Raw genomic sequence first — 57,671 nt, 5'->3', positions numbered from 1 at the left:
CCTTCGGAGGCGGACCGCACGGACCGGGTATGCCTGTCGAGAAGCCCAAGGATTTCAAAGGCACCTTCCGGCGGCTGGCCGGCTATCTGAAGCCGCATCGGGGCAAGCTGCTGCTCGTGCTGGCGGCGGCGCTGCTCAGTACCTTATTCGGCATCCTCAGTCCGAAGATTCTGGGCGAAGCGACCGATGTCCTGTTTGATGGCTGGAAGGCGATTCAGGGAGATCCGGCAGCCAGCATTGACTTTGCCGCACTCCAGCAGATTCTGCTCTGGCTGGGAGGCTTGTACCTGTTGAGCTCCGTATTCGCCTATATCCAGCAATACGTGATGGCAGGGGTTGCCCAGCGCACAGTGTATGATCTTCGGGAAGAAGTGGACCATAAGCTGAGCCGCCTGCCGCTGAAATATTTTGACGCCCGCTCGCACGGGGAGACGCTCAGCCGGGTGACGAACGATATGGACAATATCGCCAGCACCCTGCAGCAGAGCCTGACACAGCTCATTACATCTCTCGTGACCCTGGTCGGCGTCATCGTCATGATGCTCTGGATCAGCCCGCTGATGACGCTGGTCGTGATTCTGACGCTGCCGCTCAGCGTGATCGTCACGATCTCGGTCGCCAAGCGTTCCCAGAAGCAGTTCGCAGACCAGCAGAAGCATCTGGGCCAGCTGAACGGCCATGTGGAGGAGATGTACACGGGGCATCGTGTGGTGAAGGCGTTCGGCCGTGAGAAGCAGAGCATTCAGGAATTTGACAAGGTCAATGACAAGCTGTATGAGGCCGGCTGGAGAGCCCAGTTTATCTCTGGGGTCATTATGCCGCTGATGATGTTTATCGGCAACATCGGCTACGTCATTGTCAGCATTTTGGGCGGCATTCTGGTGACGCGCGGCTCCATCACGGTCGGCGATATTCTCGCCTTCATTCAATATTCCCGTCAGTTTACCCAGCCGATTACCCAGCTGGCGAACATTGCGAATGTGATTCAGTCCACGATTGCTTCCGCAGAACGCGTATTTGAAGTGCTGGATGAAGAGGAGGAGATTCCGGAGGCGGCAGGCTTGCAGCAGACGGCTGCACCGGTCCGGGGCGAGGTACAATTCCGGCAGGTGGCCTTTGGCTATAAGCCGGACCAGCTACTGATCGAGGATATGAATGTGTCTGTAGCCCCAGGCCAGATGGTCGCGATCGTAGGGCCAACCGGAGCCGGAAAAACAACCCTCATCAACCTGCTCATGCGCTTCTACGAGCTGAACGGCGGGGCGATTACGATTGATGGCACCGACATTATTGACATGAAGCGCAGTGAGCTGCGCGGCTTGTTCGGCATGGTGCTTCAGGACACCTGGCTCTTCAATGGAAGCATCCGGGACAACATCGCTTATGGGCGGGAAGGCGCCAGCGAGGACGATATTGTACGGGCGGCAGAGGCGGCGCATGCGGATCATTTTATAAGGACGCTTCCGGACGGCTATGATACCGTGCTGAACGAGGAAGCCTCTAACATCTCGCAGGGACAGAAGCAGCTTCTGACCATCGCGAGAGCGATCCTGTCCAATCCGTCCATCCTCATTCTGGATGAGGCGACCAGCAGTGTGGATACCCGAACCGAGCTGTATATCCAAAAAGCGATGAAGCAGCTCATGCAGGGCCGAACGAGCTTTGTCATCGCCCACCGCCTGTCCACAATCAAGAATGCCGACCTGATTCTCGTCATGAACAAGGGACGCATTGTGGAGCAGGGCAGCCATGAGGAGCTGCTGGCCCAGGAAGGCTTCTATGCCGATCTTTACAACAGCCAATTCAGCGAGAAGCAGCAGGCAGGCTGACGAACACGCAAGTCAAAAAGGGTCCCGGCAAAGGAGAGAAGCTTCTCATCCTGCCCGGGACCCTTTGATGTTATGGTGCTGCAGCCGGCCGGGAGCTCCCGGCCTTGCTCATGACCAGGTCCGCGAACGCTCCGTACAATCCGCCTTGCTGTGCATACTGCTCCTTCAGCGGTGCAGCCGCGCCCTGGTACCGGACATGACCGGCATCCAGAAAAATAACCTCGTCCGCCGACTGCTCCGCCACATTCAGCTGATGCGTCGAGAAGATCACGCTCTGTCCTTCAGAGGCACATTGCGAGACCAGCTCGGCAAAGGCGTTCATCCAGTAGGGATCGAGTCCGTTCGTCGGCTCATCCAGGATCAGCAAGGGCGGTGCCGCGAGCAGGGCCTGAGCGAAGAGCAGCCGCTGGCGCATGCCCTTGGAAAAGGCCGCGACCTTCCGGTCCTTCACCTCGCGGAGCCCGGTCCGCTCCAGCAGCTCGTGGACTCTGGCCGGCGCTGCGCCCCGGAGAGAGGCGTAGAAGGACAGCGTCTCGTAAGCCGTGAGCGCCTCGCCGAACTGAAAATCATCCGGCATGTACCCGATACTGTCGGCGCATCTCTTGAACTGCCGCTTCCAATTCATGCCCAGCACAGATACCGTGCCGCTGCTGGGGGAGGACAATCCGGCGGCCAGACGGAGCAGCGTGCTTTTGCCCGCGCCGTTGCCGCCGCACAGTGCGAGGATTCGGCCGGCTTCAAGCTTTAGATGGAGCGGCTGGAGCAGGGTTTGCCCTTTGATGACCTTGGAGACCTGCTCTAGCTGCAATACGGCTGTTTCAGACATGGGTTCGCCTCCTTTGCATGATCCAGGCAGACAGGCCCAGCAGCAGCACCATCCATACTGTGCTGACACTCAAGAAGATCAGGGTGCCCTCCGGCTGAGCCATCAAGCCGACCCATTTGTAATATTCAGGACCGAGCACCGCTCCGCCGCCCAGCTTGATGACGAGAAACAGCCGGGACAGCTCGGCAGGATTCAGAAAGACCAGTGTCATCAGAACCGGCTTGATCCAGAGGTAGGGCAGCATCCCCAGCACCGCAATGATCAAGGTGGGCCAGCCCAGCACGAGCAGGAACCAGACGGCGACCGAGAGGGTCAAGGCCTGCCAGCGATTGCTGGAAAGGGCGCCGATCAGCAGAGACAGGCTCAAAAAAGAAACAATCAGACAAGCTGAGAACGTGAGAAACAGGATGTAGGTGCTAAAGGTGTATGTCTGTGTCACCAGAAAGCTGACCAGTCCGGAAAGGCCGAAGCCGGCCGCAACAATGATTAGCAGGACAGCCAGTGTGCCTGCAAATTTCCCCGTGACATATCCGCAGGTGCTGATGGGATATGTCGAGAGAAGCTGCCAGCCCCCCTCTTCTCGTTCGGCTGCAATAGAGAAGGAGCCGAGCAGCAGCGCCATGAGCGGAAGCAGATACAGGAGCAGATTCATCACAGCCCCGGTCGTCCCGGTATACCCTCCGGAGCTTTGCTGCTGGATCAGCAGCAAAGCCAGGCTGAGGAGGACGAACAGAGCCATGAAGGAGTAAGCCCATGCGCTGCGAAAGCCCAGCTTGATTTCCCGGGAAGCCATCGCGGACGCCGCTCTCAGGCTTAGAAAATCCTCCGGCTGATGCTTATTCATGACCCCCGCCTTGCTCAGCCTGGCCATCTCCGTGCTTCTCCTCCCCCTGATGCTGCTGACTGCCGTGCATGTCCTCCATCATATCCATGTGGGACTTCCATTCATGCTCCTCCAGCTGCGCCGCCGTTAACAGCGTTCCGCCGCCGTATTCCTGCATAAACCGCTCGGCACTCGGCTCGTCCTTGAACGATACCATGCCGAACGCCATGGGGGTACGGATGCCATCATCATAAACATAAAAAGCATCCTTCAAATGCAGCCATTCCAGTGTGAAATAATCGCGAACAAACTGGGCTCCGATGTCCTCGGTGCCATGCTCCTGCTTCCACACGTACAGATCGCCGAGATCATCAAACTTTAACGTCCTGTAATCCTTTAGCTGGAGCTGAACCGCATAGGCATTATCCTTGACCTGCATATTGCAGACCGGGCACTTATCGACCTGCTCATCAATCGGGACAGCGGCATATTCCTCTCTGCCGCAGCCGGCGGAAAGCAGTAGCAGCAGGCTTGCGAATACGATCCATGTTATTTTTCTCATGTCGAGAACCTCCTGAATTTAAGTATAGTGGCAGATCCGACTCCCAAGAGCAGCAGCGACAACAGCAGCACGCCGGTCTCTGCTTCTCCTTCAGCATTCCTGCTTGCAGGCGGCTCCAGCAATGGGGCAGCATCCCTCAGCCACGTCTCAGCGCCGCTCTGGAACAGCTGCTCCAGCACGGGCATTCCCGGTGACTGGAACAGCAGCTGGAAGGGCGGCACCGGACCGGAAATCTGCAGAAAGAAGGGATTTACCGAGTACGGCAGGCCGCTGAAGCCTGAACCGTCCACATCCAGCGTCGGTGCACTGTCCCAGTAGTTACCGTCTGACGTATTACCGCTGCTATCCACGGCTTGAGCGGCCACGACATTGGCGGTCAAGGTGTTGTTGTGGAGCACATTGTCTGCCGAGCTCAGCATTTGGATGCCGATAAAATTGCTCCGCAGCTCATTGGATAGAAGCCGGTTATTCTCCGAGCCCTGAATATAGAACCCGACCCGATTCCCCTCGGCGATATTGCCGGCAATGGTGGAGTCATACACCTCAAAGAGCAGCAGCCCTTGAGCATTCACGTTCTGACTTTGCTTCTCGAAGCGATTGTTCTGAATACTCGCCTGACGGACACTCATGACCATGGCGCCTGTGATGTTCCCGAAGCCCCGGTTATCCAGCAGCTCCAAATCCTTCGTAAACATGAGGTGAAAGCCGTACCTGGAGCCGGATACCTCATTGTCCACCAGGGAAAGAGAGCTTCCGCCTTCCACATAAATGCCATCCTGCATTCGCTGAATGACGCTGCCGGTAATAGTAATGCCGCTGGAGTCCAGCAAATCCATGGCATTGCCCCGGGAAGACCCTGGGTGCTGGCTGCCCAGAATGGTCATGTCCCGGAGTGTAACGTCCTTCGCCTGCCTCAAATTTACACCAGCCCCCAGTGTCTTGATGGTGAGGCCAGACAGCCTGCTCTCTGAAACTTGCTGCAGCAGCACCGCCGGAATAGCGGGGTCCCGGTGTAAATGGACTAGGTTCATCCCCTCCAGGTTAATTCCGCTGGAGAGAAGCGTCAGGGCGGGCTCGGAGGTCTCGTTCACGATCTTGACATCTTTGCCCTGCAGCGTAAGCGGCTTGTCAATAACAGCAGGACCGCTGTACGTGATTGGCTCCAGGGTAAGGATCTCCCCGGGCTGAGCTTGATCCAGAAGCGGCTGAAGCGGAACGGGGCTCTCCTCCGCGTCAGCGGACATTCCCAGCGGCAGCAGGACTGCAGCCATAACCGTAAACAGCAAAAAGGCACGGAGCACCGTGCCTGGGCGGAGAAACTGCATGATGAGAAAGCCTCCTTTCCTCCGGCCGGTTTTTTTATCCATCCTAGAGGAAAGGGGGGCTGGTGGGTATAGCTCGAAAGAGTCATTTCACCCAGCCCTGATCGTACGCATAGCGGGTCAGCTGAACCCGATTGTCGAGATGGAGCTTCTGCATAATGTTCTTGAGATGGTTCTTGACGGTGTGCTCGGAGATCACCAGCTCCGTAGAGATGTCCCGATTGCTTTTTCCTTTGGCAACCTGCTCCAGAATTTCCTGCTCCCTTGGGGTCAGCGGAGAACGCTCACTGGCCGGCGGCCGGGTGGAGAATTCTTTCAGCAGCTGTACGGCCAGCTCACGGGTCAACGGCGCCTCATCGAGCGCAACGGCTCTGACGTATTCCAGCCAGGCTCCTGGCGTAATGTTCTTCAGCAGATAGCCCTGGGCGCCCTGCTTGATGGCCTCGAACAGATCGGTAATATCATCAGAAACGGTGACCATAATGATCTTGACGTAGGGGTAATTGTTCTTGATCTGACGGGTGGCTTCCAGGCCCGACATGCCTGGCATATTGATGTCCATCAGAATGACGTCGGGCATGTAGACAGCGGTATGCTCCAGGGCCTCCTGCCCGGTTTGTGCCTCGGCAACGACCTCGAATGACGGCTCCGGCTCCAGCAGCTCGCGCATGCCCTCCCGCGCGTGGCGGTGATCGTCTGCGATAAGAATTCGTATCGGCTGCATCAGAGGTCCTCCCTGCTGCTCGTGATGGACAGCACCGTCCGGCCTTCCCGCCGCGCGAGGTTCATGCCCCAGCCCAGCTGTCTGGCGCGCTCGCGGACAATTCGCAGGCCGAAGCGACGCGGGTCCTCCAGCTGCTGTGCATCCATGCCGTGTCCGTTATCCTGGATCGCTACGCGCCAGCCTCCGTCCAGTGTGGACAAGCCCTGCACATAGACCTCGCTCGCCTCGGCATGCTTCCGAATGTTCTGCAGGCCTTCCCGCACCGAGGAGTAGAGCTCCACCTTCTCCTTGGCGCTCAAGGAAGCCTCTGGAATGCTCCATTCCATGATGACCGGAATGCCATGCTCCTCCTCAAATTGGACGATAAGCCGCTGAAGGGAGTCCTGCCAGCTTGACATTTCATGCTCCGGCTCCTTACGCAGGCTGCTGATGGCCTGCCTGACATAATCGTTCAGCTCCTGAGTGACCTGGTGGAGACCGGGGTAGCTTGCAGCGGCGGCCTCCGTTTCGGCGGCTTTCAGCTTGTCGACCTTGACGCCAAGCAGAAAGAGCGACTGGGCCATGCCGTCATGAAGCTCCCGCGCTACGGCCTCGCGCTCCTGCAGCGCGGCTTTGGCCGACTGCTCCTCACGAAGCTGTGCCTGCAGCTGCTCCATGCGCTGAAACAGCTTCAGGAGCAGGGTCACGCTGACGAGAAAGACGAGCAGCGGTGCCAGCCAGTTCCCGAGCTCCATGGAAATATAGGGAAGCAGATATTCGTGGCGCACAAACTCCCAGATCGCAATGGTCAGCGTGGGAATGACCAGAATCAAAATTTTAATATGCTTATAGTTCATGGCAAAGCCACCTTTTAGGATAGAATCTGGTCTCATCATACCATAGGACAAGAGAGATTTTGGCCAAAACAAAATGAAACCCCTATGCCGCAATAAGTTACTGTATAGGTCAGCCCCCTGTGCTTGACATGCTTGATTAATAGAAGGCTCTTCAAGGGTAAAGAATAGCAATATGTCTTGCATGTGACAATGTACATATCAATAAAGGAGTGTTTCACATGTACAATCGGGCGATGCTGATTTATAACGGGAAGGCGGGACAGCAGGATTGGGCCGGGCTGCTAGGCAGTGTGAGTGCGATTCTTGCTCCGGCCGTCCGGGAGCTTCTCCTCTATCAGACCTTGAAGCCCGGTGACGGGGAGCAGGTATGCAAGGAGCGGGGAGAGGAGTTTGATCTGGTGTTCATTATGGGCGGTGACGGCACCGTACATGAGTGTATTAATGGCCTTGCGCGTCTGCAGGCGCCGCCGCTGATCGGCATCCTACCGGCAGGCACCTGCAACGACTTCGCCAGGTCGCTCAATCTGCCGCCGGACCCGCTGCTGGCGGCTCAGCAGCTGCTTCAAGGCCGCCGCCGTTATGTGGATCTGGGCGTAGCAGGGGATCGGGTCTTCACTAATTTTTACGGTATTGGCCTTATTACGGAAGCGTCCGATAACATCTCCTCCGGCCTGAAAGGAGCGCTGGGCAAAATCAGCTATTTCATCAGTACCCTGCAGACCGTGCGCTCTGCCGAGCCGTTCCGCTACAGGCTGGAATGGGAGGGCGGTACCCTGGAGGATGAAGCGGTTATGATTTATGTGTCCAATGGACGTTTTCTGGGCACGCAGCCTTTACCGTTCCCGAACAACGCATTGGAAGACGGAAAGCTGGATGTGATGGTCATTCGCGAGGCCGGGCTGCCCCTGCTTAAAGAGCTGCTCAGCCGCAAGAATCAGGAGGAGTGGCGTCCGGGAGATGAGAGCATTTCTTATTTCCAGGCCACCCGTGTTGCTCTTTCGACCGCAAAGCCCATGAAGGCGGATATGGACGGGGAGAAGTATCTGGATACGCCTGCGAAGCTTCAGGTTTCTTCACAGGCGCTGCAGTTTCTGACCGGGTAAGCCTGCTGAACGCTTCTTAGCGCTGCAGTCCCAGCCAGAACATATCAATAATGTCCCGTGCCAGCTGGGGAGCGGGCGTGCCCTTGGCAATTTCACGGTTGCCGACCATCAGCACGGACGAGATCGCATGAGCCGCGAGCAGGGGGTCCATGTCGCGGATCTCCTTGGACTCCATACCCCGGCGCAGATGCTCGGCCAGAATATCGTGAATGCCGTCTTCGGCTCGGTGGATTTCGTTCAGCTGCTCTGGAGACAGCGAGGAGCGGGCTTCTCTCATAATGGTTTCGAAATCGGCATGATGCCGGCTCAGCTTGGTTTCGGCCAGCAGAATCAGCCGCTCCCGCAAAGACATTTCTTGATCTAGAAGAGCCGCGGTGCGCTGGCTGACCCGGTGCATGACGGCTGTCAGTGCCGCAGTAAACAGCTCGGGCTTTCCCTTGTAATAGTAATATATCGAGGCCTTCGTAATCCCGCAGGCCTTGGCAATCTGCTGCAAGGACACGGCTTCATAACCAAGCTCCATAAATAGCATAGAGGCTTTGATCAATACGGTTTCCTGCACCGACGGCTCCTGATTCTTCCGCTTGGGCCTGCCGGGAGATCGGAGATTGGATGACATAGCTGGATCCTTCTTTCTGCACAATCTTATATTGGATTTGATAATTAACCTTCCGGTATATATAATTAATTTCAGCTTAGAGAGCTGCCTTGTTAGCGAGATAATAAACTCGTTATTCCCGGGTGAAACCCGAAAAGGCGGCTATAAACAAGATTTTGACAAAACCGCGTGCCTTTTTCAAGTGTACGAAGCTGAAATGCGCGTAAAAGCGCCAGAAAGAAGGGAGAATAAGGAAATGAAAGAGCATGGCTTCGGCCGATGGGTGGCTGGTCCCAAGACCAAATGGATTACACTCTTAGTATGGATTGCCCTGGTTGCTATTTTGAGCGTGGCCTGGCCGATGGTCAACGAGAAGGAAACCAACAATGCACCGAATCTGCCGGAGGACAGCCTGTCCGTGCAGGCAGATCAGGTTGCCGCGCGCGAGTTCCCCAGCGGAGAAGGGGTTCCGGCGCTGCTCGTATGGCAGCGGACCGGCGGCTTGACGGATGAGGATCTCGGCGTCATTCAGCAGCTGTATGGGAGGCTGTCGGCAAGTCCGGTGCCTTATCAGCTGCCGGAGGTCATTCCCTTTGACAAGCTGCCGCTGCCGGCACTGAAGCAGCAGCTGTCGGAGAACGGCAGCAGCCTTGTGACCCCTGTATTCTTTGAAGAATCGGCAGGGGCGAAGGAGACGGAAGAAGGCCTGGAGCAGATCCAGGAGCTGACGAAGGACATCGCCGGAGCCAATCCGTTCGAGGAGAGCCTTGGAGGAGAGGAGCTCACCGCCCGGGTAACTGGTCCTGCCGGAATTTCGGTGGATGCCACCGGCTTGTTTGAGGATGCGGATGTCTCACTGCTGATTGCGACCGTGCTCATCGTGCTCGTCATCCTGCTGCTGATTTACCGCTCACCGATTCTGGCCCTTATTCCTCTCGTGGCTGTAGGCTTCGCTTATGGCGTCATCAGTCCCGTGCTGGGCTTTCTGGCCGGCGAGGGCTGGATTACGGTTGACAGCCAGGCCATTGCGATTATGACGGTCCTGCTGTTCGGCGCAGGCACAGACTACTGCCTGTTCCTCATCTCTCGTTTCCGTCAGGATCTGCGGGAAGAGGAGAGCAAGAGCGGCGCCTTGTTCCGGGCGATGACTCAGTCCTCCGGCGCCATTGCCATGAGCGGCATCACCGTCGTCATTGCCATGCTGGCGCTGCTGTTTGCCCAATACGGCGCCTATTACCGGTTCGCCATTCCATTCAGCTTGGCGATTCTGATTATGTTCATTGCCAGTCTGACGCTCGTGCCGGCGCTGCTGGCCATTCTGGGCCGCGCCTCATTCTTCCCGTTCGTCCCGCGGACGCCGGCGATGGAAGAAGAGCGCGCCAAGCGCAGAAACAAGCCGGTCAAGCACCGCAAGGTCCAGTCGGACAACTGGATCGGACGCCTGGTGACCACCCGTCCCTGGACGGTTGTCCTGACCGGGGTCGTCCTGCTCGGCGGTCTTGCCGCTTTTACACCGCAGTTGAAATTTACGTATGACATTCTGTCCTCATTTCCGGAGGATATGCCTTCCCGGGAAGGCTTCAGCATTATTGCCGAGGAATTTACACCTGGTGAACTCGCTCCCGTCAAAGTGATGCTGGATACAGAAGGCCAGGAAATCAATATTCAGGGCATCCTGGAATCCCAGTCCTTCGTCAGCCAGGCAGGAGAGCCGGCAGAAGGAGCGGAGAATCCGAATATTAAGGCAGTCGATGTGGAATTGGCCATGAATCCGTATGATCTGGAGGCCATGCATCTGATTCCCGACATTCGCAGTCTCGCCGAGAGTGCACTGACCGAGGCTGGCATCCAGGACGCGGCCTCCAAGGTATGGGTGTCCGGGCAAACGGCGGTGCAATACGATACCGAGCTGATCGGTGACCGCGACACCCGGATTATTATTCCGGTCGTCATCGGCATGATTACACTGCTGCTGCTCCTCTATTTACGCTCTGTCGTAGCTACCGTGTATCTGGTGCTGACCGTCATCCTGTCCTACTTCTCGGCGCTTGGACTGGGCTGGCTCGTGCTTCATTACGGCTGGGGAGCCGAAGCCATTCAAGGCTCCATTCCGCTGTATTCCTTCGTATTCCTGGTTGCGCTGGGCGAAGACTACAACATCTTTATGATCTCTAGCATCTGGAAAAAAAGCCGGCACATGCCGCTGAAGCAGGCCATCCGCGAGGGTGTGCATGAAACCGGCTCGGTCATCACCTCGGCCGGCCTGATCCTTGCGGCAACCTTTGCCGTGCTGGCTACGCTGCCGATTCAGGTGCTCGTGCAGTTCGGTGTTATTACTGCGATCGGCGTCCTGCTGGACACCTTTATCGTTCGTCCGTTCCTCGTACCGGCCATTACGACCCTGCTGGGCCGCCGCGCCTTCTGGCCTGGCAAGGCTCCTTATGAGGAAGGGGCCGCTGTCAAGGAGCAGGCCTGATTAGATCCCGGCCTGGCCGGAGAAGATAAGCTGGAGCGTCCCGATGGGAGCTCCGGCTTTTTTTATACGCCAGCGTTGTAACTTTCCTGTGTATTGCTCTACAATGAGGAAATCACAGGCGGAAGGAATGCATCTATGTTAAACAACAGGTTCAGACTGAAGGAACGAAATACAACGCTCAAGACCGAGATGGTCGCGGGCCTGACGGTGTTTCTCACCGTAGCTTATATTATCATTGTCAACCCGATGATTCTGAAGGACGCGGGTGTGCCGTTTGATCAGAGCTTTACGGCCACCATTGCTGCCGCAGTGATCGGAACGATGTTCATGGCCTGGTTCGCCAATTATCCAGTCGTCATCGCCCCGGCGATGGGGCTGAACGCTTATTTTACGTACTCTGTCGTAGGCGGTCATGATATCCCGTACACGGTCGGCTTCTCGGCCGTTTTTGTGTCGGGTATTATATTTCTGCTGATCTCCATGACTTCACTGCGGACGCGGCTGATCCATGCGATCCCCGACAATCTGAAGCATGCGATCGCTGCAGGCATCGGGCTGTTCATTGCCTTTATCGGCATGAGGCTCTCCGGCATCATTGCGGATCATGAGAGTAATCTCGTTACGCTAGGAGACTTCACCGAGCCAGGGGTAGCGCTGACGCTGACCGGGATTGCGATCACGATTGCGCTGTTCGCTTTGAATGTGCAGGGGGCGCTGTTTGTCGGGATGATCCTGACCGGTATCATTGCGTGGTTCACAGGTCAGCTTCACTTTGATCAGGGGCTGGTCTCACTGCCGAGGCTGCCAGAGGGAATTCTCGTCTTTAATCCTGTGACGTCGGTACAGCAGGTTATTGAATACGGCTTATACAGTGTCGTATTCTCGTTTCTGCTGGTGATGCTGTTTGATACCACAGGGGCGATGCTGGCCATTCTGAAGCAGGCAGGACTGCTGCGTGAAGGCAGGCTGGAGAAAGCGGGAAGTGCGTTTGCTGCCGATTCCGTCGGCACCATGGTCGGCTCCATGCTGGGCACAAGCCCGACAGCGGCGACGGTGGAATCGGCGGCCGGCGTTGGAGCCGGAGGCAAGACCGGCATTACGGGACTGACGGTGGCGGCCTTATTCGGGGTCGCTGCCTTTTTCAGCCCGCTGATCGGGTCTCTGTCAGGGGTAGCGGCTATTACGGCACCGAGCTTGATTATTGTCGGCTGCATGATGATTCGCAGTGTGTCTGACATCGAGTGGAATGATTTTGAGGAAGCCTTTCCGGCGTTTCTGGTCATCATCAGCATGCCGCTGACGTCAAGCATCGCGAACGGGATTGCGCTCGGCTTCATTTCTTATCCGGTCATGAAGATCGCGAAGCGCAAGTTCAGGGATGTGCACCCCTTCGTCTATGTATTTGCCGTACTCTTTCTGGTGCAGCTGATTTTCTTTGCCCATAACTAAATCTCTTTAAGGGTGATAGGACCGGGGATTGCAGCAGGCAAGCGGGATGCAGGGGGCCGGATTGAGGTCAGGGAATATGTCTCAGAGCATTGCATATCCTGTATCATGTCTCTTATAATGATGTGAGTATTGGGTAAGGGAGCCATGAATGAATTTGAAGAAATCCGTATTGAACCGATTGGTTTCGGACATGCTGCTCCGGTCGGGAAGCGGAGTTGCGGTGAAGCTGGAGTCCCGTTTTCCGGGGGGCCGATTAATCGGCGGGAAATACGGAATGGACGCTCACGCGGTAACGATGTATACCGAGGTTATTCAGCAGCAGTGCCTGCAGTTGTTTGGATCGCTGGAGTCTGTCTACGATTACTTTACAGTAGTGTTTGCCCACGAGCTGGGACACGCGATGGATGACGAGCTGTCCGTCATGATTGAACGCCTGGATGCCGCCGAGGATGAGCGCGCCCGGACCGAGATTGCGCTGCAGATCGAAGAGAAGGCCTGGAGCTACGCCAGAGGATGGCTGACCGAGGTCGATCCCTCCTTCATCAGCGTTATCATTGAACAGTCACTTGCAGCCTATCACGAAGAACTGGCACCGGTGACCGCTTAATGCGGACATTGTGCTGACATGTTAAACAGGCAGGAGACACCCTGGCCGGATGCTATAGGAATGAACCTGTAGCAGTATCGGCGAAAGGGAGCTCCTGCCTTTTTTTGTGTATGCTTAGTCTTCTTCGTGGTCCAGCTTGCGCAACGGCTCGATCGCCGGCCCTTCCAGCACTTTACCGTCAAATCCGAACCGCGAGCCGTGGCACGGACAGTCCCATGACCGTTCGCCGTCGTTCCACTCCGTCTCGCAGCCCATATGAGTACAGGTCGTATCCACCAGAAACAGCTGCCCCTGCTCGTCACGGTAAGCCCCCGCACGCTGCCCGTGATGGCGGACGACTGCGGCCTCACCCGGCTTCACCTCACTGATCTTGGCATGGCTCAGATCCAGCTTGCCGGAGATGAGCTCCTTCGCCACACCTGCCCCCTGAGTCACGAGGTTCTTGATCGATGGATCAGCCTTGAACCGGGACGGTGAGAACAAGCTGCTGAAGCGGTTGTCTCTCCCCAGAATCTGATCTCTCAGGAGAAGCGCTGCCGCTGTTCCGTTACTCATGCCCCACTTGCGGTAGCCGGTCGCGACGAAGATGCGGTCCTCCTTCGAGGTGAGCGGTCCAATGTAAGGAAGGTTGTCGATGGTAATCAGATCCTGGGTGGACCAGCGGTACGGAATAGCCGAGGCGCCCAGCAGGTTGCCGCCGAACACCTCCAGCTTCTCGTAGTGTCCGTGCGTGCATTGACTGCGTCCGGTGACATGGTCTTCCCCGCCGACCAGAACCAGCTCCTCTCCGGCATAGCTGACCGATCGAAGAGATCGGGAAGGCTGATCCACACTCAAATACATGCCGCCCGGATAAGCGGTTTCCGGCTTGATAGCCACGACGTAGGACCTTTCCACATGCAGCCGGGCAAAATACATGCCCTTCCCGTCATAGAACGGAAAATGGGAGGCCGAAATGGCATGCTGACACGTAACCTGATGATGTCCGCGCTCGGTGTACAGCTTAACAGGGCCCTCTGTGTCGGCCTGCTCATCCATGGTCGTATTCTCATAAATTTTTCCGCCCAGCTTCAGGAACTCCTCCACCAAGCGCTTTAAATATGCCAGCGGATGAAAGCGGTACTGCCCAGGCATTTTGATCGCGCCGGTAATTTGCATCGGCAGCGGCAGCCGGTCCAGCCACTCCCCCGGAATGCCCAGCTTCTGATACGCCTGGTATTCCTCCTCCAGCTGGGATTTTTTCTTATCCTCTTCCGTTGTGTAGATGTATGCATCCTCTTCCACCCAGTCGCATTCCGCATTGAGCTCACGCGCCATCGCCTTCATCCAATCCATCGCTTCCGTCTGGGCTTCATAATACAGCCGGGCCTGCTCCTCGCCAAAATGCTGCATCAGCTCATTGTAAATCAGTCCATGCTGCGCCGTCACCTTGGCGGTCGTGAAGCCGGTAGCCCCGTCCAGAATGGACCCTGCATCCAGCAGAACGACGTTCTTTCCTTCCTTGGCCAGGAGATAAGCCGCTGTAATGCCCGTAATCCCGGCACCGACAATAGCAACCTCGGTCTCGATATCCTCCGCCAGCCTTGGAAAAGCCGGCAGCTCTGTCGTCGCCCTCCATAGAGATTCCGGCAGCTGCGGCAGTTCACTGTGTCCCTTCATTGGACCGTCCATCGTATCGCCTCCATTGATCGGTATCATCGTCATCCATTATTACCACCGACAGGGTAAAAGAAACGATTGCCTGGATCAGCATTTTTGAAAAAAAGCGAGGACTTCTCGCCAAGCTTCATACATAATTTAGCCGCTCAATGAAAAAAATACCTGTCATCAGCAAAGGAAGATGGAATCCGGAAGGAGACAGGACGGATGAAATCCGGAACAACGACAGAAAGCGAAGACACCCTGCAGTGGCTGCAGCAGCAGCTGGAGGAGATGGGGGATAAAGAGGTGTGCACCTTATCCAGCGGGGAAGAGCAGCTGAGCATGGTGTATTTGAAATCGATGACCGATCCCTCGCTCATTCAAGAGCAGCTGGTAAACCGGTTCTACGAGATGAACAGTCTGGAGCAATATCAGCAGTATATGGACTCCTTCCCCTCCATTCAGCAGCCTCAGTCGAAAGAGGAAGCCATAGAGGCGCTGCTGAAGGGCTCGGTGGTGCTGTTTATCAGGGAGCACATCTATTTGTTTAATGCACTCAAGGTGCAGGGCTCCAGTGTGTCCGAGGCTAGCACGGAGAATGTGATCCAGGGCCCGACCGACTCTTTTACAGAGGATATAGACATCAATATGAACCTGATCCGGCGCCGCTATCAAAGTGTGGATCTCAAATCAGAGTATATGAGCATTGGCAAGGTGTCACAGACCCGGATTGCCATTGTCTATGATACAACCCGGGTAGATCATGCCGTACTAAAGGAGCTGAGGGAGAGGCTGGGCAATATTGACGCTGACGTGATTCAAGCGGCATCGGAAATTGAGCGTTTTTCGATGAAGCCGAGATGGCGTCTGTTCCCGACGATGATGGTCAGTGAGCGTCCCGACCGGACGGTCCTGAATTTGTCTCAGGGTAAAATCGTGGTGCTGATGGATACGACCGGCTACGCCGTGCTGCTGCCAGCCATCTTCAATGATTTCTTCACGGCCATGGATGACCAGATCCAGCTGCCGCCGGTAGGGTGGTTCCTGAAAGCCATTCGCTACATTGGCTTGCTGGCGACATTGCTGCTGCCTGCGCTCTATGTGGCTTTTACCTCCTACAATCCTGAAATTCTCAAGATGCAGATTGCGCTTCTTATCGCGGGCAGCCGAGCGACGGTGCCCTATCCCTCGTTCATGGAGGTGCTGTTCATGCTGCTCGCCATGGAGTTTCTGATTGAGGCCAGTGTGCGGCTTCCCAAGGCGATCGGACCCACGGCTACGACCGTAGGCGGCTTGATTCTGGGAACCGCTGCAACGGAGGCCGGGCTTGTAAGTAATATCATGATCATCATCGTGGCGGCCGTCGCGATTTCCAACTTCGTAATCCCGGTTTCGATGATGAGCTTTGGCATCCGTGTGACGAAATATATATTTATCGGACTGGCCACCTTCTTCGGTCTTGTAGGCATCGTGCTGGGAATTATCGGCTTGATTGTCTACCTTACGAGTCTGCGCAGCTTCGGTCAGCCATATCTGAAAATGTTCGCCATCCGCAAGCTGACAGGGGAGGGCAAATAATGGTCAAGAATGTCTATTTCTACTACCTGTTTCTGCTCAACGCGCTGATGAATCTGGTTAATTTCGTGCCGCGGATCTTAATTCATGACCGGTTCAGGGGCTCGGTGCTGGGAGTCATGGTTGCGATCCCGATTGGGCTGGTCACAATTGCGCTGTTTGTCCGTATGATTCAGAAATTTCCGGGCATGGGCGTCCCGGAAATCTTCGCGAAATATATGTCGCGCTGGATCTACAAGCCGCTGCTATTCATGCTGGCGTTTGTCTGGTTCTATGCCAGTGCGGTGACGCTGGTCGGCTTCGTGGATGTGACCGGGCGATATATCAGCCCGGATGTATCTCCGTACGCGATTCTGATCGGATTTCTGATCCTCGTAAGCCTGAGTGCGCGCAGAGGCAGTGAGTCACTTCTGTACGCGCTGGAGATTGTACTTTTCATTATGGTGCCCTTAATCATTTATATGACCTACCGCGGACTGAGCAGCCCGTACTTTCAATGGGATGCGGTTCGGCAGGCCATGACCTTTATGGGTCATGCACCGACGCTCACCTCGATTGCGGGGGCAACGTATATCTTTAGCGGATATGCGAATCTGGTCATCTTCAACCGCGTGTTTGAAAAGGTACAGGTCCGTAGATTTTGGGTCATTGCTGCAATCGGTGCCTTGATCGTCGTCATGGCTATGTTTGCGCCGATCGGATTACTGGGCGTGGAGGGGGCTGGTTACCACGTATATCCTTCCTTTTCCACGGTCGATTCTCTGCGGATCCGGTATTTCATTATTGAGCGGATGACCTATGTGTTCTATGTCGTTTACCTCTCACTCTCCCTCGTAAACTCCATTATTCATTGGCATGTTGCCAAGGAGCTGGTGCTCGGGGTGTTCCGGCAGCACAAATCGTCCGAAGGCGGGTGTCCGAAGGAGGAGAAGTCACAGAGCCGACTGGCCTGGTGGGTGCTGGGTATCTTCTCCGCGCTCGTGCTGGGAGCGGCTTATCTGGTTGATCAATTCTCTAACAATACAATGGCGGTCTGGTTTCTGAATACCCGGTTCTTTGCCGAAATGCTGCTCCTCCTCCTGCTCGGCTATTGTGTGCTGAAAAGGAGGTCGGCGGCGTGAGCTTGAGAACATTACGGAAGAGGGTCCTGATCCTGCTCTGCTTGTGCTCGATTCTGATCGGGGGCTGTGAGTTCCGGGACATTGACCTGCGGCTGTTCATTGTGGCCATGGGTGTGGATGTGGTAGAGGACCGTCCCGAGATGCTGCGGTATACGTTCAAGATTGCCGTGCCGACAGGAGACCCCAAGTCCGGAGAGCTGAAATCTATTATTATTCAGCAGGATTCATCCTCTGTAGCGAGAGCCGTAAGAGAAATCAAATCCAAGGTGGACAAGGAGCTGGATTTCGCGCACTGCCGCGTCCTGCTGCTGGGTGAAGCCTACGCCCGGAAAGGAATTCGGGACGTGGAGGAATGGATTATCCGCCGCCGGGATACGCAGCTCATTATGTATCCGGCGGTAGCGGTGCCGGATGCCAGGACCATTCTGAACATCAGCCCCGCTACCGAGCGGATTGCCGGCAACGCGAAGGCGCTGGCACTCAGTGAGGAAGGGACTGAGTCGCCATACATTGCCAAGACGTATTTATTTGATGTGGACCGCCGCGTAAGGGAAAGCGGAATAGATCCCTATATGCCGGTCATTACAGTGGATAACAAGGAAGAAGGCGTGTTGAACATTAACAAGACGGCTCTCATGGATAAGGAGCGGGTGAAGCTGATGCTGGAGCCGGAGGAGAGCAAGCTGTTGAACGTGCTGATGATCCGGAACCTGCTGACAGATCTCGGAACGACGATGAACGGCAGCCGCTATGAAATGAACGTGGACCGCAGCCGGGCCAGGTTCAAGATTGTAGTTCCGGAGCCGGGCAAGGAAGAAATTCAATATAAGCTGACGATTGGCGGCAACCTGGAGGAGAAGGAAGACTACGATCAGCTGACCCACAGCGAGTTGAAGGAGCTGGAGAAGGCATTTAATGAGAGTCTGTCGCAAGAGGTCACGAAGCTGCTGGAGAAGATTCGGGAAACCGGCACCGATCCGTTAGGCTTCGGGCTGAGATACTTTGCCACGCACTGGAATAACAATACCGAGAAGCAGCAGTGGGAAGCCATGTATCCGCACATTACGTTCAAGGTAGAGGTGGATACGCAGATTAAGGGAACAGGCTATAGCCGTTAAAGGTTGTTACCTCTTCCCCGCAGCCAGGAATTGCCCATGGTATAGAGGGCATCCAGGACGTGCTTTTAGAGGTCCGTGAATGGTAGAATAAAGAGGTACCTATCATCACAGCGGGAGGTTATATGAATGGAATTTAGAAGACTTGGCGCAAGCGGTCTCAAGGTAAGTGACATCAGTCTCGGAAGCTGGCTGACCTACGGAGGTTATGTGGAGCGGGAGAATGCCGTGAAATCCATTCAGACCGCCTATGGGCTGGGCGTGAATTTTTTTGATACGGCGAATGTGTACGAACGGGGCGCAGCGGAGGTGGTCGTGGGAGAAACGCTGCGGGCATTTCCAAGGGAATCCTACGTGCTGGCGACCAAGGTGTTCGGCAGAATGGGTGACGGCGTAAACGACCAGGGCTTGTCACGCAAGCACATTATGGAGCAGTGTGACGCCAGCTTGAAGCGCCTGGGCATGGATTACATTGATATATATTACTGCCACCGGTTTCATCAGGACACACCGGTCCAGGAAACGCTTCGTGCTTTGGATGACCTGGTGCGCAGCGGCAAGGTGCTGTATGTCGGCGTGAGCATGTGGACTGCGGCACAGATGGAGGAGGCTCTGGCGGTGGCGGACCGGCTGCTGCTGGACCGGATCGTGGTGAACCAGCCGCTGTACAATATGTTTGATCGGGAGATCGAGAAGGAAATTATTCCGCTGGGCGAGCAAAAAGGAATTGGACAAGTGGTGTATTCTCCACTGGCCCAGGGCCTGCTGACCGGCAAGTACACTTCTGCCTCCAAGGAAGAAATGCCTCAGGACAGCCGCGCCGCCAAGCTGGGCGCCGACCGGATGAAGCTGAATGGGGATAGAGTTGAGAAGGTTCATCAGCTGACGGCGATTGCCAATGAGCTGGATATTACCATGAGCCAGCTGGCGCTGGCCTGGGTGCTCCGTCAGCAGAACGTCAGCAGTGCCCTTGTAGGAGCAAGCCGTCCGGAGCAGGTGGAGGAGAATGTGAGTGCCTCTGGCATCAAGCTCAGTGAGGATATCGTTCAGGCGATCGAGAGCATTCTGACCGCCTGAACCCGGCAGCGGGACTGCACCGGCTCAGGCTTGAGCTGAGCCGGTACAGACCCGGTTCCGTCCCTCCTGCTTGGCCCGGTACAGCTCCTCGTCGGCCTGATGAAGCAGCTCCTGCACATCATCACATTTCAGCGTGTCCGGGTAAACGGCAACGCCGGCAGACACGGTCACTTTCAGGGCGGTGCCATCGCCCAGCATGAACACATGCTGCTCGACCGCCCTGCGGATTTTATCCGCCAGCAGCGTCACCTCGTGAGAGGCCAGGCGGGGAACGAGAACAGTAAATTCCTCGCCCCCGTTCCGGGATACCTCATCCGTGGGGCGAGCGTGCAGCTTCAAGAGCGAGCTCAGCTGCTTTAGAACGACATCTCCGGCCGCGTGGCCGTAGGTGTCGTTTATTTTTTTGAAATGATCTATATCCAGGGCAATAACGCCCAGCGGCTCCTGGCTTCGCCGGGCTTGCCGGAAATGCTGGTTCAGCAGCAGCTCGAATTGGCGGAGATTATGCAGGCTGGTCAGGTGATCGGTTTGAGCCTGCAGCGTCATCCGGGCGAACAGCCGGTTCGAGGCGAGAGAATATTCCAGCAAGGCATAGATGACGAGTGTAGCTGCTGTAGAAATGCTTAAATAGATGGCGACGACTTCCAGCAGCAGCTCGTGGACGTTGATCGTCAGCACGATCGAGATCACGATAATCGAGATCAGATTCATGATCAGCAGCTTCTGAAGGCGCTTCCCGGTATGTAAGGCGATAAGGGCACAGAGCACAGCGATCACAAGCATGCCCGCACCGGCGATTATGGATACCTGGCTCAGACCAAACAGCACAATCCGGCCAGCCGTAATAAGCACCCCGGAAATAAGCGAGGGGAGCCAGCCCACATAGCCCGCAACGATCACAATCGCCAGATGCCGGAGATCGGATATGACTTCATTGTTAATGGGAAAAGAATAATGCATGAGGATAATGCCATACATTCCGAACATGATGCCGGAAACGAGCTGTACCCGCAGGCTCGGCGCCTCCAGGTTGTAGGCATATCTGGTAGATAGCAGGCCGGTCAGATAAAGAAAGGTTACCAGCACACAGGCATTGATAAACAATATATTGACCAAGAATTCGACATTCCTTTCCGAAGCATGCTCTCCATGAAGAGAGCTGCCAACAGCACATTTCTCTTTATATTACGAAAAGAAACGAATGGTGTCGATATGCGGTTTCATATTTTACCAATGAACAGGGCTTTAGTCCCGGAGTAAGATGGGAAAGGGTTGACTGAAGCTCCATCAAGATTTATACTTGATCTAAAAATAAATTAAATAAAGGGTGAGACCTTTGAGAGCATTAAATTTAACAACACAGCGCCAGGCGGTGTTTGACGTCGTGCGGGATTCGGAAGACCATCCTACCGCTTCGGATATTATGAACCGCTTGGTGGAGAAGGGATATAATCTGGCGTATGGCACGGTTTATAACTCGCTGCGCTATTTGACCGATAAGCAAATGATCCGGGAGCTGAAGCTGGGGGAGAGCGCAAGCCGCTATGATGCCCGCACGGACGAGCATCAGCATATTATGTGTGAGGTATGCGGCAAGGTTGATGAGGTCATGACCGAGGTTCCGCCGGAATGGAACCGCGTGGTCGCGGAAGAGACAGGCTATACCATTAATCATGCCCATGTGGTATTCGGAGGAGTGTGTCCCGAATGTCAAACCAAGCGAAGCAAGTAGCACAGACAAGAGGCGGAATCGTCTCTTTTGCAGGAACATCCTGGCCAGAGCCATACAGCAAGCCGCTGGAGGAATTATCCTGCCCGGTGTCTCTATACCGCGCCGCGATGCTGAGCCGCCAGCCGGGACGCGTACATGAGCTGGGGCTTATTTTGTCGGAGCATTGCTTTGATGTCATGATGATGCGCAGATGGGAGCCCCGCCTGACCTCGGCCCTTACCGCCGGCCTTGTGATCGCCGATCTGACGCATTGCGATACGCCAGGACAATTTGACGAGGAGTGCGTGATGCTCATGCCGGAGGGAGTCCAGCTTCCTGTGATGTACCTTGTTAACGAGACGCTGATGAACAGCGCCAGCACGTCCATGCTGGACAAGGAGCTTCTGGTTTGGCCGGCCCGTTCTGCGCAGACCCTGATGTATCAGATTCAGCGCAGCATTCGTGTTCATGCCGCGTCTCAGCCGGAGGTCATGCCAGAATCGCCGAGCCGTGAAGTCTATAAGGACCTGTGGATTGACCGCGACAAGATGACCGTGCAGCGCCGGGCTCTCCCCGTGCATCTGACGAAGACGGAGTACAGCCTGCTTATCCTGCTGCTTGACAGCAAAGGCGCAGTGCGCACGCGTGAAGAGCTGATGAGTGAAATCTGGGACACCGATTTTCTCGGAGGCAGCAATGTAGTGGACGTCCATATCAAAAGCCTGCGCAAAAAGCTCGGTGACCATGCCGGCGCCCCGCAATATATAGCAACCGTAAGAGGAGTCGGATACCGCCTGGCGGACTGACTCCTTTTTTTCTTGCACAGAAACAGGCCGTCAGGCTGCTCCCTGCTTAAGCTCATTTCATGAAATCTTCATGCTTGAATCATAAAAGCATCATAAACCAATCAGCTAACCCTCATGAAAGGCTCATGGATTGCTCATGCATGAACCCGCCTCCCAATGCTACAATCAGTTTATAAATTTAGATCCAGTCTAAAATCAAATTCACAATAACGGAGGCATACATCTATGAATACGAGATTAACGACCAATCAGGGCGCTCCTGTAGGTGACAATCAGCATTCCAAAACCGCAGGTCAGCGCGGCCCGACACTCTTGGAGGATTACCATCTGCTGGAGAAGCTCGCTCACTTTGACCGTGAGCGGATTCCGGAGCGTGTCGTGCACGCCCGCGGCGCCGGAGCGCATGGTGTATTTGTGACCGAGAACAGCATGAAATCCCACACCCGGGCTGCTTTTCTGCAGGAGGCGGGACAGGAGACGCCGGTATTCGTCCGCTTCTCTACCGTGATCCACGGTGTCGGCTCGCCGGAAACTGCCCGTGATCCGAGAGGCTTCGCGGTGAAGTTCTATACCGAAGAAGGCAACTATGATATTGTCGGCAACCACCTTCCGGTCTTCTTCATTCGCGATGCTATGAAATTCCCGGATATGGTTCATTCCTTGAAGCCGGCACCGGATACTAACATTCAGGACCCTGGCCGGTACTGGGACTTCATGACGCTTACACCGGAATCGACGCATATGATGACCTGGCTGTTCTCCGATCACGGGACGCCGGCTAATTACCGGCAGATGGACGGATTTGGCGTCCATTCCTTCAAGTGGGTGAACGCAGAGGGCAAGGTTACGTACGTGAAATACAAGTGGGAAACGCTGCAGGGTGTAGAAACCTTCACGGCGGATGAGGCGGGAGCCATGCAGGGACGCGACTTCAACCATGCAACCCGCGATTTGAGGGAGCATATTGAGCAGGGACAGTTCCCGCAGTGGCGCCTGCAGGTGCAGATGATGCTGCCGGAAGAAATGGATGCCCTGGCCTTTGATCCGCTGGACCCGACCAAAACCTGGCCGGAGGACCGCTTCCCGATGCATACGGTCGGCACGATGACGCTGAACCGCAATCCGGATAATTTCTTTGCTGAAGTGGAGCAGTCCGCCTTCTCCCCAAGCGTGCTCGTGCCGGGCATTGAGCCGTCAGAGGATAAGCTGCTGCAGGGACGCCTGTTCTCCTACCCGGACACCCAGCGCCATCGTCTGGGCGCGAACTACCTGCAGATTCCGATCAACTGCCCGTATGCTCCGGTTCGCAATCATCAGCGCGATGGATTGATGAACGTGAAGCAGGACCCGTCACCGGTAAACTATGAGCCGAACAGCTACACCTCAGGACCGTCGGAGGATCACGCATACCGGGAGAGCGAAAGTCCGCTCCATGGAAGCACGGTGCGCCAGCGGATTCAGAAGACCGATGACTACACACAAGCAGGAGAGCTGTACCGCTCCTTCACCGAGCAGGGCAAAGCCAGCCTTCTGCACAACCTGATTCAGGATCTGAGCCAGGTGAAGCACGATATTCAAATGCGGGCGCTGTGCCACTTCTTCCAGGCAGACCGGGAGCTGGGCATGAAGCTGTCGCAAGGGCTGGGAATTGATATTAGCGCCCATATGTCCGGACCGCAAGCTTAATCAGAATCAAATCAGGCCGCCTCTGTGCTTCGCTGCACAGGGGCGGCTATTTTTCATGGAAATGAGGTCTATCCCTTTCTATTCCAGAGAAGGACAAGTATACTGAAGGAATCATTGGATGGTGAAGGTCTGCTTCGCGAAAGCAGGTCATCAGGGAGGGATCATATGGCACAGCCTATGAAAGGGAAAGTCATCGCTTTGACAGGACCGCGCAAGGCCACGGATATGGCCAAGCTGGTAGAGAATATGGGGGGCACACCGCTGATCCGGCCGGCTCAGGGCACGGTGTTTCTGGATGATGAGGCGCTTCGGGCCTCCATCACGGACTGGGTAGAGCATCCGCCGGACTGGAGCCTGTTTACAACGGGAATCGGCTTTGAGGCGATTATGGATATGGCGGAGCAGATGGGCGTACAGGAGAAGCTGCTGCAGATCCTTCAGACCACCCGTATTGCCGCCCGCGGCTACAAAACGGTCAATGCACTCAAGAAGCGGGGCCTGAAGCCGCTTGTGCGCGATGATGACGGAAGCACCGCAGGATTGATTCGGGCGTTTGAAGGCTATGATATACAAGGAAAGCGGGTTACTCTGCAGCTCCACGGAGAGTCTGCACCGCAGCTTGTGGCATGGCTTCAGGAGAAAGAGACCCAGACCGTGCAAATCCTGCCCTACAAGCATATTCCGCCTGAAGAGGAGGAGCTGGGACTGCTCCTCATTGAGATCATCCGTCACCAGGTGGATGCGGTTGCGTTCACGAGTGCGCCGCAGTTCCGTTTTCTTGCGGAATATGCGCGCCGGAAGGAATCCTGGGAGCCGCTTGCTGCAGCTTTATGTGGTCCGGTTATCGTCTGTGCGGTGGGCAAAGTGACCGCGCAGGGCTTGATCGAGGAAGGCATCGAGCCGCAGGTCGTGCCGGAGGAAGAGCGGATGGGCAGCATGCTGGTGGCGCTGGGGCGCTATTTTGCAGAACGGGGGTAAGCCCTTAGGATCACAGTGCTTGAGATCAAGCCTGAATTCGCAAGGAGGAATATCATGGACAAGAGAAAGGCACTTTTACTGGGAAGCTACACGCATCCCAAGTTTCATCCGCTGCAAGGCATTGACACGCAGGTATCGCATCTGCTGAATGATATGTTTACCGTGCAGTGCACGGAGAATCACAAAATGCTTCGCGAGAGCAATTTGTATCCCTACGACCTTTGTATCGCCTACAGCGATCTGTGGGATGAGAAGGTATCGCCCCAGCAGACCGCGGGCCTGCTGTCCTATGTGAGCGGCGGCGGCGGGCTGCTCGTGCTGCATAACGGCGTTTCGCTGGCGAACCGCTATGAGCTGGCGCAGCTGCTGGGAGCCCGCTTCGACGGACATCCGCCGATGCAGCCCCTGAAGTTTATGCCGGCGGCAGAGGGTCATGACATTATCGAGGGCGTAGAAGCCTTTGAGATGGAAGAAGAGCCGTATCGCTTCAAGCTGGATCCGTTTACGGAGAGACAGGTACTGCTGGAATATGAGCACGAGGGTGAGCGCTGGCCGGCGGCATGGTGCCATACCTACGGAATCGGCCGGGTCGTCGTGCTGATGCCGGGACATCATGAGCCTTCTTTCATGCATGAGCCATTCCGAAAAATGATCGTACAGGGAGCGAAATGGGCTTCGCGTTATCCTGGTAAAATAATACAATGAGGTGGATGTTTTGCCGAACTTTCAACAATTAGGCATCGATGAGAAAATGGTACGCAGGCTGAAGGAGCAGGGAATTTCTGTGCCGACCCCGGTGCAGCAAGAGAGTATACCGATGCTCCTTGCGGGAAAGGATATCATTGCCCGCGCGCGTACCGGGACCGGCAAAACGCTGGCGTTTATGCTGCCGATCTTAAAGCAGATTGACGCCGCCAAGCCGTATCCGCAGGCACTGATCGTAGCGCCGACGCGGGAGCTGGCGCTGCAGATTACCGAAGAGGCGCGGAAGCTGTCCTCCGGCACCCCGGAAGGCGTCAAGCTTCTGGCCGTCTATGGCGGTCAGGATGTGGAGAAGCAGCTGCGCAAGCTGGAGGGCGGCCGTCATCTGATTATCGGTACTCCAGGGAGACTGCTGGATCATTTGCGGCGCGGCACGCTGGAGCTGGGCGGCGTGAAGCAGCTCGTGCTGGATGAAGCGGATCAGATGCTGCATATGGGCTTTCTGGATGAGGTGGAGGCGATCATCGCAGCGCTGCCGTACAAGCGTCAGAGTATGCTGTTCTCGGCTACGATGCCGGATCGCGTCAAGCAGCTTGCTGCAAATTATATGAACAAGCCCGTGGATATTGTCATCAAGGAGGGCGGCAGCTCGCTCATTCCGCTGCAGAATATCAAGCAGGTGCTGGTAGAGTGCACGGACCGGACGAAGCAGGATGCACTGAAGGGCATGCTGGAGCTGCACCAGCCGTATCTGGCGATGATCTTCTGCCGCACGAAGCGGCGCGCCCAGACCTTGAACGAAGCGCTCCTGTCGCACGGCTATGCCAGCGACGAGCTGCACGGCGACTTGTCCCAGGCGAAACGCGAAGCGGTCATGAAGCGGTTCCGGGAAGCCAAGCTTCAGCTGCTGGTGGCGACCGATGTCGCGGCGCGGGGACTGGACGTGGAAGGCGTGACCCACGTGTATAATTACGACATGCCGCATGATGTCGAGAGCTATGTCCACCGGATCGGCCGGACGGGACGTGCCGGCGGCACGGGTCTTGCGGTAACATTCGCGGCACCGAAGGACGGATTTGATCTGGAGAAGCTGGAGCGCACCCTCTCCATCAAGCTGAAGCGGATCACCTGGGACGGCCGCAGCGGTGAAGTCCGCGAAGGATCGTCCGGTCAGCGCAGCAGCCGAAGCAACGGCTCCTCCGAGGGCCGGGAAGGCAGCGGCGAGAGACGCGAGCGCCGGGACGGCACCTCGGGTGGACGCGGACGCAGCGAAGGTTCGCGCCGGAGCGAGGCATCCGGCGGCCGGGGCCGGACGTCTGGCGGCAGAGGCGGACAGAGCAGCGGCGGGCCGAGATCCGGCAAGAGCAGCACGGGAGCCGGCCGCAGCGGCGGCAGAGGTACAGGCGGAAGCGGCCGGAGCTCTGGCGGCTCCAGCAGACATGCCGGCAGCGGAGGTTCAGGCAGCGGACGGCGCGGGCGCACTCGTTAATTGGTTGTATAGCCGATGTAAACTCTTTGTCTAATCTGCAGATTCTGATTCAGGCATGCCCCTGGGGTTTAATAATTCTACGTTACCGAATATAGTAAAAATTTACTGAGGAGGCGTTAGACATGTCTGAACATAATCATGTAGTCAAAAAAGACGGTGAGCTTGATATGAACAAAGTGGACGATGCCATGAACAAGATGGATCAAGGGGAAAAGGATCAAATCCTGGCCAACTTTGATACCTTCAAATCCTACCTGCATAAACGTATCAAACTGGCAGAAAGCATCGGTCTTGGCGAGGAGCAGCTGGCCAAGGGCGCCGAGAAGGTAGCCAACTATCTGGCCGAGCACGAAGATCCGCGCAACAGCGAAGAGAAGCTGCTGCAGGAGCTGTGGAAGGTGGGTTCGGAAGAGGAGCGCCACAAGCTGGCCCACATGCTGGTCAAGCTGGCTCAGAACGAATCCAGCCATCACTAATCATATGGCCTCAGCCCTTCTCCGGTCGTGCACCGGGGAGGGGCTTTTGCTTGTGCTTTTGCTTTGGCTGCAGGGACTGCAGCTGTACATAAATCTTCTGTATAAAGGAGTGGCCCAACGTGTCCACGGCGATTCACGAATATCGGGAGCGCAAAATGCAGCCCTTCTACTGGATACTGACGTTTGAAATGATGATAATAGGAATGCTGCTGGGACTGGCGCTGGTTGTGGGTCCGGTAATCTTGCTGACCCTATGGCCATCGGGCTGGATGGCGCTCACCCTGCTGGCCATACCTCTAGGCCTATGGATGATTCGATCGCTGTGGAGGAGCCTGGCGACGCGCATCTGGCATAACCGTCATAATGATTATTTTGCCATCTATGAAGATGTACTGAGGTATACCGTGTGGGACCGGGAGACCCGGGAGGAGCAAAGCGGCAGCATCCGTCTGAAGGACATCTCCGAGATGTACTACGGACGCCATGTGATGATGTACAGCTACGCCTACAAAGAAACCTCCTTCCGGGAACGCGCGCCCCAGGTCGAGCTGTGGCCGGTCATTCACCTGATCTACAACAGCGGCGGAGGCGAGAAGATGATCAGCGTGCCTTTGGCAGAGACGCGGGAGGCGAACGAGTGGCTGAAGACACTGGCTCCGCATGGCATCCCGCTCTGGCTGTCGTCGGTGGTGGTCGTGGACGAGGATGAAGCGGCCATCTACGTTCTCCGGGAGGAGGAGAATCGGGGCGCCGCCGTGTTTGAGAACAATATCGAGCGGGCGTTCCGGCCCTTCATTGAGAAGAAGGTCGAGGAAGAGGAGCAGCGAGCGCCGGGTCCGGAAGAGCTGGAGGCACTGGATGCGGAAATTCGGCGGATCGAGGAGCAGGAGGCACAGCAGGCTCAAAAAGCGGTGTTTGCCAATGTGGGTCCCTTGGGCTGGATGGTGTTTGTACTCCAGTTCTTCCTCAGCTGGCTCATTATGAATCAGGCAGTCGCTGGCAGGATAGATCCTGACGGGGTGATCATTCCGGTACTGCTGATGCTCGTCATGAGCTTCTTGTTCTTCTTCTTGGTCAAGCGCCTCCGCTGGCCTCATCTGCTGGTCTGCTGGGGCGGTCTGTTTGTGACACAGCTGGTGCTGGATATGATTGCCGGGAGCAGTGAGGAGGGGAGTGCCCTCTATTCGATCGGCGGCGGGCTGATCGGGATGTCGATGGTAGCACCGGTCTTTATCTGGCTGCCCTATCTGCTGGCCCTTGGCTTGCGCCGCAGACGGGACGGCGCTAAAGCCAGGCATCACGCTGTCCAGAACAGCGGGTAATCATTCAAGAAGCGTCCCGCCCATGCCAATGGGCGGGACGCTCAGCAGAGGATAAGTAAAGGCCTGCCCTATGAAGCACTGAGGTGCTTCTAGGGCAGGCCTTTACAGGTCAAGCAGAGCTGTGTCAGGATGCGGCCGCCTATAGGAATAACTTCAAGGAGCATCCGCACCTGCACTTGAAGCCGGAGCAGCCTTGAACTGCATAAGATACGGGTTATCTCTGCTCTCCAAGGAATACACCGTATCCAGCTCCTTCTTCTCTCCCGGTGCAAGGTGAACCTCTTCAAAGGTGCGCTTCAGCAGCTCGGTAACCCGGTCTTCATCCATCACCGTCACGCTAACGGTTCCGGTAAACGGAGCCGAGCCGTAATTGCCGGCGTAGATGACCCATTTGGTACCATCGTCCTCGTCCAGAAACGCCCCCACATAAGCCACAATGCCCGGCGCCTCCGAGAAGGGAAGCCTGTCCTTGATTTCCGCATGATATTCATCCATGTCCTGTACCATCTTCTCTTCCACGTAGAGCGACTCCTGGGACACGATCACGGTCGTAAACGTGACAAAGGCATAGAATACCACCAGCGACCAGCCTGTGCTCTTGAGCGTCGTTCTCCGGTCGTAGCCTCCGGCAACCATGCCGATGAAGGCAATGAGCACCAGCACCGGCACGGCCAGATGCCATACAGACACAAACATTTCTGTCTCCAGTCTCATGAACGGTACAACCTCGTTTCTATGTATTCAGCCAAGTCATTTTGGCATAAATCTTGTACCCGGAACCTGCTTGCTTTAATCATCTAAAGGCTGTCCTTTTTGCCGCCAATTCCGGTGTTTTCATATAAACCTGTCTCCAAATGCGCTATAATAGGGGAAGTATCTATACCGATTTCATATTCATACTAGAGCTGCTAAACCTCGGGAGGTCGTTACGTGTATATCGTTCAATCCGTCGTAGAGGTGCCTGTGCACAAGGCAGAGGACTTGGTCCAATTATATGTCAACCGAAGCCGGTCCGTCGATAAGCAGCCTGGCTTTCTTTCATTTCAGCTGCTTCAGAACGAGCATAAGCCGGGAGAGCTCACGGTTCACATGACGTGGGAGAAGAAGGAGCATTATCTGGCTTGGGTAACGAGTGAGGATTTCAAGCGGATCCATGAGCTGGAGAAAAAATATCCGGATCAGGAGCTGGCCGGCATCAAGCCGATGGTTCGAAGATACCACGTACGGGCGGAATAGCCCGTATTCTCATTGCAGCATACATCTATAGAGAGGAAGGGATAAGCATGGGAATGACAGAAAAGACCGCCGGAGATGCATTGCTGAACGAGGCCGAGAAGCTTGCGGACTGGATCACGGAGCAGCAATACAACAGGCAGCCGGATCTGCAGGACCGCTTCGGCCCTTCCGGAAAAGAAAAGACCCGGCGTGACTCGCTGTATACGCTGAATTATTTAGCGGAGAGTGTGCTGGTCAAGAGTCCGGCTTTATTTTTACATTATGTATCGTGGTTAAAGGTACTGCTCGAAGGCTACAAGGTGACAGGCGAGGATTTAAGGGTGAATCTGGAAGCGATGAGGAAAGCGCTGGATGAGCGGTTTGATCATCAAGACAAAGGAACCGTCCTGGATTATTTGGACATGGGGATGATGCAGTCTGTGGAGACGGTGACGCTGGATTCCTATATTACGGAGGACAACCCTTTGGCAAAGGAGGCGGCAGATTATCTGGAGCTGCTGCTGCAAGGAAAGCGCCGGGAAGCCTCCAGCCTGATTCACGGGCTGCTGGAGCGGGAAATCGGCATTTCTGCGCTGTACAAGCATATTTTTCAGGCGGCACAGTATGAGATCGGGAGGCTCTGGCAGCTGGGGCGTGTGAGTGTCGCTCAGGAGCACTACTGCACAGCGGTTACCCAGTCGATTATTTCCAGTCTGTATCCGCACTGGATGACGGTGGGCAGTAAGGGCCTGACCCTGGTAGCGGCCTGTGTCGGCAAGGAGACTCACGAGATCGGGCTGCGTATGGTGGCCGACACGTTCGAGCTGCACGGCTGGGACACGTATTATCTCGGAGCAGACGTTCCGGATTTCAGCCTGCTGCAAGCCATTGAGAAGCATGACGCGGATGTGGTCGCGATATCGGCTACGATGACCTATCATATCCATCTGGTGCGGGACCTCATCCGCAAGATTCGGGCCGATGAGCGGTACAAGCATGTGAAGATTATGGTTGGAGGACTGCCCTTCAACCTGGACCCTAACCTGTGGCGGGAGGTCGGAGCGGATGGCTGTGCGCCGGATGCTGAAGCTACGGTGGCTGCCGCGGAGCAGCTGGTCCTGACGAAGCCGGCGACGTGACGGTGTTTGGAAGCAACAAGTAAGGGAGGGACAGGCAAATGCATGACCCTAATACAGAGGCGGAACGGCTGCGGCAGACGATCAGAGAGATGTCCGATCAGATCATCCGGGCGAGGGAACGGGAAGAGCAGGTGCTCGGTGAATTTACCGCTATGAATAATGAGCTGGTCACGCTGCAGCGCCGGCTGGCAAAGAACAATGCCGAGCTCAAGCGGACCCGCCTGGAGGCAGAGCAGGCTAATGAAGCGAAAGGTCGGCTGCTGGCTGTGATCAGTCATGAGATCCGTACACCGATGAATGCCATCATGGGCATGGCGGAGATGCTGGAGCAGCCGGGCTTGACGGATGTTAACCGGCAATCGGTGGGCTTGATCCGCGATTCCGCAGCGCTGCTCATTCATATGATCAACGATTTGCTGGACTTATCCAAGATTGATGCGGGCAAAATGGAGCTGCGGCGGGAGGCCTTCGATCTGCATGTTATTTTGGATCATAGTTCCAGGCTGCTGCAGGACAAGCTGGAGAACAACGGCAACCGGCTGTCTATGCTTCTGGACGAACGGCTGGAGCGGCAGTGGATTGGCGATGCAGGAAGGATCAATCAGGTGATGCTGAATCTGCTCGGCAATGCCAACAAGTTCACACAGGACGGGCAGATCATGATCCGTGTGAAGCCGGCAGAGCTTGAAGGCCAGGGCGAGAACCAGAGCCTGGTGCGCTTCGAGGTCGAGGACACCGGCATGGGGATCTCAGCAGAGGATCAGAAGAATCTGTTTACGCCCTATATGCAGACCGATGAAGGCGGCTCCCCAGAGTATGGAGGCACAGGGTTAGGATTGTCCATCTGCAAGTCGCTTGTCGAGCTGATGCGGGGGAGAATCGGAGTATCCAGTGAAGAAGGCCGGGGCACCTTATTCTGGTTTGAAATTCCGCTGGAGCCGGCTGTCGGCCAGGAAAGCGGTAACCGCTCCGTGGAAGCGCTTCGCGCCGCATATGCAGAGCAGCAGCCGCTGCAGACGACCAGCCGGGATCTGTCTGTCCCGGTGCTGCTGGTGGAGGATAATGACATCAACCGTCAGGTGGTGGGGATGCAGCTGCGTAAGCTGGGCTTGCAGCAGGTGGACTGGGCCCGGAACGGGCTGGAGGCCGTACAGAAGGCGCGCGAGAACACCTATGCCCTCATCCTGATGGATCATATGATGCCCAAGCTGAGCGGAGCGGAAGCCGCGGCTCAAATCCGCACTGAGGAGCAGCAGCTGGGCAAGCCGGCTGTGCCGCTGGTGGCGATGACAGGCAGCACCGATGAGCGGGCGCGCAGGCAGTGCATGGATGCCGGTATGAATGATTTCGTATCCAAGCCGGTGCATGCCCATGCTCTGGCCGCCATCCTGGAAGCTTATCTCCCTGAAAAAACGGCTCAAAGTGATCGGCCGGTGCTGGATTACAAAACGATTCACGAAATTATCGAAATTCAGGAAGACGGCAGTCAGGAGCTGCTGGCACTGCTGTTCCAAATGTACCAGGAGGATATGCCGGACAAAATGGAGCGGCTGCACAAGCTGCTGCAGCAAGGCAGAAGCGCCGAGGCGGCGGCGGCAGCCCATGACATGAAGTCCGGCAGTCTCAGTCTGGGCGTTCAGGAATTCTCCCGGCTGCTGGCAGAGATTGAGGCGTTATGTAAGGCAGGCCGACTGGAGCAGGGCCTTCATACGTTCGGACAACTGCAGCCTGCCTATGAGGAAGCCTGCGGCAGCCTGAATGCGATGCTGGAGAGCCAGGAATAATGTGATCGGATTAAGAGACAATAAGATCATTGGTGGGCGGGCGCCTGCCGGTGGTCTTTTTTTTGAGTTCCATTTGTCTGCTGTCCAAACGCACATCGTGCAGAAATAACTGTGAAAAGCTGGTTCAAAAGCCTCCAGCACTGGTATTAATTAAAAAAACCAATATTCCCGACATTCTCTAGCTCATAGCTCATTGCCATAGAAGTGTTCCCAGAGATCAAAGATTGTGAAATTGTGAACAAAGTGTGAGGATTGCTGCAGCCTATTGCGTTGTGAACTAATTCACAATATAATAAAGACATGAACAAGGTGAATATTTTCACAATAACAAGCGGCAAATGACAAACAAAGTCCGAAAAATGAACGACAGACGAGCTTAATGAAATACCATCATGCCAAGGAGGAATAAGAATATGAAAGTAGCAGTGATCGGATGTACCCATGCCGGAACGGCAGCAATTGTGAATACCGCGAAGCTGTACCCGGAGGCTCAAATTACCGTATATGAACGCAATGATAATATTTCATTCCTGAGCTGCGGAATTGCGCTGTATGTCGGCGGGGTCGTGAAGGATCCGGACGGCTTGTTCTACTCCTCCCCGGACCAGCTGGCGGAAATGGGCGTAACGACGAAGATGAAGCATGAGGTCGTCTCTGTCGATACGGACGGCAAAAAGCTGACTGCGCGCAACCTCGACACCGGCGAAACGCTGGAGGATACGTTCGACAAGCTGATTGTGACGACCGGCTCTTGGCCGATCATTCCGAAGCTGGACGGCATTGATCTGGACAATATTTTGCTGAGCAAGAACTACAATCATTCCAATACCATTATTGAGAAGTCGAAGCATGCGAAGCACATCACGGTGGTTGGCGCCGGCTATATCGGTGTGGAGCTGGTGGAGGCGTTTCAGCAGAACGGCAAGAAGGTGACCCTCGTCGATAGCGTGGACCGGATTCTGAATAAATATCTGGACCCGGAATTCAGCGATAAAGTCGAGGAGTCGTTCCGCCAGAAGGGCATTGAACTGGCGCTGGGACAGACTGTGAAATCCTTTGAGGGCGAGCATGGCCAGGTGAAGCGCGTCATCACCGATAAAGGCACGATTGAAACCGATATGGTCATTCTGTGCATCGGCTTCCGCCCGAACACCGAGCTGCTGAAGGGTCAGGTTGAGATGCTGAAGAATGGGGCGATCGTCGTCGATTCCTACATGCAGACCAGCAAAAAAGACGTCTTCGCCGCTGGCGACAGCTGCGCTGTCCGGTACAACCCGACCGGCAAGGCGATGTACATCCCGCTGGCCACGAATGCGGTACGGATGGGCACACTCGTAGCGCGCAACCTGGCCAAGCCGACGACGGAGTATATGGGCACCCAGGGCACCTCGGGCTTGAAAATTTACAGCCATCACATCGCCTCCACCGGCTTGACGGAGCTGACTGCGAAGGAGGAGGAGCTGGATTTCGACACGGTGACGATCAAGGAGCACTACCGCCCCGAGTTCATGCCGACGTCGGAGGAGGTTACGCTAAAGGTCGTCTTTGACAAGAAGGACCGCCGGATTCTGGGCGCCCAGCTGATCTCCGGAGCGGACTTGACCCAATCGGTCAACACCCTCTCGGTATGTATCCAGAACAAGATGACGATTGACCAGCTGGCCTTTGTCGACTTCTTCTTCCAGCCGCATTACAACAAGCCGTGGAACTTCCTGAACACGGCGGGCCTGGAGGCACTGCCGAAGCTCGTGAAGGATCCGGTGCAGGTGTAAAGGAAACGGTATAAGCGGCATAACCCATTTAAAAAGGCTGTCCCGGAAGATGAACATCTTCTCTTGGGGCAGCCTTTGCTTTTGAAAATGAAACAGACACAAAAAAACAAATTCGCCGCATCGAGTTTCGGGGGAAGAAACTCGTTGCGGCGAATTTTTTTGGGAGTGGTCCATGATACGGCAAGGAGAGAAAGGGTCTGGGTTCCTCCTCTTGCTGTTGATACCAAATTACCCGGCGCACCGAGGGATGAAACAGGGGGGTGAATATTTTGTCAAAAAATATTTCGGGCGCTCTTCCCGCTTTACGGCATCCCGGATTTCGTTCTAAGATAAGGGGTAGAATATTGTCATATCAAGGATGGCATCGGGGTACGAGACGAGAGGATGACGACATAGATGATTCACGAGAAGGAAGGCGTCTTCCCGGCGGTATGTCCGCTGGACTGCCCGGATACATGCGGGCTGCTGCTGCATAAGCAGGAAGGCAGAATTGTAAAAGTGACCGGAGATCCGGAGCACCCTATCACCCAGGGAGCAATCTGCAATAAGGTGCGCCACATGGCCGAGCGGATTTATCATCCCGAGCGGCTGCTGTATCCGCTGCGGCGGATTGGAGCCAAGGGTGAGGGGAATTTTGAAGAGATCACCTGGGAGGAAGCCATTACGGAAATTACAGGCCGCTACCGCAGCCTGATTGAGGAATACGGATCGGAGAGCATCCTGCCGTACAGCTTCTACGGCAATATGGGTGTGCTCAGTGTGGACGGCATGGACCGCCGGTTTTTTAATGCGCTGGGTGCGAGCAGGCTGAAGCAGACGATCTGTAACGCGGCCGGCAATGCAGGCTGGATTTCCGTCATGGGCGCCAATCGGGGGACTGTACCGGAGGAGACCGTGAATGCGGACGTGATTCTGGTCTGGGGCGGCAATATTGTCAGCACGAACATGCACCAGGTCGTATTGGCCGAGAAGGCTCGGAAGAACGGAGCGAAGGTCGTCGTCATTGACGTTCACAAGAATCAGACGGGGCAGTGGGCCGACTGGTTCATTCCGCTGCACCCCGGCACAGACAGTGCGCTCGCCGCCGGCATGATGCATGTCCTGTTCCGGGATGGACTGGTGAATGAGCCGTTTCTGGAACGCTATACGCTGGGACATCAGGAGCTGAGGGAGCATGTGAAGCAGTATACGCCGCAGCATGTATCTTCTATCACCGGAATTCCGGTGGCAGATATTGAGAAGCTGGCGACCCTGTACGGTCAGGCCGAGGCCGCCTATATTCATATCGGCAACGGGCTGCAGCACCATGACAATGGCGGAATGGCTGTGCGGAGCGTAGCCTGTCTGCCCGCCTTGACCGGTCACTGGCAGAAGCGGGGCGGCGGCGCGTCCAAATCCAATGGCGGCTACAGCAGCATGAACAGCGAGGCGCTGGAGCGTCCGGATCTGCGGCCGAATCCCGATGCCCGGGTCATCAACATGAACCGGATTGGGGAGGCGCTGGCTATGGAGGAGAAGCCGGTGAAGGCGGTGTTCGTGTACTGCAGCAATCCGCTGGTCGTAGCGCCGGATGCCGAACGGGTCAAGGCGGGCTTCGCCCGGGAGGACCTGTTCACTGTTGTGCATGATCTGTTCATGACGGACACAGCCAAATACGCAGATATCGTGCTGCCGGCGACCTCTACCTTTGAGAACACTGACGTATACGGCTCATACTGGCACCAATATATTCAGCTTCAGGAGCCGGTTATTCCCAAAGTGGGAGAGAGCCGCAGCAACGTCGAGCTCTTCGCCGCCCTGGGCCGGGCGATGGGCTTTGAGGATCCTGCCTTTAATGAGAGTGAACAGGACATGATCACAAAGGGCCTGGAGTATCCGCACAACCCTTATCTGAACGGCGTAACCTGGGATGGCCTGAAGGAGCACCGGCGCGTGAAGCTGGATATGACGCCTTACGAGACTTTTCTGGAACAGCTGCCTACAGCATCCGGCAAAATCGAGCTCTATTCCGCAGCGCTGGAAGCCGCCGGGCTCCCGCCCCTGCCCACGTACATTCCGCTCAAAGAGGGCTATGACGGCGTCCGCAGGGGAAAAGGAAATCGCTATCCGCTAATGTTCATCTCACCGCCAAACCATAATTTCCTGAACTCGACCTTCGCCAATGTGCCGAAGCACCAGAAGCTGGAGAAGGAGCCGTTCCTGCAGATTCATCCGGAGGATGCTGCAGAGCGCGGCATTGAGGACGGGGATGAAGTGACGGTATATAATGACCGCGGCGTGTACGAGGCCCGGGCAAAGGTGACAGACAAGATGCTTCCCGGCACTGTGGTGAGCCAGGGGCTGTGGTGGGACGGCAATGGCCGGCGTCAGCGCGCCAATGCCCTCACCCCTGACCGGCTGTCGGATTTAGGGGAGGGCGCGGTGTTTTTCTCCACTGTTGTCGATGTAAAGCGTCACTGAGTGTGCTTGCGCGCCAAAGCTTGTGTACGACATACTGATTCTCGTGGAATTTATGCCTTGCTGGAGTGAATTCACAATAATCACACCTATTATGAAATCAAAGAGGCTGTTCTCATGAGATTCTTAAATCCGTACCCGAAGGAAGTCAAGGGCTTCCTGGCCGCAAGTCTGGTTAACTCGGCCGGCGGCTCGTTAATGTGGCCGCTGACGACGATGTATGTGTTCGATGAGCTGGGGCGCAGCATGCAGGATGCAGGCCTGGTCATTCTGCTGCAATCGGCGGGCGGGATCGCCGGGCAGCTGCTTGGCGGTGCGCTGTATCACCGGATCGGCGTAAAAAAGCTTATTGTCGGCTCGCTCCTGCTCAATGCGATGGGCCTGTTCTCTCTACCTTTCATTGACGGGTACTGGCCGATGCTGCTTCCTGTTATGCTGCTGATCGGCTTATTCAGCGCCATGTCGATGCCGGCCATCCAGGCGTTCATCGGCTTCCGCTTTGCAGACCGGCGCGGCGAATTGTTCAACGTCGTCTATGTAGCGAACAATATTGGAGTTGCAGTGGGAACCGCGCTGAGCGGCTTCCTGGCTGAAATCTCTTACGATGTCAGCTTTGTAGGGAACGGGCTGACATCGGCCGGATTCGCTTTCTTTTTCCTGTCTTATTTAAGCCGGACCGACCTGAAGGAGCCGACTCTCCAAGAGGAAGCCGAAGGCCGCCCCAAGCTCAAGAGAGCCGTTCCTCCAGGCAGCCGTGGCGGCGCCTGGGTCCTGCTGCGGAACACCCGGATTTATTTGTTCCTCGGACTGGGCTCCCTGTTCATGTGGTTCGGCAATTCCATCTGGAATACCGGCATTTCACCGCATATCATTTCAGAGGGCATGTCGAAGGCATCCTTCGGCTATTTATGGACACTGAACGGAATTCTGATCTTTGCGGCACAGCCGCTGACGAGCTGGATCAAGCGAAGCTTTGCGCGAAGGGATACCTCGCAGATGTCGGTCAGCGCGGTCTTCTACCTGCTGTCGTATCTGGTAATCGTGCTGACCGGCAGCTATCCGGGCTTCGTGCTCGCGATGGTGCTGGCTACACTGGGCGAGATGCTGGTCTCGCCGGCAATTCCGTCATTTATTGCGGAACGCGCGGGAAAAGCAGCCCCGTTCTACATCGGAGTGGCTGGAGGGATGGGCTCGGCGGGCCGAGTGTTCGGTCCCTATGCCATGGGAATCCTCTATGATGGAGGCGGGCTGAAGCCTGTGGCCTGGCTGGCTGCCGCCATGGCGGTGCTGTCCTTCCTGTCATTTGTCATCCATGCGCGGCGGGTGCCGGGCATAGAAACATCTTCCGTAAGGGGGGAGTAAAGAAAGATGAATACGGATCTGGATACGCTCATGATCCGCTTCTCTGCCTTGAAGGATGCCGGCCGGCTGATGGAGCTGGATCATCAGGTGTGGGATCACCGGACAGCGCCGCAGCCGTTGGTCTGGGAATCCCGGGAGCAGTATCTGCTTCACTGTCCCCCCGGGCAGCAGCTGGTGGCGGAGACGGGGGATGGCACCCTGGCCGGATACCTGGGCTTCAAAGCGCCTACGGAGCTGGATAGCAGCCAGCATGTATATGAGCTTTGGATTGCCGTGGACCGTCAGTATCGCCGCCGGGGCATCGGCGTGAGGCTGATGACAGCCTTCAAGGCCTTTGCCCGGCGGGAAGGCAAGCTGAAGCTGCGCCTGCGCGTGCTGTCCAGCAATGAAGCTGCGGCTGCCTTTTACCGGACCTGCGGCTTTCGGGAGGAAGGACGCCTTGTCCGTGAATACCATGTCAAAGGTCAATACGTGGATGATATACTGATGGCCTGCTTCTTATGAGGCGGCGGGACAGTCCTGATCAGCTCGGGGCTGTTTTTTTATGGTTTCCTCTTAAAAGAAAATGAAAGATTGACGATGATAATCTATAATTGCTTATAACCTATTCATGGATTGGGGCGGAATGATTTGAACATCAACATCAAGGAGCTGTTTATGACATCCGAGCGTTCGCATATCACAGATTATGAAATGCTGGCATCCAAGCTTTTGTACCGGACTATTTTAATTTTGATCGCGGTCTGTCCCTTTATTTTCTGGCTGTTCTACGGGGTTCATATGGTATCGCTGTCAGAGGCTACAGCATTAACGATCGCGCTGGCCATCTTCGCCCCGCTGCTCGTGCTGGCCCAGCGCATGTATGGCACTCGGCCTCAAGGGAAATATCTTCTGGTCAGCATTTGCTTTACCCTCGGCTGTACGCTGATTACGTTCGTGCCCTCAGCTTCTTCAGGTAATATTGTGTATATCTATGTGGCCCTGTCGCTGATTTATCTGAACCAACGGCTGAGCCTGCTGGCAGCGGCATATTCTTTGATCATACTTGTCGGCCAGCTGCTCTTGAATCCGAAGCTGTCGGAGGTTCCGCTGCTGGACGCGGCGATTGATGTGATTGTGCTGATCATGGTGAACGCGATTGCCGTGACCGTCTGCCTGATGGGACGGCGCCTGCTATCCGACGTCGTCGTGGAGAAGAGAAAATCGGATGCCGTGCTGGACATGGTGCGGGAGTCTGTTCTTGGACTGGAGGCGTTCGGGCAGAGCCTGAAGGTTGATGTAGACCGCAATGAGAGCATTGGCGTCCAGCTGTCTGAGGGATTGGGCGAAATTACGAAGGGTGCGGCCGTGCAGGCCGAAAGCCTGTCGTCGGTCAATGGCAGCATGCAGCAGGCTGGAACCTTCCTGGGAGCGATCTCCACAGAGACAGCAGCCATGCGGCAGCTTTCCGATGCCTCCGTGACTGCAACGGAGGAAGGCGGGAAGCAGCTGGAGAAGCTGCAGCATAATATGCACCGCATTGACGATATTATGGGGGAAACCCACTCTGAGATGTCCGCGCTGCGGGAATACAGCGAGCAGATTCATCTCGTGTTGGAGAGCATTAAAGCGATCGTCAAGAATACGAGCATTCTCGCGCTCAATGCTGGAATTGAAGCGGCTCGCTCGGGCGAGCACGGGCGGGGCTTTCACGTGATCGCCCAGGAGATCCGGAAGCTCTCCAGCGATGCGGAGCAGGAAATGTTCCGTATTGCCGAGGTGCTGACCCGGATTGAGCAGCAGACGAGTGTTGTCTCGGACAAGGTCGGCCGGGGCATTGAAACGGCAGCCCAGGTACAGAGCATTGCGCAGGGGACGACGTCCTTTTTTAGCAGCATTCTGGAAGATGCCCGTATGGTCTCCTCCAAATCGCTTGAAATCGAGAGCATGCTCAAGAAGCTGGAGGAGAACACGCAGGCGAGCCTGGGAGATATTGATGCCATCTCTACAGTGATCGAGCAGACCAGTGCTTCCCTGCAGCAGCTCTCTGCCGGATTTGAAGGACAGACCGCTTCGACGGCCAGCATTGCCGGTGCGTTCGGCGAGCTGGAATCCATGATTACCCGGCTGCAGAGCTTGGCGGAGGGCAGTGAAATGTCCGCTGTTCAGGAGCAAACGGGAAAGGAGACCAACCAACATGGCAGTCATTCAAGCGCTGAATGCAGGCAGGCCGGTAGAGGTTGAGTACAACGGGAAGCCGCTCCTTACCGGTATTTACAAGCAGCCGGTGCCTGGTCCACTGTATCTGGGACAAGAGCAGCTGGAGGGAGACGGCCAGGCCGACCGTGTTCATCACGGAGGCCCGGATAAAGCGGTGTGTGTCTATCCATTGGAGCATTATGCCTACTGGGAGAGCGTCCTCGGCAAGACGATGGGGCCGGCTGCATTCGGAGAGAACTTTACGGTAACCGGGCTGCTGGAGGATGAGGTGTACATCGGGGATGTGTACCGTGTCGGAGAAGCCGTGGTGGAGGTCAGCCAGCCCCGGTACCCATGCTTTAAGCTGTCCCAGAAGCACGGGATCAAGGAGCTGCCAGCGCAGGTGCTTGCGACCGGCTACAGCGGCTTCTATCTGCGGGTGCTGCAGGAGGGAAGCGTATCGGCAGGAGACGAGCTGATACCGGTGCAGGCTCAACCGGACCGCATCTCTGTGCGGGAGGTGCTGTACGCCATGGCAGGCCAGGAGCGGCGGGCGGAGGTGCTAGAGCGCATCCTGGCGCTGGATCGACTGTCAGAGGTCGTGCGGGTGCAACTGCAGAAGCTGCTGGGGAAGCTGGCGAGTCAAGAGCAGACGGAGTAAAGCGCAGGATCTGATCCTCGCGGATCAGACCCGAGCGCTTCCAATATACAGGGAGCACTACGCATAAAAAGGGGCGCCAGTGGCGTTGATTCCCGGCGATTACAGCCGAGTCATCACGCACCTGGCGCCCCTTGCTGCAGGCTGCGGCGGAAATACCTCAGGCCGCAATCATCGCCGCCCTGGCTGCTGACAGGGCACGGCGTCAGCGCAGCCGCAGCCAGTCACTGCGGATCATGCCATACACGGCATGATTGACATAGCCCTGCGGCAGCTTCTCGGCTTCGCGGACAATGCCTTCCAGCACGTACCCCAGCCGCTCCGGGATCGCGCGGCTGCGGCGGTTGGCCGTGGCACAGCGAATCTCCACCCGATTCAGCCCCATGCGCATGAGCGCATGGTCAGTGAATACCCGGCAGGCTGTACTCATCAGGCCTTGTCCCTGATATGGCTTGCCCAGCCAGTAGCCGATGCCGACCGAGCGGTTGTTCCAGTCGATCTCGTGGTAGGAAATGATACCGGCGAGCTCCTCCCGCACCCAGATGCCGGCAGTGAGGCCGCCGTTCTCGGCGCCCTGGGCCAGCGCGCCTTTGATGAAATTCGTGCTGTCAGACACCTCTTTGACTGAGTCTACCCAGGGAAGCCATTGGCGCAGCCAGTCCCTGCAGTCATCAATCAGCTCATACAGCGCTCTCGCCTGCTCAGGTGCGAGCGGACGCAGCTCAACATGATCATCTAATGGATAGGTAAACATGAACAAGACTCCTTTACCGCAAATGAAATGAGCTCTGGTCATGGCGACGGAGCTATTTTTTAACTAGTTTCTTCCATGCTACCCTAATGAAAAGGAATTCGTCAAAGCTTAGATCCTCAGCCGCCACGGGCAGATCGCCCTTGGGTTTCCTTGAACAATACAGCTCAAGCAGGTATATTTAAGAGAAACAGGCTTATACAGGATATAGAGCCCGCTTTTTCGGCGCCGCCATTCAGATTCAGGTTTGCCAGAGAGAGAATTTACAGGATGAAAGGTTGATTAACGTGGAGAACCATCCGGCAACACCCTCCAATTTCATTAAAAATATTATTGCTGAAGATCTCAAATCCGGAAAGGTCAAGCACGTGGTCACCCGTTTTCCGCCGGAGCCGAACGGCTACCTTCATATCGGCCATGCCAAGGCCATCTGGATTAATTTCGCGCTGGCGGACGAGTTCGGAGGAAGAACCCACCTGCGCCTGGACGATACGAACCCGCTGAAGGAAGATACGGAGTATGTTAACTCCATCAAGGAAGATGTGAAGTGGCTGGGCTATGAGTGGGAGGAGCTGCGTTTTGCATCGGATTATTTCGAGGAAATGTACAAGCGCGCCGTCATTCTGATTCAAAAAGGCAAGGCCTACGTGGATGATCAGAGTGCCGACGAAATCCGCATGAGCCGGGGTACGCTGACTGAGCCGGGTCAGAACAGCCCATACCGCAATCGCAGTGTCGAGGAGAATCTGGATTTGTTCAGTGACATGCGAGCCGGCGAATTCGGTAACGGGGAAAAGGTGCTCCGCGCCAAAATCGACATGTCCTCCCCGAACATTAATCTGCGCGATCCCGTCATTTACCGAATTGCCCATGCGCATCACCATAACACCGGCGATACGTGGTGCATCTATCCGATGTATGCCTTTGCCCATCCGCTGGAGGACGCTATTGAAGGCATCACGCATTCCCTTTGCTCCCTGGAGTTTGAGGATCAGCGCCCCTTCTATGACTGGGTCGTTGCCGAATGCGAGATGGAAGCGGCACCGCATCAATATGAGTTCGGGCGCTTGAATCTGCAGCAGACGGTCACGAGCAAGCGGAAGCTGAAGCTGCTGGTGGATGAGAACATTGTAGACGGCTGGGATGATCCGCGCATGCCGACCATTTCAGGAATGCGTCGCCTGGGCTTTACCCCGGAAGCGATCCGCAGCTTTGTATATGAGACGGGCATTTCCAAGGCGTATGGCACGGTGGACCGCCAGATGCTGGAGCATTTCATCCGCGAGGATCTGAAGCTGAAGGCGCCGCGCACGATGGCTGTATTGGACCCGCTGAAGGTGGTCATTACCAACTATCCGGAAGGACAGGTGGAGTGGCTGGATGCAGAGAACAATACGGAGAACCCGGAGATGGGCGTGCGGCAGATTCCTTTTTCCCGTGAAATCTACATCGAGCAGGAGGATTTCATGGAGGACCCGCCGAGCAAATATTTCCGGCTGTTCCCGGGCAACGAGGTGCGTCTGAAGCATGCGTACTTCATCAAGTGCAATGAGGTGATCAAGGACGAGAACGGCAAGGTGGTTGAGCTGCACTGCACCTACGATCCCGAAACGAAGAGCGGCAGCGGCTTTACCGGACGCAAGGTGAAGGGCACCATTCACTGGGTAGAGGCTTCTCAAGCGGTTCCTGCGGAGTTCCGCCTGTACGAGCCTTTGATCCTGGAGGAAGAGACCGAGGCGGAGGCAGAGGTGCAGCCGCAGGTAGCGGGAGACGTCACTGCCGAAGAGGGGATGCAGGCCGAGGCCTCTCCGGAGAAGTCCTTCCTGGACCACATTAATCCCAACTCATTGGAGATTGTGCATGGCTTTGTAGAGCCGGAGATGAAGGAAGCCCGCCCACAGGACAAGTTCCAGTTCTTCCGCCATGGGTACTTTAACGTGGACTCCCGGTACTCGAAGCCCGGTCAGCCGGTCTTTAACCGGGTCGTTTCCCTCAAAAGCTCCTTCCAGCTGCCCAAGGCCTAAGCTGCCGTGCAGGCAAAGGCTTGAGCATCCGGGCATTGGGAACAGGAAACAGCTATGGTGAGGTGCATCAATTCATGAAGAAAAGGCCCCGGCTGCTCAGGCAGGGGGCCTTTTCTTCATAAGCTATCCAAAGAGCGGCTATCGCCGGTCCTCCTCATCGTCCTCCTCGGCGTCCCACGACTCCACCATCTGCGGCCGGTAGCCCTGGGTGCGAAGCAGGAACCACATCCATGCAAAGCCGAGGGCGCCGATCAGGGCAAGCATCATGCCCGTGCGGTACATGGTCTGGGCGCCGAAGCTTTGAAAGATCCAGCCGCCGGCAATGCCGCCAATGACGCCGGAAATCCCGCTCCAGGACAGGGTGTACAGCGCTTGTCCTGTCGCGCGGAATGGCCGGGGCACGAACAGCATCGTCAGCTGGGTGCCGACATAGAAGTATCCCCCGAAGGTGATACAGTGCAGCAGCTGAATGAACGCGACCTCCAGCGGGGAGGAGGCCTCAGCCATCAGCAGCCAGCGCAGCGAGAACAGCAGGCTGACGACGGCCAGGCAGGCGACGAGAACGCTGATCTTACGTTTCAGGAACCGGTCGAACAGCAGAAATACCGCCACCTCGAAGACGGAGGAGAGGAAGAGGGCCAGGCCCACGGTTTCCGTGCTGCCTCCAAGCTCCAGAATGTACAGGGACATAAACGTATTGTTGGCGGTGCTGGGGATGGAGACCAGAATGCCCAGCAGAATAAAGCCCGTAAAGTACGGATTCAGAAACAGCCGTGTCACGCCCTTGAAGCTGACGGTAGCGGTATGCGCGTTCTTTTGAATATCCGGAAGCACCCAGATGAATAGTGCCGAGATGATCAGCATCGCCGAAAAGACGAAGGAAATGCGCCCGGTGCCCAGCCGCTCAATGACGGGACCGACGGCGACCGCCGTCAGCGCCCAGCCAAGAGAGCCCCACAGGCGGAACGCGCCGAACTTCAGCGGCGTGCCGTCAATATAGTTCAGAATGAGCGTGTTGCTCTGAGAAAAGATCGGGATTTGAAAAAAATAGAAGAAAATCATAGATATATAAATAAAAACATATGTATTCGCCTGAAAAACAAATTGAACCGATATCAAAGCCCCTGCCATCATGAACAGCAGCACGCGCTTCAGGCTGCTGGCTCTGTCACCGCGGTATCCCCAGAAGGGATTGGCAAGAATCGATACAAACGGAGCGATCGCCATCAGACTGCCGATTTCCAGCTTGTCCATCCCGATATCCTGCAAATAAAGCTGAAAGAAGCCGGTAAAGATGACCATCGCGCCATAGATGAAGAAGTTGAACATTTTTAACGAAGGTAAAGACGGATGGCTGTGATCTTGGTCCCGCAAATGGGTCATTCCTTTCACACTGAAGATGCACATCAACAGTCCGGCCACAGACCGGATATCTTCTTCAATGTATCACGCATTGTAAAGGGATACAAACCATATTGTATACACTTTTACAATTATTATCATATTGTGACATAAGTATGCTGGGTCAGCCGGCTTGTTCACGAAAGGAGGAAGATAGAGATGGCGGAGTCTATAACAGGCATTCTGCTTGCGGGCGGACGCTCCCGGCGGATGGGACAGGATAAGGCGCTGCTGCGCTTCGGCCGTCTCTCCTGTATCGAGCAGGTGCAGAGCGCGCTGTCTGTGGTTTGTTCAGACCTGCTGATTTCTGCGAATGCTTCTCGCAGCTATGACTTTCTCGGCCTTCCAAGGGTCGAGGATCAGTATCCTGGCCAAGGCCCGCTCGCCGGTCTGCACGCCGGTTTGAAGGCGGCCAGGACCTCCTGGAGCCTCGTGTCAGCCTGCGATATGCCTCTTGTTACGGAGGGCATGGCGAGCGATCTGGCGCGGATGGTCCGCAGTCTGACACCGATGGGAAAGGTACAGGCTGTGGTACCGGTGGCGGAGGGACGGCCTCAGCCGCTGTTTGCAGCCTATCACGACAGCGCAGCGACTGTGCTGGAGCAGCGCTTGCAGCGCGGGGAGCTGCGGATGATGGATGCTCTGGGAGAACTGACGGTGAAGTGGGTGCCTCTCGAAGAGCTGGCGGTGTGCGAAAGCCTTCACCGCTGGCGTGAAGGATTATTCAACATGAACGAGCCGAAAGATTACGAGCGTTTAAAAGGACTTCACCGCCTATAACTACAAATAACCACCGGAAGACAAGGCGGTCAGCCCTGTGTTACGGTGGTTATTTATGGTAAAGGGCCCCTTTCCTACATATGAGGACGGGGCTGCTTCTTTAGCCGCCGATTTGAGACATCCGGCGTCCGGTCGGCGTGTGGCTCTGTGCCTTTTTCTCCAGCGCCAGCGCCATTTCATGGTTCTGCGGCTTCTCACCCAGCGCCTTGCGAAACAAAGCTTCAATCAAAGCTGGATCATGGGCGACCCTGCGAACGTTCAGCTCATCGGACCAGTAGAGGCACGCCTTGATGTTGCCGTCAGCGGTCAGGCGCAGCCGATTGCAGGAATCGCAGAAATGCTCACTGACCGGATGAATCAAACCGAACGTGCCTTGTGCGCCCTTCACCTTCAGGTTCCGGGACGGCCCGTTCCCGCCGGGGCCTTCATGCGGAGCGACGCTCCAGCCGGCCTCCTCACACACCTCGGTCACATGGCTGAGCGGCAGATAGGTCCGGCGCCATTCTTCTGAAGACTGACCGATCGGCATGTATTCTATAAAGCGGACATGCAGCGGACGGTCCAAGGTCATCGCAATGAAATCCTTGATTTCGTCCTGGTTAAAGCCCTTCATTAACACCACATTGAGCTTGATCGGGTCCAGTCCCGCACGGTAAGCAGCTTCGATGCCATCCAGCACGCGCTGGACATCTCCCCCGCGGGTAATGGAGGCGAACCGCTCCTGCTGCAGTGAATCCAGGCTGATATTAATACGGGTCAGGCCCGCTTTTTGGAGTGCTTCGGCCTTCGCCGGTAGAAACATGCCATTGGTGGTCAGCGAAATATCCTCAATCCCGTCAATGGCCGAGATCATCGCTACCAGCTGCTCCAAATCCTTGCGGACGAGCGGCTCTCCGCCGGTAAGGCGCACCTTGGATACGCCCATGGGAGCGAGCACGCGAAGAACGGCCGTGATCTCTTCATAGGTCATAATTTCGTCATGCGGCTGAAACTCCATCCCTTCGGCAGGCATGCAGTACACACAGCGCAGATTGCAGCGGTCGGTGACCGAAATACGGATATAATCGTGAACGCGGCCAAAGGAATCCGTTAACGGCTTCATGATCGGCAATCCTCCTTTTGCAGGCTTGGTTGAGTTGTATTCTGCAGCAAGCCTTGGTTGTTCTTGATGTGGACACTTCTTTATATTAACAAACAATTCCCCTCTATGTCTTGGGTGCTGGAGTAAAGTGTTCAGGAAAAAGAGCCGCCCCCGACAGATCCCAAGCATCTGTGGGGGCGGCTCTTCGTGTTAGGGCCTGAGGGCAGCAGCCGGTCTTATTCGACGTGCCGCTTGCGGCTGAATTTCATCAGGAATTCGTATACGATCGGCACGACGACCAGCGTCAGCAGCGTGGAGCTGATCAGACCGCCGATAACCGTAATGCCGAGGCCGCGGGAGATGATGCCCGCACTGTTTTCCCAGCCGAATACAAGCGGCAGCAAGGCGCCGATTGTAGCCAGGGCCGTCATCAGAATTGGACGCAGGCGGGTTGCGCCAGCTTCCAGAAGCGCTTCTCGTGTTGAGAGACCCTCGCGCTCCTTGTGAATCACGCGGTCGATGAGAACGATCGCGTTCGTGACGACGATACCGATCAGCATCAGCACACCCATCAATGCAGAGACGCTAAGCGTTTCTTTGGTAATAAGCAGGGCAACAATGGCACCGATGACGATAAACGGCAGTGAGAACAGGATGGCAAATGGAGCCAGTGCACCGCCAAAGGTAACGACGAGTACGAAGTACACGATCGCGATGGCTGCCAGCATAGCCAGGCCAAGCTGGCCAAAGGTGTCATTAATCTGCTCAGTGGCACCGCCGAAGGATACAGAAATACCGTCCGGCAGATCCATAGCCTCGACTTCTTCCTGCAGCTTCGCAGAAGCACTGCCGATATCATCGGTCACGAAGTCGGCGTTCACGGTTACAGTCATTTTTCCGTCCATCCGGGTGATGGTGTCCGGTGACGTTCCTTCTTCCACGGTGGCCACATCTTTAATAGGCACTTCAATACCGAGCGGAGAGGTAAGTGTTTCATTCTGAATCTCTTCGATGCTGTTATAGGTCTCGTTATCTGCTTCGATATAGACCTCATACGTTTTGTCTTCGATCTGAATTTCGGTCAGCACCGGACGCTCGCGCACCGGGCTCAGCTTCATTGCCAGCTGTCCGGCCGTGAGGCCCAGGGAGCTGAGCTTCTCCTGATCCGCAACCAGAGTGTACTGGCTGTAAGCTTCCGCCAGGCTGGATTCCGCATTTTCAAAATTCGCGGTGTCCTGCTGCGTCAGCTTCAGAATCTGGTCCGCTACAGGCTTGATCTGCTCCAGCGAGTCTCCGAACACATTGATCGTAAGCTGGGAGCCGCCGAAGCCGCCGATATCCATATTGGTCCATTCGCCTTCCGGAACGCGCTGCTCCAGATCCTCGATCAGCTGCGCTTTAACATCCTCGAAGTTCTCTGTTTCCGGATCATACAAGACGTAGAACAGTCCGGAATTGGAGGAGCCCATACCCAGCGGGTTGCTGCCGCCAATGGAGTACTGCATGTTCTGAACTTGATCCTGCTCCAGGATCAGCTTCTCCGCTTCCAGAGCGCGCTCTTCCACATCCTCCAGACGGTCGCCCGGCTGTGGACTGTAGGTTACCATCACATACTTATCCTCCTGCTCCGGCAGGAAGCTGACGCCGAGGAACGGGGTCAGGAACAAGCTGCCGACAAGCAGCACGACGGCGAGGCCGAAGGTGACGAGCTTGTGGTTCAGCGACCATCTCAGAATCTTCTGGTATCTGAGGGCAAGGCCGCCTGGCTTCTCTTCATGGTTATGCTTGTTCTTAAGGCCTTTGCTGAACAGGCTGTGTGCCAGTGCCGGAACGAGCGTAACGGCGACGAGCAGAGATGCCAGCAGGGCGAATACCATCGTCAGGGCAAAAGGAATGAACAGCTCGCCCACCATACCGCTGACGAGCACCAGCGGCAGGAATACCGCGATGGTGACGATGGTCGAGGACATAATTGGCGCGAACATTTCACGCGTAGCCGCACTGATAAGCTCACGGCCCTTCAGCTTCTCGGTGGAAAGAGACATCCGGCGGTAAATGTTCTCGATAACAACAATGGAGTCGTCGACAACCCGGCCGATCGCAACCGTCATGGCGCCGAGTGACATCATGTTCAGGGTGATGTCCATTTGACGCAGACACAGAACAGCGATCAGGAGCGACAATGGAATCGAAATAATCGAGATAATGGTGGAACGGATATTACGCAGGAAGATCAAAATGATAATGACTGCGAACAGGGCGCCGTACAATGCTTTGAAGAGCATCGTATGCACAGAATCCTCAATCGGCTTGCCCTGGTCGAGCATAATCGTCATTTCGGTGCCCGGGTACAGCTCGGAAAGCTCTGCAATCCTGTCTTTTACCGCATTGACAACATCCACAGTATTGGCATCGTTAGCCTTAATAACCTGGATGCCGATCGACTCGCTGCCGTTCGTGCGGGAGATGGATTCGGCCTTGCCGATCACCTCAATGGCAGCGATCTCGCTCAGCTTAACGGTAGGAATACCGGCTGCTGCCGGGTTAGCGGCACCTTGACCTGCAGCGCCCTGACCTGCAGCGCCTTGTGGTGCTGGGGCTGCGCCTTCAGCCGGCTGCTGGCCTTCAGCACCTGCAGCGCCTTGACCTGCTGCAGCGCCGGGATCAGCTGCACCGGCACCCGGTGAAGCTCCCGCCTCAGGCGCATTGCCTGCGCCTGGCGCACTGTTTTGGCCTGCACCGCTCGGCAGAACCGGAATCGCGAGGTTGTTCAGGTCGTCAATGCCGATAATGCCGCCGTCCACGGCGACCGCTTTCTGAGACTGGTCCATTTCGAACAGGCCCAGGGGAGCGTAAATGGAAGAGCCTTGCACAATGCCTTTGACTGTATCCTCGGTCAGACCCAGCTCAGCCATTTTGTCCTGATCAAAGGTTAATTGAACCTCGTTAACAAACTGACCAGCCACCTGCAGGGAAGATACGCCCTCCAGCTTCTCCAGCTCCGGGATGATGTCGTTCTCTACGATTCGCGTCAGCTCATCGAGATCATCGCTCTCCTTGTTGCTGATGCTGACTGAAGTGACGGGGAAGGAATTCAGGCTGAAGCGGGTAATCTGCGGCTTCTGCACACCCTCCGGCAGCTTCACATCATTCAGCGCCTCCCGAACCGCAGCTGTCGCATTGTCCAGATCTGCGCCATAGTTAAACTCAATCGTGACATTCGCGGCATTCTCCAGGGAAGTGGAGGTCACCGTCTTCACGCCGTCTACGTTGCGAAGGCGCGTCTCCAGCGGCTTGCTGACATCCTGAACGACGCCTTCCGGTGCGGCACCGGGATAGATGGCCGTCACGTTCAGGAACGGCACGTTAATGTTCGGGATGGTTTCCTGCTTCATCGTGAGTCCGCTGTACAAACCTCCGGCAACAACAATGATGGTGAGCAGCCAGATGGCGAACTTGTTGCGAAGTGAGAAATTAATAAGACCTTTCATAGGACGTTGCTTCTCTCCTCTCCAAAATAACAATCTTTATCTTTCTGTCCAGCCGGTTAGGGCTGTAAACACCGTGTTCATCTGCGCTTCATCTATCGAAGGCAGGGGCTGTGCCGCTTCAGCAGCACAGGGTTACTTCTGGGCGGGCAAAAAGAAATCGGTCACGCTCTGCAGGGTGCTTCTCAGCTCCTCCAGCAGCTCTCCGCCTTGTCCGATCTCCACGAGATTGGCAAGCATTCCTTTCAATACGGCTCGCCGGGGCTGTAAATCGACCAGCTCGCGCTCCAGCACATCCAGAGATTCCAAGGCATCACTGCGGTCAGCCGCATTCATCGGCAGCTGCTTGAGCTCGGTTCGCAGAGCCTTGATCACCACGAGCGGATGCCGGGTATGATACGCCTTCTCTGGCGGAATCAAGCCCATCGACTCCCACACCTCCAGAGACACGAGCGGCTCGGGACGCCGGCGCAGCAGGCTGGCAGCGACATCCTCCAGCATCGTAACCAGATGGGAGGCCAGGGTGCCTACGTTCAGCGGCAGTCCCGGAACAAACAGAAAGCGTATGTAAGAACCGAGCATACCGGTCACAAACATGGCGATTTCCATCGTATAAGGCTCGATATCCTCTCCGTACACTGTGCAGAGCTTGTTCTTGAACCAGATCTGCGCCTGGACCAGCTCACTCTGAAAGCATCTTTCTACATCCATCGGGTGCTTGCCGGGGGAATCGAACAGCTGACGGAGCAGAAACTCCCGCACCTCCAGAAAGTGCACGAGCAGAATTTCCGCCTGCTTGCGCAGCTGCTCCCGGGGGGTGATGCCGGTCTGCTGCTCCACCTGCACGAACGCATCCCAAATCCGGTGGGCAATAAACTCGTAGATGCTTCTCTCCAGCTCCTCTTTAGACTTGAAATGCAAGTACAGACTGCCTTTGGACATGCCGCATACCTCTGCAATTTCCTGCATGGAGGTGCCTGCGGATCCTTTCGTGGAGAAGAGCTGAAGGGCTGTGCTTAATATCTGTTGACGCTTCTCCGTCGCCTTGTCAGCCAAGCTTTCACCCCTCTTAAGAACCTGTCAGTTCTTGAATTGACCCATCGGTCAAACTTATTATATAAAAAAGAAACGGTCAGCACAAATGTTGCCGTGTGTCCGTTTCTTGAACAAATAAAGTCTATGTCAGAACCTTCAAGCCTACTGCAGAGCCTAGAATCATCGTAATGAACACCATGCGGCGCCATTCCTTCGGTTCCCCGAATAACAGCATGCCGGCGAGCGTGCTGCCCACCGTCCCGATGCCCGTCCATACCGCGTAAGCCGTTCCCATCGGAAGGAAGGTCATGGCGTAAGAGAGCAGTGAGAAGCTGCACAGAAAAGACAAAGCCATCAGCCCTCCGTACCGCAGGCCCTTGCGCTCCGAGACCCCTTTGATGCCGATGACGCCGAGCACCTCGAAGCCGCCCGCCAAGATCAAAGCCAGCCAAGCCATTAGAGGCGCACCTCCCTTACAGAAGAGCCTTCTTTACCCGAGGGCTCTGCCGTTACGAGCTTCAAGCCGATGACGCCGCCCAGCAGCACTCCGATCAGCAGGACCTTGCTCAGCGAGAACGGCTCGCCGAACAGCAGCATCTCCGCGGCTACGGTGCCGGCCGTTCCGATCCCTGTAAATACAGCGTACACGGTTCCGACGGGAAGCCGCTTGGACGCCTGTACAATTAAATAAAAGCTTGCGATAATCGCTGACACCGTGCCGATCCACTCCAGCGCGGTGGTGGAATGCTTCAGGCCGGATACCCACACAATCTCGATCAAGCCGCCAATCCACACATAAAGCCAATTCCGACTCATGATTCCGATACTCCTTTATCAATCTGATCTGACGTTTATGTTTAGAAGGTCCGTCCCTTCGCTCAAGAGCGTGTTACCCCTTGCCAGTACACCGGCCAGGCATGAGCCAGCCGCCGGGCGGCACGCTCTTCACCGCCATACAGAATTTCTACATGAATGCCGTCCAGCAACGTCAAAAAGACCGAGGCTGCCTGATCAGGCCGGGAAATAATCCTGCCGTGCTGCGGACATCCTGCCGCGAGCAGCTGCGAAAGACAGGCCTCATGACGGTCAAGAAACGGATATACAATATTCATGACCTCTTCATAGAGTGCCCTCGGCGGGAAAAAGGACACCCGCAAAAAAAACCGTGCCTCATCGTCCCGGGTATATTGCTCCAGCCGCTGCTGCAAAAAGCTCTTCAGCATCTCTTCCAGCGAAAGCTCCTGATGCTGACTGAAAAAGCCGACAATGTTCTGCTCCTGCCGCTGGAATACATCCTTTACGGCCTGCAGGAACAAATCGCCTTTACTGCTGTAATGGGCATAAATGGACGGCTTCCGGATGCCGCAGTCCTCGGCAATCCCCTGAAGTGAAGCGCCCTCATAGCCGTCCCGGGCAAAATGAGCCAGCGCGGCCTGCAAAATCTGTTTGGAGCTGTGCATCGCCCACCTCCTACCTAACGATCGTTAGGCACTATTGTTGCAAACCTAACTTTCCTTGTCAAGTTTGCCTTGTGATTTTCCGTCATGGCTTTTACTTGAAAAGGTAACTTATTTCATTTGTGGGCGTTATTAGGTATATGGAATACCCAGAAAACAAAGGAGGAAGTTATCCATGAAATATCTGAAATATTTCTATATATTGTTGGTTGGTGTTACCATTTGCTCTGCTTCTTTGTTCTCAAACATTGATGCTAGTGTCAGGGTCCCGGATGATATTCGACATTATGCTAACGACGCCGGACTTGAAGAGTTTAAGAAACTGATTTCCGAGGATCCGATTGGATTTGGATATAAGGACATAGAAGAAGTAGGTCAAGTTACACTAGGGCCCGGCTTTCAAATAAATTGGATTGATGCCGACAAATTTGCAAACGTTAAATCAAGTTTAATAGACGTTTCAAAACCAACAGGACAATATGAATTTATTGTTCTGTCTAATGGGGAAGGTAAATCCTTTTTAACCGTTGAAAGAAACGGAGGTCGTTTCAGAGTCATATCTGCAGGAGGAGATGCATCCGGATTGTCCAAGTCATTAGCGAAGATGACAAGCTCACTTGCTTCAGCAAGTGAACACATTGAACTAGCCTTAATAAAAGATGGAAATGTCAGGTATCTTGTGACAAACGTAGATGGCAAAGAAGTCAATATTCCAGATTTCACCTCAGAGAAAATGGCTTTAATGAGTGGCATGGATCAAAATCAGTTATGGGATTCCGATAAAACAATAAGTTATCTTAAGCAGGCCCAGTTTCAAAATGTAGATCCTAACACAGATGGCACTAGAGGTTATCCGATCACCGAGAAGGAGAACTCCCACAAGTGATAAAAGCATTAATCATCTCAAATAGCTCCTGCTGTTTAGCAGGAGTTATTTGGTTCTAAGCATCATGAAGCTGCTAAGCTTGGAAGGTAGAGATTGAAAGCGGAAGCTTAAAAGGTCGTAAAGCCCAGCAGCTTCTGAATCCGGAACGCCACGCTTTTGAGCCAGACGGTGTCTTCTTCGTAAGCGCTCAGCTCCAAGGTGTACTCCGCATCCACGTTGTTCCACAGCCTGTTGAAATAGTCATTGACCTGTTTCGTGACCTCATGCTCCTTCTCAGCGGACAGCCAAAAGTTGTTCTCCAGGTTGTAATCCTTCAGGTTGCGGGGGGTAAAATTGGTCGAGCCGCCAATCATGATGGACGGCTTGGAGGGCTTGGAAATAAACAGAAGCTTGGTGTGATACTGCTCCTCGCCTGTGTTGTACCAGCGAATATCAATGCTGTTTCCGGAGCGCTCCTTCAGCTCTGCGGCGGCCGGGCGGTTCGGAATGCCGATCTTGTCCCGACCAAAAGCGTTCTGATTGGGGTCCAGAATCAGCCGCACCTGCACGCCGCGCTGTGATGCGGCGACAAGCTCGTCCATCACCTCGCCCTCAGCGAGATAGAACATACCCATCCACAGGGTATCGCCGGCTTCCGCTTCTTCAATCGCCTTCAGCACATATTTGTACACCTTGCCTTCCGTCAAATATCGGATGTCAGCAGACAGCCCCGGTGCCGGCTGTGTTTCTTCCGACGGAGTATAGACCGGCAATGTATACGGGCCGCTCAGACTGGCAGCCGCCTGCTCTGCTGCAAGCACATCCCGGATGACTTCACCGCCGGCCTCAAAGGCGATGTTGGAGTGGTAGGCACTGGCCGCATGCACATTGGCGGAGGAGACGAGGGCGGTACGTTCGCTCACGATCACCTTACGGTGATTGGCCTTGACGTTCAGCAGCTTCATGTACGAGCGGACCGTCATATCCGGGGCCTCCTCCGCCATCAGGTTGGGCACCTGGCCCTCCCCGGCTTGCCCGAACCATTGAATAAAGGTTCTCCAGAAAGCCGAATAGATTGGCGTGGAATCACGAAGCGGCTCCACATTTGTGATGATGACGGTAATGCCTGCCTGCTTCAGATCCTCTAGCAGCGGGTTTTTGGAAGAGCCGTAGTTTGTGTTGACCTCATCGGTAATCAAGAACATGTCCATTTCCGGATGCTTGCTCTTGTGCGAGATCAGATGGTCTGTCATTTCGCGGCTGACCTGAGGGAAGGATTGGTCTTTATGGGTATAGTCATTAAAAAGAAACATGTCGATCACGAGAAATTGTCTCGACTCGTCAATGATTTCATGCATTCGATCATAAATTTGCTGCTCGTGCACTGCCTGGCCGTCCGGCCCCGGATAGGTCAGGTCATGCCAGAAGGCAACCTCCGTACTTTGGTACAGCGGGCTTTCGTAGGAAATGCCGTCCGGCAGCGGCTTTTGAGTATGGTACACGAGGACAGCCAGCAGCCAGGCAAAAAGAAGCAGCACCGCTGTTTTTACCCAGAAGCGGGGAGAACGGCGGCGGGTGTGTGCAGGCTGAGCCCCAGCCGATGCTTCCGGTAAGTTGTTAAATAGGCTGAACAGAATCATAGCCATCCTTCTTTCTGTATAAGGGTCGTTAAAACCATTTACCAACCTCGGCCATAATTGAAGCAAGCTGTACGGCGGGAAAGAAGCCGTCTTCCTGGTCGACAGCGGAAGCGAAACTATGTATAATCGATGTACTGGATTTGTATAAAGTGCGACGTGATATTTAGGGAATCACTCTTACCGATCGAAAGGCAGGGAACCGCGTGTACTCTATTAAACAAGTATCCACAATGCTGGATATGCCGAGTGTAACGATCCGGGCCTGGGAGAACCGGTATGGGGCCGTGAAGCCGCTGCGGACAGAATCAGGCTACCGGATGTATAGTCCGGATGACATAGAAGATTTGAAATGGCTGAAGGAGCAGGTGGAGGAGAAGGGCATGAGCATTTCTCAGGCCGTGCTGATGCTGAAGGCCGGGAAATCCTTTCCGGGACCGGGCCGCGGTGAGCCATTTCCGACTCTTGGCGCTGAGCAGCAGGAAGGTCCTTATGAAGAGCTTAGCGGCCAGATTTTCAATGCTTTGTTTACGTTTCAAAGTGAGCGGGCGAACCGCCTGATTGATTATGGCTTTTCAATTTACGGCTATGATGCCATGTTCTACAAAGTGCTGGTGCCTGTTCTCGTGAAAGTCGGAGATGCATGGGAAGCGGGCACGGCATCGGTGGCGCAGGAGCATTTCATGACGGAGCTCATCTCACGGCGGTTTTTTCAGTTTTTTCATTTATTTCCCGTTCATTCTTACATGCCGAAGGTGCTTTCGCTTTGTCCGGAGGGAGAATATCATCAGGTCGGCCTGATGCTCTTCTCACTGCTGCTGCGGCGCAATGGACTGGATGTAGCCTACCTGGGCCCCAACACGCCGAGAGAAGGTCTGCTGGATATCATTGATTCCCAGGGAATCGGGATCGTGTGCCTCTCGGTGACGAATGCCAGATATGTAGGACGGGCGGACGAGCTTGTGGATTATATTTCGGAAGCGTTCCCCGAGGTGCTCTTTCTGCTTGGCGGCAAAGGGTACGGAAGCGGAACAAAGAGCCGGTACACCCAATGGGTGATGAACGAGCCGGCAGAGCAATGGCAGGAGTGGCTGAGCCGATTTTTGGCCCAGCACCAGCTGAGGCCGTAAAACCTATTGGATGGGGGATCTCATGATGAAGGAGTCAAATAAGGAGCGTGAAGGCTTACCGCAGGAGCACCGTGAGCAGCCGGCAGGGGGAAATCCGGGCATGCTGATTCCGGAGGTGCCTACCGGGGAACGCAAAATCGAGCACGTCCGCCTCTGTCTGGAGGAAGAGGTGGGGGGACGCGGGATTACCACGGGGCTGGAGCGCTACCGCTTTCGCCATCACGCTCTGCCGGAGCTGGACTTTGAGCAGGTGGAGCTCTCGGCCTCCTTCTTGTCCCACCGTATGCGCACACCGCTCCTGATCAGCTCCATGACCGGGGGCAGCCGGGCGACGGGCGAGATTAATCAGCGTCTGGCTGCTGCTGCGCAGCGGCGCGGATGGATGCTTGGCGTCGGCTCAGTCCGTGCAGCGGTGGAGCAGGAGGACCTGGCTGCCACGTTCCGGGTCAGGGAATCGGCGCCTGACATTCCTGTCATTGCGAATCTGGGTGCTGTGCAGCTGAACTATGGCTTCGGGGCAGATCAATGCCGCAGAGCCGTGGACATTGCGGGAGCCGACATGCTCGTGCTGCATCTGAACAGCCTGCAGGAAGTGTTTCAGCC

At 55.6% G+C, this 57,671-nt stretch carries 50 protein-coding genes (2 of these 50 cut by a window edge); 31 read left to right on the top strand and 19 right to left on the bottom strand.

The features are described 5' to 3' along the window. On the top strand, nt 1–1,829 hold the 3' portion of the coding sequence (locus tag E6C60_RS19660; protein ID WP_138227351.1) for an ABC transporter ATP-binding protein. 115 nt of this gene lie to the left of the window's left edge; 1,829 of the gene's 1,944 nt are visible here — the last part of the coding sequence; the start codon falls outside the window, past its left edge; it ends in the stop codon at nt 1,827–1,829. A gap of 70 nt (nt 1,830–1,899) precedes the next feature. Here E6C60_RS19660 and ccmA read toward each other — a convergent pair whose 3' ends face one another. From ccmA to E6C60_RS19630, 6 genes are all read right to left on the bottom strand, one after another. After that, nucleotides 1,900–2,655: a heme ABC exporter ATP-binding protein CcmA gene (gene ccmA / locus E6C60_RS19655; protein ID WP_138227350.1), complete on the bottom strand. Its 756-nt coding sequence runs from the start codon at nt 2,653–2,655 to the stop codon at nt 1,900–1,902. Beyond that, on the bottom strand, nt 2,648–3,526 hold the full coding sequence (locus E6C60_RS19650; protein ID WP_325053168.1) for an ABC transporter permease: 879 nt from the start codon (nt 3,524–3,526) through the stop codon (nt 2,648–2,650). Before E6C60_RS19650 ends, ccmA begins: the two co-directional genes overlap by 8 nt. After that, on the bottom strand, nt 3,492–4,040 hold the full coding sequence (locus tag E6C60_RS19645) for a nitrous oxide reductase accessory protein NosL (RefSeq protein WP_138227349.1): 549 nt from the start codon (nt 4,038–4,040) through the stop codon (nt 3,492–3,494). Before E6C60_RS19645 ends, E6C60_RS19650 begins: the two co-directional genes overlap by 35 nt. Next, a complete protein-coding gene (locus E6C60_RS19640) occupies nt 4,037–5,365 on the bottom strand; it encodes a right-handed parallel beta-helix repeat-containing protein (RefSeq protein WP_175415365.1) in 1,329 nt (442 codons plus the stop codon). The genes E6C60_RS19645 and E6C60_RS19640 overlap by 4 nt, the downstream gene beginning before the upstream one ends. A gap of 82 nt (nt 5,366–5,447) precedes the next feature. Next, entirely contained in the window at nt 5,448–6,086 is a 639-nt protein-coding gene (locus E6C60_RS19635; RefSeq protein ID WP_138227347.1) for a response regulator, read from the bottom strand. Further along, entirely contained in the window at nt 6,086–6,922 is an 837-nt protein-coding gene (locus E6C60_RS19630) for a sensor histidine kinase (RefSeq protein WP_138227346.1), read from the bottom strand. Before E6C60_RS19630 ends, E6C60_RS19635 begins: the two co-directional genes overlap by 1 nt. Before the next feature lie 218 nt (nt 6,923–7,140). On the opposite strand from E6C60_RS19630, the gene E6C60_RS19625 reads away from it, so the two are divergent. Next, the gene (locus E6C60_RS19625; RefSeq protein WP_138227345.1) at nt 7,141–8,025 is read left to right on the top strand and encodes a diacylglycerol/lipid kinase family protein; all 885 of its coding nucleotides are present in this window, start codon (nt 7,141–7,143) and stop codon (nt 8,023–8,025) included. Nucleotides 8,026–8,041: 16 nt separating this feature from the next. Here E6C60_RS19625 and E6C60_RS19620 read toward each other — a convergent pair whose 3' ends face one another. Further along, entirely contained in the window at nt 8,042–8,644 is a 603-nt protein-coding gene (locus E6C60_RS19620) for a TetR/AcrR family transcriptional regulator (RefSeq protein WP_138227344.1), read from the bottom strand. Between the two features lie 235 nt (nt 8,645–8,879). Here E6C60_RS19620 and E6C60_RS19615 point away from each other — a divergent pair, with 235 nt between their 5' ends. From E6C60_RS19615 to E6C60_RS19605, 3 genes are all read left to right on the top strand, one after another. Further along, nucleotides 8,880–11,099 carry an MMPL family transporter gene (locus E6C60_RS19615; RefSeq protein ID WP_138227343.1) on the top strand — a complete coding sequence of 740 codons (2,220 nt, stop codon included), beginning with the start codon at nt 8,880–8,882 and terminating at the stop codon, nt 11,097–11,099. Between the two features lie 135 nt (nt 11,100–11,234). Further along, nucleotides 11,235–12,548, top strand: coding sequence for an NCS2 family permease (locus tag E6C60_RS19610; protein ID WP_138227342.1), 1,314 nt, complete (start codon nt 11,235–11,237; stop codon nt 12,546–12,548). Nucleotides 12,549–12,696: 148 nt separating this feature from the next. After that, nucleotides 12,697–13,155: a hypothetical protein gene (locus tag E6C60_RS19605; RefSeq protein WP_233281070.1), complete on the top strand. Its 459-nt coding sequence runs from the start codon at nt 12,697–12,699 to the stop codon at nt 13,153–13,155. Nucleotides 13,156–13,269: 114 nt separating this feature from the next. Here E6C60_RS19605 and E6C60_RS19600 read toward each other — a convergent pair whose 3' ends face one another. Continuing rightward, the gene (locus E6C60_RS19600; protein WP_233281267.1) at nt 13,270–14,853 is read right to left on the bottom strand and encodes an FAD-dependent oxidoreductase; all 1,584 of its coding nucleotides are present in this window, start codon (nt 14,851–14,853) and stop codon (nt 13,270–13,272) included. A gap of 168 nt (nt 14,854–15,021) precedes the next feature. On the opposite strand from E6C60_RS19600, the gene E6C60_RS19595 reads away from it, so the two are divergent. From E6C60_RS19595 to E6C60_RS19580, 4 genes are all read left to right on the top strand, one after another. Beyond that, on the top strand, nt 15,022–16,374 hold the full coding sequence (locus E6C60_RS19595; protein WP_138227341.1) for a spore germination protein: 1,353 nt from the start codon (nt 15,022–15,024) through the stop codon (nt 16,372–16,374). Further along, nucleotides 16,374–17,492, top strand: a complete 1,119-nt coding sequence (locus E6C60_RS19590) for a GerAB/ArcD/ProY family transporter (RefSeq protein ID WP_138227340.1) — start codon at nt 16,374–16,376, stop codon at nt 17,490–17,492. Before E6C60_RS19595 ends, E6C60_RS19590 begins: the two co-directional genes overlap by 1 nt. After that, nucleotides 17,489–18,610 carry a Ger(x)C family spore germination protein gene (locus E6C60_RS19585; protein ID WP_233281069.1) on the top strand — a complete coding sequence of 374 codons (1,122 nt, stop codon included), beginning with the start codon at nt 17,489–17,491 and terminating at the stop codon, nt 18,608–18,610. The genes E6C60_RS19590 and E6C60_RS19585 overlap by 4 nt, the downstream gene beginning before the upstream one ends. Before the next feature lie 126 nt (nt 18,611–18,736). Further along, entirely contained in the window at nt 18,737–19,684 is a 948-nt protein-coding gene (locus E6C60_RS19580; protein WP_138227339.1) for an aldo/keto reductase family protein, read from the top strand. 24 nt (nt 19,685–19,708) lie between these two features. On the opposite strand, the gene E6C60_RS19575 is transcribed toward E6C60_RS19580, so the two are convergent. Continuing rightward, nucleotides 19,709–20,800, bottom strand: a complete 1,092-nt coding sequence (locus E6C60_RS19575) for a diguanylate cyclase (RefSeq protein WP_138227338.1) — start codon at nt 20,798–20,800, stop codon at nt 19,709–19,711. Between the two features lie 220 nt (nt 20,801–21,020). On the opposite strand from E6C60_RS19575, the gene E6C60_RS19570 reads away from it, so the two are divergent. The 8 genes from E6C60_RS19570 to E6C60_RS19535 all read left to right on the top strand — a co-directional run bounded on the left by E6C60_RS19570 (nt 21,021) and on the right by E6C60_RS19535 (nt 28,854). Continuing rightward, nucleotides 21,021–21,416 (top strand): Fur family transcriptional regulator, encoded by a 396-nt coding sequence (locus E6C60_RS19570; protein ID WP_138227337.1) that lies wholly within the window; start codon nt 21,021–21,023, stop codon nt 21,414–21,416. Continuing rightward, complete coding sequence (locus E6C60_RS19565) at nt 21,392–22,201, top strand: winged helix-turn-helix domain-containing protein (RefSeq protein ID WP_138227336.1); 810 nt, start codon at nt 21,392–21,394, stop codon at nt 22,199–22,201. Before E6C60_RS19570 ends, E6C60_RS19565 begins: the two co-directional genes overlap by 25 nt. Nucleotides 22,202–22,426: 225 nt before the next feature. Beyond that, a complete protein-coding gene (locus tag E6C60_RS19560) occupies nt 22,427–23,887 on the top strand; it encodes a catalase (RefSeq protein WP_138227335.1) in 1,461 nt (486 codons plus the stop codon). Nucleotides 23,888–24,052: 165 nt separating this feature from the next. Next, a complete protein-coding gene (locus E6C60_RS19555; protein ID WP_138227334.1) occupies nt 24,053–24,865 on the top strand; it encodes a uroporphyrinogen-III synthase in 813 nt (270 codons plus the stop codon). 54 nt (nt 24,866–24,919) lie between these two features. Beyond that, complete coding sequence (locus E6C60_RS19550; protein WP_138227333.1) at nt 24,920–25,570, top strand: ThuA domain-containing protein; 651 nt, start codon at nt 24,920–24,922, stop codon at nt 25,568–25,570. Between the two features lie 10 nt (nt 25,571–25,580). Beyond that, nucleotides 25,581–27,056: a DEAD/DEAH box helicase gene (locus E6C60_RS19545; protein WP_233281068.1), complete on the top strand. Its 1,476-nt coding sequence runs from the start codon at nt 25,581–25,583 to the stop codon at nt 27,054–27,056. Nucleotides 27,057–27,178: 122 nt separating this feature from the next. Continuing rightward, entirely contained in the window at nt 27,179–27,532 is a 354-nt protein-coding gene (locus E6C60_RS19540; RefSeq protein ID WP_138227332.1) for a DUF3243 domain-containing protein, read from the top strand. A 119-nt stretch (nt 27,533–27,651) separates the two neighbouring features. After that, nucleotides 27,652–28,854, top strand: coding sequence for a hypothetical protein (locus E6C60_RS19535; RefSeq protein WP_138227331.1), 1,203 nt, complete (start codon nt 27,652–27,654; stop codon nt 28,852–28,854). Between the two features lie 153 nt (nt 28,855–29,007). On the opposite strand, the gene E6C60_RS19530 is transcribed toward E6C60_RS19535, so the two are convergent. Next, nucleotides 29,008–29,568 carry a hypothetical protein gene (locus tag E6C60_RS19530; protein WP_138227330.1) on the bottom strand — a complete coding sequence of 187 codons (561 nt, stop codon included), beginning with the start codon at nt 29,566–29,568 and terminating at the stop codon, nt 29,008–29,010. Between the two features lie 216 nt (nt 29,569–29,784). On the opposite strand from E6C60_RS19530, the gene E6C60_RS19525 reads away from it, so the two are divergent. From E6C60_RS19525 to E6C60_RS19485, 9 genes are all read left to right on the top strand, one after another. Further along, nucleotides 29,785–30,090 (top strand): antibiotic biosynthesis monooxygenase family protein, encoded by a 306-nt coding sequence (locus E6C60_RS19525; protein ID WP_138227329.1) that lies wholly within the window; start codon nt 29,785–29,787, stop codon nt 30,088–30,090. A 47-nt stretch (nt 30,091–30,137) separates the two neighbouring features. Continuing rightward, a complete protein-coding gene (locus tag E6C60_RS19520; RefSeq protein WP_138227328.1) occupies nt 30,138–31,208 on the top strand; it encodes a cobalamin-dependent protein in 1,071 nt (356 codons plus the stop codon). Between the two features lie 38 nt (nt 31,209–31,246). Continuing rightward, a complete protein-coding gene (locus tag E6C60_RS19515) occupies nt 31,247–32,992 on the top strand; it encodes an ATP-binding protein (RefSeq protein ID WP_138227327.1) in 1,746 nt (581 codons plus the stop codon). Between the two features lie 413 nt (nt 32,993–33,405). Next, nucleotides 33,406–34,764 (top strand): FAD-dependent oxidoreductase, encoded by a 1,359-nt coding sequence (locus tag E6C60_RS19510; protein WP_138227326.1) that lies wholly within the window; start codon nt 33,406–33,408, stop codon nt 34,762–34,764. A gap of 396 nt (nt 34,765–35,160) precedes the next feature. Beyond that, nucleotides 35,161–37,224, top strand: coding sequence for a molybdopterin-containing oxidoreductase family protein (locus E6C60_RS19505; RefSeq protein WP_138227325.1), 2,064 nt, complete (start codon nt 35,161–35,163; stop codon nt 37,222–37,224). Between the two features lie 114 nt (nt 37,225–37,338). Further along, the gene (locus tag E6C60_RS19500) at nt 37,339–38,583 is read left to right on the top strand and encodes an MFS transporter (protein WP_138227324.1); all 1,245 of its coding nucleotides are present in this window, start codon (nt 37,339–37,341) and stop codon (nt 38,581–38,583) included. 6 nt (nt 38,584–38,589) lie between these two features. Further along, nucleotides 38,590–39,087, top strand: coding sequence for a GNAT family N-acetyltransferase (locus tag E6C60_RS19495; RefSeq protein WP_138227323.1), 498 nt, complete (start codon nt 38,590–38,592; stop codon nt 39,085–39,087). 126 nt (nt 39,088–39,213) lie between these two features. Further along, a complete protein-coding gene (locus E6C60_RS19490; RefSeq protein WP_138227322.1) occupies nt 39,214–40,806 on the top strand; it encodes a methyl-accepting chemotaxis protein in 1,593 nt (530 codons plus the stop codon). After that, on the top strand, nt 40,760–41,422 hold the full coding sequence (locus tag E6C60_RS19485; RefSeq protein ID WP_138227321.1) for an MOSC domain-containing protein: 663 nt from the start codon (nt 40,760–40,762) through the stop codon (nt 41,420–41,422). The genes E6C60_RS19490 and E6C60_RS19485 overlap by 47 nt, the downstream gene beginning before the upstream one ends. Nucleotides 41,423–41,624: 202 nt before the next feature. On the opposite strand, the gene E6C60_RS19480 is transcribed toward E6C60_RS19485, so the two are convergent. After that, nucleotides 41,625–42,173: a GNAT family N-acetyltransferase gene (locus E6C60_RS19480; RefSeq protein WP_138227320.1), complete on the bottom strand. Its 549-nt coding sequence runs from the start codon at nt 42,171–42,173 to the stop codon at nt 41,625–41,627. A gap of 275 nt (nt 42,174–42,448) precedes the next feature. Between E6C60_RS19480 and E6C60_RS19475 the strand changes: the two genes are divergently transcribed. Continuing rightward, entirely contained in the window at nt 42,449–44,194 is a 1,746-nt protein-coding gene (locus tag E6C60_RS19475) for a glutamine--tRNA ligase/YqeY domain fusion protein (RefSeq protein ID WP_138227319.1), read from the top strand. Nucleotides 44,195–44,332: 138 nt separating this feature from the next. Here E6C60_RS19475 and E6C60_RS19470 read toward each other — a convergent pair whose 3' ends face one another. Next, a complete protein-coding gene (locus tag E6C60_RS19470; protein ID WP_138227910.1) occupies nt 44,333–45,577 on the bottom strand; it encodes an MFS transporter in 1,245 nt (414 codons plus the stop codon). Nucleotides 45,578–45,754: 177 nt separating this feature from the next. Between E6C60_RS19470 and mobA the strand changes: the two genes are divergently transcribed. Further along, complete coding sequence (gene mobA / locus E6C60_RS19465; RefSeq protein ID WP_138227318.1) at nt 45,755–46,375, top strand: molybdenum cofactor guanylyltransferase; 621 nt, start codon at nt 45,755–45,757, stop codon at nt 46,373–46,375. Between the two features lie 100 nt (nt 46,376–46,475). On the opposite strand, the gene moaA is transcribed toward mobA, so the two are convergent. The 6 genes from moaA to E6C60_RS19435 form a co-directional block, all read right to left on the bottom strand. Next, nucleotides 46,476–47,480 carry a GTP 3',8-cyclase MoaA gene (moaA, locus tag E6C60_RS19460; protein WP_138227909.1) on the bottom strand — a complete coding sequence of 335 codons (1,005 nt, stop codon included), beginning with the start codon at nt 47,478–47,480 and terminating at the stop codon, nt 46,476–46,478. Nucleotides 47,481–47,692: 212 nt separating this feature from the next. Next, the gene (locus tag E6C60_RS19455; RefSeq protein ID WP_138227317.1) at nt 47,693–50,947 is read right to left on the bottom strand and encodes an efflux RND transporter permease subunit; all 3,255 of its coding nucleotides are present in this window, start codon (nt 50,945–50,947) and stop codon (nt 47,693–47,695) included. Between the two features lie 132 nt (nt 50,948–51,079). Continuing rightward, on the bottom strand, nt 51,080–52,000 hold the full coding sequence (locus E6C60_RS19450; protein ID WP_138227316.1) for a TetR/AcrR family transcriptional regulator: 921 nt from the start codon (nt 51,998–52,000) through the stop codon (nt 51,080–51,082). 121 nt (nt 52,001–52,121) lie between these two features. Beyond that, entirely contained in the window at nt 52,122–52,436 is a 315-nt protein-coding gene (locus E6C60_RS19445) for a DMT family transporter (protein WP_138227315.1), read from the bottom strand. Beyond that, nucleotides 52,436–52,795 carry a DMT family transporter gene (locus E6C60_RS19440; protein WP_138227314.1) on the bottom strand — a complete coding sequence of 120 codons (360 nt, stop codon included), beginning with the start codon at nt 52,793–52,795 and terminating at the stop codon, nt 52,436–52,438. Before E6C60_RS19440 ends, E6C60_RS19445 begins: the two co-directional genes overlap by 1 nt. A 62-nt stretch (nt 52,796–52,857) precedes the next feature. Further along, on the bottom strand, nt 52,858–53,439 hold the full coding sequence (locus E6C60_RS19435) for a TetR/AcrR family transcriptional regulator (protein ID WP_138227313.1): 582 nt from the start codon (nt 53,437–53,439) through the stop codon (nt 52,858–52,860). Between the two features lie 172 nt (nt 53,440–53,611). Here E6C60_RS19435 and E6C60_RS19430 point away from each other — a divergent pair, with 172 nt between their 5' ends. Then, the gene (locus E6C60_RS19430; protein WP_138227312.1) at nt 53,612–54,322 is read left to right on the top strand and encodes a hypothetical protein; all 711 of its coding nucleotides are present in this window, start codon (nt 53,612–53,614) and stop codon (nt 54,320–54,322) included. A gap of 107 nt (nt 54,323–54,429) precedes the next feature. On the opposite strand, the gene E6C60_RS19425 is transcribed toward E6C60_RS19430, so the two are convergent. Continuing rightward, a complete protein-coding gene (locus tag E6C60_RS19425; RefSeq protein ID WP_233281067.1) occupies nt 54,430–55,941 on the bottom strand; it encodes a phospholipase D family protein in 1,512 nt (503 codons plus the stop codon). A gap of 203 nt (nt 55,942–56,144) precedes the next feature. Here E6C60_RS19425 and E6C60_RS19420 point away from each other — a divergent pair, with 203 nt between their 5' ends. After that, nucleotides 56,145–57,068 (top strand): MerR family transcriptional regulator, encoded by a 924-nt coding sequence (locus tag E6C60_RS19420; RefSeq protein WP_138227311.1) that lies wholly within the window; start codon nt 56,145–56,147, stop codon nt 57,066–57,068. A 25-nt stretch (nt 57,069–57,093) separates the two neighbouring features. After that, a protein-coding gene (fni, locus tag E6C60_RS19415; RefSeq protein ID WP_138227907.1) for a type 2 isopentenyl-diphosphate Delta-isomerase crosses the window boundary here: on the top strand, nt 57,094–57,671 show its 5' portion. The gene runs 538 nt beyond the window's last position; only the first 578 of its 1,116 coding nucleotides appear in the window; it begins with the start codon at nt 57,094–57,096; its stop codon lies off the right edge, out of view.

The organism is Paenibacillus algicola, from assembly GCF_005577435.1.
GTDB classification, from domain to species: Bacteria; Bacillota; Bacilli; order Paenibacillales; family Paenibacillaceae; genus Paenibacillus_AQ; species Paenibacillus_AQ algicola.
The sequence above is the reverse complement of the archived record's forward strand: the minus strand, read 5'-3'. Positions and strand labels throughout refer to the sequence as shown.

Excerpts from the sequence above, each read along its gene's own strand:
- ccmA (WP_138227350.1), bottom strand. The coding sequence starts at position 2,655 with ATGTCTGAAACAGCCGTATTGCAGCTAGAGCAGGTCTCCAAGGTCATC.
- E6C60_RS19650 (WP_325053168.1), bottom strand. The coding sequence starts at position 3,526 with ATGGCCAGGCTGAGCAAGGCGGGGGTCATGAATAAGCATCAGCCGGAG.
- E6C60_RS19645 (WP_138227349.1), bottom strand. The coding sequence starts at position 4,040 with ATGAGAAAAATAACATGGATCGTATTCGCAAGCCTGCTGCTACTGCTT.
- E6C60_RS19640 (WP_175415365.1), bottom strand. The coding sequence starts at position 5,365 with ATGCAGTTTCTCCGCCCAGGCACGGTGCTCCGTGCCTTTTTGCTGTTT.
- E6C60_RS19635 (WP_138227347.1), bottom strand. The coding sequence starts at position 6,086 with ATGCAGCCGATACGAATTCTTATCGCAGACGATCACCGCCACGCGCGG.
- E6C60_RS19630 (WP_138227346.1), bottom strand. The coding sequence starts at position 6,922 with ATGAACTATAAGCATATTAAAATTTTGATTCTGGTCATTCCCACGCTG.
- E6C60_RS19625 (WP_138227345.1), top strand. The coding sequence starts at position 7,141 with ATGTACAATCGGGCGATGCTGATTTATAACGGGAAGGCGGGACAGCAG.
- E6C60_RS19620 (WP_138227344.1), bottom strand. The coding sequence starts at position 8,644 with ATGTCATCCAATCTCCGATCTCCCGGCAGGCCCAAGCGGAAGAATCAG.
- E6C60_RS19615 (WP_138227343.1), top strand. The coding sequence starts at position 8,880 with ATGAAAGAGCATGGCTTCGGCCGATGGGTGGCTGGTCCCAAGACCAAA.
- E6C60_RS19610 (WP_138227342.1), top strand. The coding sequence starts at position 11,235 with ATGTTAAACAACAGGTTCAGACTGAAGGAACGAAATACAACGCTCAAG.
- E6C60_RS19605 (WP_233281070.1), top strand. The coding sequence starts at position 12,697 with ATGAATTTGAAGAAATCCGTATTGAACCGATTGGTTTCGGACATGCTG.
- E6C60_RS19600 (WP_233281267.1), bottom strand. The coding sequence starts at position 14,853 with ATGATACCGATCAATGGAGGCGATACGATGGACGGTCCAATGAAGGGA.
- E6C60_RS19595 (WP_138227341.1), top strand. The coding sequence starts at position 15,022 with ATGAAATCCGGAACAACGACAGAAAGCGAAGACACCCTGCAGTGGCTG.
- E6C60_RS19590 (WP_138227340.1), top strand. The coding sequence starts at position 16,374 with ATGGTCAAGAATGTCTATTTCTACTACCTGTTTCTGCTCAACGCGCTG.
- E6C60_RS19580 (WP_138227339.1), top strand. The coding sequence starts at position 18,737 with ATGGAATTTAGAAGACTTGGCGCAAGCGGTCTCAAGGTAAGTGACATC.
- E6C60_RS19565 (WP_138227336.1), top strand. The coding sequence starts at position 21,392 with ATGTCAAACCAAGCGAAGCAAGTAGCACAGACAAGAGGCGGAATCGTC.
- E6C60_RS19560 (WP_138227335.1), top strand. The coding sequence starts at position 22,427 with ATGAATACGAGATTAACGACCAATCAGGGCGCTCCTGTAGGTGACAAT.
- E6C60_RS19555 (WP_138227334.1), top strand. The coding sequence starts at position 24,053 with ATGGCACAGCCTATGAAAGGGAAAGTCATCGCTTTGACAGGACCGCGC.
- E6C60_RS19550 (WP_138227333.1), top strand. The coding sequence starts at position 24,920 with ATGGACAAGAGAAAGGCACTTTTACTGGGAAGCTACACGCATCCCAAG.
- E6C60_RS19540 (WP_138227332.1), top strand. The coding sequence starts at position 27,179 with ATGTCTGAACATAATCATGTAGTCAAAAAAGACGGTGAGCTTGATATG.
- E6C60_RS19530 (WP_138227330.1), bottom strand. The coding sequence starts at position 29,568 with ATGAGACTGGAGACAGAAATGTTTGTGTCTGTATGGCATCTGGCCGTG.
- E6C60_RS19520 (WP_138227328.1), top strand. The coding sequence starts at position 30,138 with ATGGGAATGACAGAAAAGACCGCCGGAGATGCATTGCTGAACGAGGCC.
- E6C60_RS19515 (WP_138227327.1), top strand. The coding sequence starts at position 31,247 with ATGCATGACCCTAATACAGAGGCGGAACGGCTGCGGCAGACGATCAGA.
- E6C60_RS19510 (WP_138227326.1), top strand. The coding sequence starts at position 33,406 with ATGAAAGTAGCAGTGATCGGATGTACCCATGCCGGAACGGCAGCAATT.
- E6C60_RS19505 (WP_138227325.1), top strand. The coding sequence starts at position 35,161 with ATGATTCACGAGAAGGAAGGCGTCTTCCCGGCGGTATGTCCGCTGGAC.
- E6C60_RS19500 (WP_138227324.1), top strand. The coding sequence starts at position 37,339 with ATGAGATTCTTAAATCCGTACCCGAAGGAAGTCAAGGGCTTCCTGGCC.
- E6C60_RS19495 (WP_138227323.1), top strand. The coding sequence starts at position 38,590 with ATGAATACGGATCTGGATACGCTCATGATCCGCTTCTCTGCCTTGAAG.
- E6C60_RS19485 (WP_138227321.1), top strand. The coding sequence starts at position 40,760 with ATGGCAGTCATTCAAGCGCTGAATGCAGGCAGGCCGGTAGAGGTTGAG.
- E6C60_RS19480 (WP_138227320.1), bottom strand. The coding sequence starts at position 42,173 with ATGTTTACCTATCCATTAGATGATCATGTTGAGCTGCGTCCGCTCGCA.
- E6C60_RS19470 (WP_138227910.1), bottom strand. The coding sequence starts at position 45,577 with ATGACCCATTTGCGGGACCAAGATCACAGCCATCCGTCTTTACCTTCG.
- mobA (WP_138227318.1), top strand. The coding sequence starts at position 45,755 with ATGGCGGAGTCTATAACAGGCATTCTGCTTGCGGGCGGACGCTCCCGG.
- E6C60_RS19455 (WP_138227317.1), bottom strand. The coding sequence starts at position 50,947 with ATGAAAGGTCTTATTAATTTCTCACTTCGCAACAAGTTCGCCATCTGG.
- E6C60_RS19445 (WP_138227315.1), bottom strand. The coding sequence starts at position 52,436 with ATGGCTTGGCTGGCTTTGATCTTGGCGGGCGGCTTCGAGGTGCTCGGC.
- E6C60_RS19440 (WP_138227314.1), bottom strand. The coding sequence starts at position 52,795 with ATGAGTCGGAATTGGCTTTATGTGTGGATTGGCGGCTTGATCGAGATT.
- E6C60_RS19435 (WP_138227313.1), bottom strand. The coding sequence starts at position 53,439 with ATGCACAGCTCCAAACAGATTTTGCAGGCCGCGCTGGCTCATTTTGCC.
- E6C60_RS19430 (WP_138227312.1), top strand. The coding sequence starts at position 53,612 with ATGAAATATCTGAAATATTTCTATATATTGTTGGTTGGTGTTACCATT.
- E6C60_RS19425 (WP_233281067.1), bottom strand. The coding sequence starts at position 55,941 with ATGATTCTGTTCAGCCTATTTAACAACTTACCGGAAGCATCGGCTGGG.